Below are 56944 nucleotides of genomic sequence, written 5' to 3'. Positions count from 1 at the left end.
CTGGTGGGCCGGAACGGGTACTTCGTGATCTCGTCCTCGCGGGTGGACCCGGACAGCACCAGCACGGACCGCATCCCTGCCTCGAGACCGGACTTCACGTCGGTGTCCATCCGGTCCCCGATCATCACCGAGGTCTCCGAGTGGGCTCCGAGCCGGTTCAGGGCCGTCCGCATCATCAGCGGGTTCGGCTTGCCGATGTAGTACGGGGAGATGCCGGTGGCGGCGGTGACCATCGCGGCGACGGCGCCGGTGGCCGGCAGCGGACCCTCGGCACTGGGCCCGGTCACGTCCGGGTTGGTGGCGATGAACTTCGCCCCGCGCTTGATCAGTCGGATCGCCCGTGCGATCGACTCGAAGGAGTAGGTCCGGGTCTCCCCCAGCACCACGAACTCCACGTCGGCGTCGGCGAGGATGAAGCCCTCCTCGTGCATCGCGCTGGTCAGGCCGGCCTCACCGATCACGTAGGCGGAGGAGCCGGGAGCCTGCTCGGCGAGGAAGCGCGCGGTCGCCAGGGCGCTGGTCCAGATCGATTCCTCCGGGATGTCGATCCCGCTGCGCGAGAGGCGGGCGCGCAGGTCGCGCGGCGTGAAGATCGAGTTGTTCGTGAGCACCAGGAACGGGCGGGCGAGCCGCTGCAGTTCGGCGATGAAGTCGGCGGCGCCGGGCAGGGCGGCCTGCTCATGGACGAGGACGCCGTCCATGTCGGTCAGCCAGGAGTGGATCGGGTGATCTTCGAGCGCGGTGTTCATGAGCGCAGTCTCCCACCCCGGCGCGAGGATCTGCATCTCAGCTCGAACGCGCTGATTCCGACGATGCTGCCGGACGCACTGCGGCCCGGCCCCCGAGACGGGGACCGGGCCGCGGTGAGGACTTCCCGGAGGATCAGCCGCCGGTCAGCTTGGCGCGCAGAGCGGCCAGCGCCTCGTCCGAGGCGAGCGTGCCCTCATCGGTGGTCGCCGACTGGTAGGACGACGGCTGCTGCTGAGCGGCCGGAGCCGGCGACGGGCTGGAGGTGGAGGCCTGCTCCGCCGGAGCGTTCTCGGACTCCTCGTCGGCCTTGATCGCCTCGGCGACCTGTGCCTTGTGAGCGGTCCAGCGCTCGTAAGCGGCCGCGTACTGGGCCTCCCACTCCTCGCGCTGCGCCTCGTAGCCCTCGAGCCACTCGTTGGTCTCCGGGTCGAAGCCCTCGGGGTACTTGTACTCGCCGTTCTCGTCGTACTCCGCGGCCATGCCGTACAGAGCCGGGTCGAAGGTGGTGTCGTCGCCCTCGGGGTCGACCCCCTCGTTGGCCTGCTTCAGCGACAGCGAGATGCGGCGGCGCTCCAGGTCGATGTCGATGACCTTGACGAAGACGTCCTGGTCGACGGTGACGACCTGCTCGGGCAGATCCACGTGGCGCTGGGCCAGCTCGGAGATGTGCACCAGGCCCTCGATGCCGTCCTCGACGCGCACGAACGCACCGAAGGGAACCAGCTTGGTGACCTTGCCCGGGACGACCTCGCCGATGGCGTGGGTGCGGGCGAACAGCTGCCACGGGTCCTCCTGGGTCGCCTTCAGCGACAGGGAGACGCGCTCGCGGTCCATGTCCACGTCGAGAACCTCGACGCTGACCTTCTGACCGACCTCGACGACCTCGGACGGGTGGTCGATGTGCTTCCAGGACAGCTCGGAGACGTGCACCAGGCCGTCGACACCGCCGAGATCGACGAAGGCGCCGAAGTTGACGATGGAGGAGACAGCGCCCTCGCGGACCTGGCCCTTGGCCAGGGTCTGCAGGAAGTCGGAGCGGACCGCGGACTGGGTCTCCTCCAGGTAGGCGCGACGGGAGAGGACCACGTTGTTGCGGTTCTTGTCGAGCTCGATGATCTTCGCCTCGATCTCCTGGCCCACGTAGGGCTGCAGGTCGCGCACGCGGCGCATCTCCACGAGAGAGGCAGGGAGGAAGCCGCGCAGGCCGATGTCCACGATGAGGCCGCCCTTGACGACCTCGATGACGCGGCCGGTGACCACGCCCTCGTCTTCCTTGATCTGTTCGATCGTGCCCCAGGCGCGCTCGTACTGGGCGCGCTTCTTCGACAGGATCAGACGGCCTTCCTTGTCCTCCTTCTGGAGGACGAGGGCTTCGATGCCGTCTCCGACCTCGACCACCTCACCGGGGTCGACGTCGTGCTTGATGGACAGCTCGCGCGAGGGGATGACGCCCTCGGTCTTGTAGCCGATGTCCAGGAGGACCTCGTCGTGATCGACCTTCACCACGGTGCCCTCGACGATGTCGCCATCGTTGAAGTACTTGATGGTGGCATCGATGGCAGCCATGAGATCGTCGGCGCCGCCGATGTCGTTGATGGCGATCTGGGGGGTCGTGGTTTCGGTCATGTAGGTAGGAACTCCGTCGGAACAGGTATGAGTAGGGATGATGGACGTGCCGCGCCCCTGCGATCGGGGCGCATCCGCGCGCGCACCGCCCTCACGCGAGGGCGACGGACCCTGCCTCGAAGGGCACAGTCCACGCACAGACCCTCGACAGGCTACCAGCCGCGCCACCCTTGTGCGAGGGCGCGAAGCGTCCCCGCCGCCGGTGACGGTGTGAGTTGTCCCGCGTCCCGAGCGGCGGTCCCGAGCGTCAGTGCGCGGCCTCGAGCCAGTTCGCGCCGATGCCGATGCCCACCTCGAGCGGGACGGACAGCTCGAAGGCGGAGCCCATCCCCTCGGCGACCAGCTCGCGCAGCGCCACCTCCTCGCCGTGGGCGACGTCCAGGACCAGCTCGTCGTGCACCTGGAGCAGGACCCGTGAGCTCAGCTCCCGCTCGCGCAGCAGCTGGTCCACACGGAGCATGGCGAGCTTGATGATGTCCGCGGCGCTGCCCTGGATGGGCGAGTTCAGCGCGACCCGCTCGGCGTTCTCGCGGCGCTGACGGTTGTCGGAGGTGAGGTCCGGCAGGTACCGGCGCCGGCCCAGGATGGTCTCGGTGTACCCGGTCGAGCGCGCCGTCTCGACGCTCTGGCGCAGGAAGTCCCGGACCCCGCCGAACCGCTCGAAGTAGCCGTCGCGCAGCGCGGTCGCCTCGGACTGGGAGATGCGCAGCTGCCGGGCCAGCCCGAAAGCGCTGAGCCCGTAGGCGAGGCCGTAGCTGATCGCCTTGGTCTTCGAGCGCATCGCCGGGTCGACGTCCTCGGGAGCCACGTCGAACACACGGGAGGCGACGAAGCTGTGCAGGTCCTCGCCCGAGCGGAAGGCCTCGATCAGGCCGGCGTCCTCGGAGAGGTGGGCCATGATGCGCATCTCGATCTGCGAGTAGTCCGCGGTCATCAGCGCGGCGTACCCCTCGGAGGCGCGGAAGGCGGAACGGATCCGGCGGCCCTCCTCGGTACGGGTGGGGATGTTCTGCAGGTTGGGGTTGTTCGAGGAGAGCCGGCCGGTGGCGGCGATGTTCTGGTGGAAGGTGGTGTGGATGCGCCCGGCCGGGGAGATGAACCGTCGCAGCGTGTCGATGATCTGGCGCATCTTGGTCACGTCCCGATGCGCGAGCAGATCGGCGAGGAAGGGGTGCTGGGTCTTCTCGAACAGTTCCAGCAGCGTCTCCGCGTTGGTGCTGTACCCGGTCTTGGTGCGCCGCCCCTTGGGCAGGCCCAGCCGCTCGTAGAGGACCTCCTGCAGCTGCTTGGGCGAACCCAGGTTGATGTGGTCGCCGCCGATGTGCGAGTACGCCGACTCGGCGACGGCGACCTGCTTGGCCTCATGCTCCTCGTCGAGGCCTGCCAGGACGTCATCGGAGACGGCGATGCCGGTGGCCTCGACCTCTCCGATGACCCCGGCCAGCGGGAGCTCGAGGTCATCGTGCAGGGAGGCGGCTCCGCGTTCGTCGAGCTCGGCGCGCAGCAGGTGCTCCAGGCGCAGCACGGCGTCGGCCGCACGCCCCAGCTGGTCCCCGCCGGACTCCTCGGCGCCCAGGTCCAGCTCCTGCTGGGCGACGGCGGACTCGACCTGCAGGTCCTCCTGCAGGTGCCGCATCGTCAGTCCCGCGAGATCGGTCGGCCGCTGATCGGGCCGGCAGAGGAACTCGGCGATCGCGAGATCCGTGCGCCATCCGGCGACGGCGAGGCCGTGGCCGCGCAGCTGGTGGGAGACCAGCTTGGTGTCGTGGGCGGTCTTGGCGACCGCAGGATCGGCCAGCCACCGGCCGAGCGCCCCCTCGGCGGTGTCGTCGAGCTCTGCGAGATCGACGACCGCCAGCGTGTCGGCGGTGGCGAGGGCGAGCTGGCGCACCTCACCCTGGCCCAGCACCCAGCTCCCGTCGGTCGCGATCGCCGCAGCATCCGCGAAGGCCCCGTCCAGCAGGGAGATCAGTTCGCTCGAGCTCGGCCGCTGCAGCTCGGGCAGCTCGCGCTCGGGCTCCTGCGGGACCTCCTCGGCCGAGGACAGGAAGTCGGCGGGGACGTCACGGCGGATCCCCGGGCCGAAGGCGAGCTCGTCGAACACGGCGTTCAGCGCCGTGGCGTCACCGCGTCCGAGCCCGTAGTGCTCCGGATCCGCAGGCACGTCGAGGTCGGTGACAGCGGCGTTCATCAGCCGGTTGCGCTCGACGTCCTCGAGGTGGTCGCGCAGCGCCTGCCCGGCCTTGCCCTTGATCTCGTCGGCATGGGCGATGATGCCGGGCAGGTCGCCGTACTGGAGGATCCACTTCGCCGCCGTCTTGGGGCCCACGCCGGGCACACCCGGCAGATTGTCGGCGACCTCCCCCACCAGCGCCGCGAGGTCCGGGTACCGCGCCGGAGGGATCCCGTACTTCTCCTCGACCGCCTCGGGCGTCATCCGGCGCAGCTCCGTGACGCCCTTGACCGGCTGCAGCAGGGTCACGTTCTCCCCGACCAGCTGCAGGGCGTCACGGTCGCTGGAGACGATCAGCGCCTCGCCGCCCTCGGCGGCGGTGCGGGTGGCGAGCGTGGCGATGATGTCGTCGGCCTCGTAGTCCTCGACCGTCAGCCAGCGCACCCCGAGGGCATCGAGGAGCTGCATGATCAGCGGGATCTGCCCGGCGAAGTCGGGCGGGGTCTCGTCGCGGCCCGCCTTGTACTGCTCGTACATGCGATCGCGGAACGTCGCGCCGGGCAGGTCGAAGGCGACGACCACGTGGCTGGGACGCTCGGAGGCGACGACGTTGATGAGCATGCGGGCGAACCCGTACACGGCGTTGGTCGCCTGCCCGCGGCCGTCGGTGAATCCGTCGGCGGGCAACGCGAAGAACGCCCGGAACGCCATGGCATGTCCATCGATCAGCAGCAGCCGCTGACCGCTCAGATCGCTCGGGCGCTGGTCGCTCAGGTCGCTCGTACGCTGGCCTTCGAGGTCGTTCGCACTCATGGGGAGCAGTCTCCCACGTCGGCCCGACGCGCGCGCGGGTCCCGCTGTGGCAGGCTCGGTCCATGACCGACACGCCAGAGAACCACCCTGCCGGCTGCGACGGTCCGGCCGACGGTCAGGACCGGGCCGGCGTCTCCGCCCCGCTGTCCGGCGAGGACCTGCGCAGGATCGTCGAGCCCATGATCCGCGGCACGCTCATCGAACGCTGCGGCATGGAGCTGCTCAGCCTCGATGCTCGCGGCGGAACCATGACCATGCCCGTGGCCGGGAACACGCAGCCGGCGGGGCTGCTGCACGGCGGTGCCACCATCGCCCTCGCGGAGTCGGTTGCCTCGTTCGCAGGGATCCTCCGTGCCCGCGAGGTCCACGGCGACGGTGCCCAGGCCGTCGGCACCTCCGTCTCGGCGCTGCATCATCGCTCGGCGCGCGAGGGGATCGTCACGGCGACCTGCACGATCCGCCACGCCGGTCGGCAGGTGGCGAGCTACCTGGTCGACGTGCACGACGAGCGCGGCACACTGCTGAGCACCGTCACCGTCTCCACCATGCTGCTGCCGTCACGCTGACCGGGTGCCGGGGCGGGACGGGTCCGTGGTCAGGCGTCGACCTCGAAGCTGGTCGCTTCTCCGGTCTCGATCTCGTTCGCCTCGGTCCACGAGTAGGTCCGCAGGTCGCCGGTGCGCGGATCGGGACCGTCCCCCAGCTCCAGCGCCCCCATCCTGCCGACGAACGAGATCGTGGCACGGTCCCCGGCCTCCAGTGCGACGCGAAGGGTGCTGCGACAGTCGCCGTAGTCCGTGCATTCCTCGGTGCCGGTGAGCACCTGCCGGATCGAGCTGGCGATGTCGGTCCCCTGGACGGACAGGGCGTTCTGCGCGGCGAGTCCGGCGAGGATCACGGCGTCGTAGGCCTGCTGTGAGTACGCGTACCCGGTGTCCAGGAGGCCAGGGTCCACGTTGAGCATCATGTTGACGTGCTCGACGGTGAGCTCGCCGCCGGGTTCGAAACCCGTCGCCCTGGTCAGGCATTCCGGGGCGAGCTGCTCGTCGGCGTAGTCCACCGTCGCGGCCGGGGACAGTCGCGTGGGGAACTCGACGGTGGGGCGCTGACCCTCGTCCAGCGTCGCCTTGTACAGCTCGGAGAGCAGGCGACCCGCCTCCGGTCCGCCGTTGACCACCAGCAGCGCCGGCGGCGACTCCAGCACCTTCTCGACGATCTTTCCGATCGTGCCGATCTTGCCGAAGGGGTAGAAGTGCTTCGAGACGATCTTGCCGCCCTCGGGGTTGAGGACCTGCTCCAGCTCGTGCAGCAGGCTCTGGCCCTGGGCGGTGTCCTCGGAGACGTAGGCGACGGTGCCCGGGTCCCCGCCCTTGTCGGAGGAGCCCGCCCACGCTTCCTCCGCGTAGAGGGCCGCGATCGCGCGGTCGTTGGGGGCCAGCCGCACCAGCATGCCGGAGCTCTGCACCTCGGCCGCGCGCACGCTCATCCCCGAGGTGAAGACGTCGATCACCGCGATGCCGGCCTCCACGAAGGCAGGGATCGCCGCGATCAGTGCGTCCTCGTCGATGGAGGTGATCACGGCGGTCACCCCGGAGTCGGCCATCGAGGTGATCACGTCGGTGAGGTCCTCACCGGCCTCCTCCATCACGTGGCGCTCGGTCATCTCGACCTCATGGCCGAACAGGCCCTTCCATCGCGCGTTGACGTCGATCATGGCCTCGTGGACGGCGATGGCGATGGTCTTCTCGAAGGCGCCGGCGCGCCCGTAGGAGGCGCCGATCGAGCCCAGCACCAGCGGAACGTCGGGCTCCTCCTGCGCGGCGCCGGTGGGGGCGGTGGTGGTGGCACGGCCGCGGCCCCGGCCTCTGCGACCGTTGGTGCAGGCTGCCAGTGCGCCGGTGCCGAGGACTCCCGCCCCGAGTCGTCGCACCAGCCTGCGTCGTGAGATCACCATGCCCCCGTGCGTCCCCTCCCGCTCCGGGCCCGACGGCCCCGGATCGATGTCACTCCTTGCCGGGACCGCCCAGCTGATCGATGACGGCGTCGGCGACCTCGCGCATGGTCAGGCGACGGTCCATCGAGGTCTTCTGGATCCAGCGGAAGGCCTCCGGCTCCGACAGACCCATGTTGGTCTGCAGCAGGCCCTTGGCGCGGTCCACGCGCTTGCGGGTCTCGAACCGTTCGCCGAGATCCTGGATCTCGGCCTCCAGCTGCGTGATCTGAGTGAAGCGGGAGATCGCGATCTCGATCGCCGGCAGCAGGTCGGCCGGGGTGAAGGGCTTGACGACGTAGGCCATGGCGCCGGCATCGCGGGCGCGCTCGACGAGCTCGGCCTGCGAGAACGCCGTGAGCATCACGACGGGAGCGAGGTTGTCCTCACCGATGCGCTCAGCGGCGCTGACGCCGTCGGTCTGCGGCATCTTCACATCCATGATGACGACGTCGGGCCGCAGCTCACGAGCCTTGGTCACGGCGCTCTCGCCATCGCCGACCGCAGCGACCACCTCGAAACCGGCCTCGGTGAGGGTCTCGACGATGTCCATGCGGATGAGGCTCTCGTCCTCGGCCACGATGGCTGTGCGCTGGGAGCGGCCCTCCTCCTGCTCGGGGAGGTCCTGGGTGTCGTCGGGAAGGGAAGCGGTGTCGTCGTTCATGTCGCCCTATGTGTCGGGAGGGCCCGGCCGCGGGTCGGCACCCGGGCGGCCAAGGCCGGTGGTCATCAGCGGTATCCTAGTCCAGCCCTACTCCACGGGGGGCGAGCCGGGTTGGCGGAATGGTAGACGCGGCGCACTCAAAATGCGCTGTCCGCGAGGGCGTGCGGGTTCGAGTCCCGCACCCGGCACGCAGTACCGGCGTCGCACATCTCACGTGCGTGCCGCACCGGGAGACGGCGCCCGCCGGCCATGCAGGCCGGCGGGCGCCGTCTCGTCGGAGCGGGTCCGGATCAGGTCTGCGGCCCGGCGGCGATGCGGTCGGCCTCGATACGAGCGGACTCGGTGCCGTCGAGGTCGCCGATGCGGTGGACCCGGAGGGTGTTGGTGGAGCCGTGGACCCCGGGAGGCGACCCGGCCGCGATGATGACCAGATCGTTCTTCTGCAGGCCCTTGTGCTCGCGCAGCAGCTCGTCGACGACGCTGACCATCGCGTCGGAATCCTTCTGCATCGGCACCAGGTGCGCCTCGATGCCCCAGGTCAGGGACAGCTGGCGGGCGACCTCGGGGTACGGGGTCATCGCCAGCAGAGGGATCGTGGGACGCAGGCGGGACAGGCGCCGCGCGGTGTCGCCGGACTCGGTGAAGGTCACCAGGTACTGCGCCGAGAGCTGGTCACCGATCTCGGCGGCCGCGCGGGTGATCGCTCCGCCGCGGGTATGCGGGATGGTGCCCAGCGGGAGGATGCGGTCTGCGCCGTTCTCCTCGGTGTTGGTGACGATGCGGGCCATCGTGCGGACCGCCTCGAAGGGATAGGCGCCGACGCTGGTCTCGCCCGAGAGCATCACCGCGTCTGCGCCGTCGAGGATGGCGTTGGCGCAGTCGGAGGCCTCGGCGCGGGTGGGGCGCGGGCTCGTGATCATCGACTCCAGCACCTGGGTGGCGACGATCACCGGCTTGGCGTTGCGGCGGGCGAGCTCGATGGCGCGCTTCTGGACCAGCGGGACCTGCTCCAGCGGCAGCTCGACGCCGAGATCGCCGCGGGCGACCATGATGCCGTCGAAGGCACCGACGATGGAGCGCAGCGCGCGCACGGCCTGCGGCTTCTCGATCTTCGCGACGACGGGGACGCGGCGACCCTCTTCCTGCATGATCCGCAGCACCTCGTCCATGTCGTGCGCGTCGCGCACGAAGGACAGGGCGATCACGTCGGCGCCCAGGGCCAGGCCCCAGCGCAGATCCGCGACGTCCTTCTCGCTCATCGCCGGGACGGAGACGGCCACGCCGGGCAGGTTGATGCCCTTGCTGTCGGAGACCGGGCCGGGGACCTCGACGACCGTGCTGACCTCGGTCTCGGAGACGTCGGTGACACGGACGGAGACCTTGCCGTCGTCGATCAGGAGGACATCCCCCGGGCGGCAGTCGCCCGGCAGGCCCTTGAAGGTGGTCGAGACCCGCTGCTTGGTCCCCACGATGTCCTCGGTGGTGATGACGAACTCGTCACCGACCTCGAGCTGGTGCGGGCCGTCCTCGAACTTGCCGAGACGGATCTTGGGGCCCTGCAGATCGACCAGGATGGCGACGTTGCGGCCCAGATCCTCGGCCGCCTTGCGGATGTTCGCGTAGACCTGCTCGTGATCTTCGTGGGTGCCGTGGCTGAGGTTCATCCTCGCCACGTTCATCCCCGCCTCGATCAGGGTCCGGATCTGCTCGTAGGTATTGGTCGCCGGACCGAGTGTGCAGACGATCTTCGCTTTGCGCATGTCAACCCATCTGTAGTTCTGATAAGGGCCGCGGCCCGCCGGCGAACGTCACGGACGCTCGCCGAAGGGGCCGCAGCATCGCGTGTGGGCCCAGTCTTTCACACTGTGACGGGCTTCTCTCCCGGCGCGACGGGCGCATGGAGAGAGGTGTCCCCCATCAGGTGGCTGTCGACGGCGGCGGCGCAGGAGCGCCCCTCCGCGATCGCCCACACGATGAGGCTCTGACCGCGGGCGCAGTCGCCGGCGGTGAACACGCCGGGGACGTCCGTCGCCCACTGCCCGTCGTGCGCGACGTTGCCGCGCGAGGTGAGCTCCACGCCGAGCGAGGACAGCAGCCCGTCCGTGCGCGGCCCGGTGAAGCCCATGGCCACCAGCACCAGCGTCGCGGGCAGCACGGTCTCGGTCCCGGGGGTGGGCAGACGCTTCCCGTCGCGGAATTGGGTGCGCGCCACCCGGAGCCCGGTGACAGCCCCGTTCTCGTCGGTCTCGAAGCCGGTGGTCGAGGCGAGGTACGAACGCTCACCGCCCTCCTCGTGGGCGGTGGAGACCTCGTACAGCACCGGGTGCGTCGGCCAGGGCTGGTTCTCGTCGCGCTCGCTGGGGGGCTGAGTGCCGATGGCGAGGGTGGTCACCGACTTCGCGCCCTGGCGCAGGGCGGTGCCGAGGCAGTCCGCGCCGGTGTCGCCGCCGCCGATGATCACCACGTCCTTGCCCTCGGCGGTGATCTGGCCCTCCAGCTCGTCGCCGGCCACCCGGCGGTTGGCCTGGGTCAGGTACTCCATGGCCGGATGGATGCCCGCGGCGTCACGTCCGGGAACGTCCAGCTGCCGCGGCGTGCTCGCACCGGTGGCCAGCACCACGGCGTCGAACCGGGAGCGCAGCTTCTCGACGGAGAGGGCGCCGGGGCCCTCGCCGCCGACGTCGACACCGGTGCGGAACCGCGTGCCCTCAGCGCGCATCTGCTCGAGCCGGCGGTCGATGTGGCGCTTCTCCAGCTTGAACTCGGGGATGCCGTAGCGCAGCAGGCCGCCGATGCGGTCATCGCGCTCGAAGACGACCACCGAGTGGCCGGCACGGGTCAGCTGCTGCGCGGCGGCGAGGCCGGCCGGACCGGATCCGACGACGGCCACGGCGCGGCCGGTCTGACGGGACGGCTCGACGGGCTCGACCCAGCCCTCCTCGAAGGCGCGGTCGATGATCGAGACCTCGACGTTCTTGATGGTCACCGGCGGCTGGTTGATGCCCAGCACACAGCTGGACTCGCACGGCGCCGGGCAGGCGCGGCCGGTGAACTCCGGGAAGTTGTTGGTCGCGTGCAGGCGCTCGATCGCCTCGTGCCAGTCGTCGCGGTAGACCAGGTCGTTCCACTCCGGGATCAGGTTGCCCAGCGGGCAGCCCTGGTGGCAGAAGGGGATGCCGCAGTTCATGCAGCGCCCGGCCTGTCGGGAGACGACGTTCAGCGTGCCCTTCTCGCGGGCCTCGTACACCTCGCGCCAGTCCATGAGCCGCACCGGGACCGGCCGAGGGGCGGGCAGCTCGCGGTCGCGATACCGCAGGAATCCTCGGGGATCAGCCATGAGTGCTCTCCATGATCTCGTTCCAGACGTCGTTCGAATCGGGGTCGACCCCTTGGGCCAGCGCGTCCTCGCGGATCGAGGTGATGCGCAGGAAGGCGCGGGGGGCGACCTCGGTGAGCCGGCTCATCAGCTCGTCCTCGTCGGCCAGCAGGGCGGCCGCACGGTCGGAGCCGGTGCGCCGGGCGTGCTCGGAGACCGCCTCCAGGACGAAGGCCCGGTGCTCCTCGCGCACGGGCGTGATCTCGAAGGTGGCGGCGTCCTTGGGGTTCAGGGAGGCCGTATCGAGATCGAGGACGAACAGCGTGCCCCCGCTCATGCCGGCGCCCAGGTTGCGTCCCGTCGGGCCCAGGATCACCACGGCGCCACCGGTCATGTACTCCGCGCCGTGGTCGCCGATGCCCTCGACGACCAGGGTGGCCCCGGAATTGCGCACGCCGAACCGCTCCCCTGCGGAGCCGGCCAGCAGCAGTCTGCCGCTGGTGGCCCCGTAGGCGCAGGTGTTGCCCGCGATCGGGGCGGAGGTCAGTGAGGGGGCGGAGCCGGCGCCGTGGCCGATGGCGATCACACCGCCGGAGAGCCCCTTGCCGACGTAGTCGTTGGCGTCGCCCCGCAGCTGGAGGGAGATGCCGGCCGGGAGGAAGGCGCCGAAGGACTGCCCGCCGGTGCCCTCGAGATCGAGCACGACGGAGTCCTCGGCCAGACCCTCGCCCCCGGTGCGCCGGGTGACTTCGTGGCCCAGGAGCGTGCCCGTGCTGCGCTGGACGTTGCTGATGGTGTCGGTGATGTGCACCGAGGCCAGCCGTCCCTCGATGACCTCGGCGGCCTGTTCGATCCAGGGGTGGTCCGCCGCCCGTTCCAGCTGGTGGTCCTGGTCGCGCCGGCGCCGGGGGAAGTCGCCCTCGTGGATGACGGGGGCGGCGAGGATCGCCTCGAGATCGAGACCCTCGCGCTTGGCCGCACCCAGCACCGAGCGGCTCATCGTGTCGTCGCGCAGACCCAGCAGGTCGGTGCGACCGATCGCCTCGTCCAGAGAGCGCAGACCCAGTGCGGCGAGGTGCTCGCGGACCTGCTCGGCGACGAACTGGAAGAACGTCACCACGTGCTCGGCCTGGCCGGTGTAGCGCGCACGCAGCTCGGGGTTCTGGGTGGCCACGCCCACCGGGCAGGTGTCCAGGTGGCACACGCGCATCATCACGCAGCCGGAGACGACCAGCGGAGCGGACGCGAAGCCGTACTCCTCGGCGCCCAGCAGGGCGGCGATGATCACGTCGCGTCCGGTCTTCATCTGCCCGTCGACCTGCACCGTGATGCGGTCGCGCAGGCCGTTCAGCAGCAGGGTCTGCTGCGTCTCGGCCAGGCCCAGCTCCCAGGGGGTGCCGGCGTGCTTGAGCGAGTTCAGCGGGCTGGCCCCCGTGCCGCCGTCGTGGCCGGAGATCAGCACCACGTCGGCGTGCGCCTTGGACACGCCGGTCGCGACCGTGCCGACCCCGAAGCGGGAGACCAGCTTGACGTGGACGCGGGCGGCGGGGTTCGCCGACTTGGCGTCGTGGATCAGCTGGGCGAGATCCTCGATCGAGTAGATGTCGTGGTGCGGCGGCGGGGAGATCAGGCCGATGCCGGGGGTGGAGTGGCGGGTCCGTGCGATCCACGGGTAGACCTTCTCCGGGGGCAGCTGGCCGCCCTCGCCGGGCTTCGCACCCTGGGCGATCTTGATCTGGATGTCCCGCGCGAACGTCAGGTACTGGCTGGTCACGCCGAAGCGGCCGGAGGCGATCTGCTTGATCGCGCTGCGCCGCTCAGGATCGTGCAGACGCTCCGTGTCCTCGCCGCCCTCACCGCTGTTGGACATGCCGCCCAGGCGGTTCATCGCGATGGCCAGCGTCTCGTGGGCCTCCTGCGAGATGGACCCGTAGCTCATCGCGCCGGTCATGAAGCGGCGGGTGATCGACTCGACCGGCTCGACCTCCTCGATCGGCACCGGCGACTGGTCCTCCGTGCGCAGCTTCAGCAGCCCGCGGATGGTCATCAGACGTTCGTGCTGGTCGTCGACCTCGTCCGTGTAGCGACGGAACTCGTCGTACTGACGGGTGCGCGCCGAGTGCTGCAGGCGGAAGACGGCCTCGGGCGTGAACAGGTGCGGCTCGCCCTCGCGGCGCCACTGGTACTCGCCGCCGACGGGCAGGCTCCGGTGAGCCTGGTGGACGCCGTCGACCGGGTAGGCCAGGGCGTGGCGGGCCGCGTTCTCCTGGGCGATGACGTCGAGGTCGATGCCGCCGATGCGGGAGATGGTGCCCGGGAAGTAGGTGTCCACCAGGTCCTGGGAGAGGCCGACGGCCTCGAAGATCTGCGCGCCGCGGTACGAGGCCACCGTGGCGATGCCCATCTTCGACATGATCTTCAGGACGCCCTTGCCGAGGGCGACGATGAGGTTGCGCACCGCCTGCTCGGGGGCGACGTCGCTGACCACGCCGCGCTCGACGAGCTCCTCGACGCTCTCCATCGCGAGGTAGGGGTTGATGGCGCTGGCGCCGTAGCCGATCAGCAGGGCGGCGTGGTGGACCTCGCGGACGTCGCCGGCCTCGACCAGCAGGGCCGCGGCGGTACGGCGGCCCGTGCGCACCAGATGGTGCTGGACGGCGCTGGTCAGCAGCAGCGAGGGGATCGGCGCGAGCACCTGGTTCGCATCACGGTCCGAGAGCACCAGGAAGGTGGCGCCGTCGTCGATCGCGGCGACCGCTTCGTCACAGATCTCCTGCAGACGCTTCTCGAGCGCCTCGGTGCCGCCCGCGACCGGGTACAGGCCGCGCAGGCGCACGGTGCGGAAGTCCGCGGTCGCCGGGTTGGCGTCGACCGCCACGATCTTGGCGAGCTCGTCGTTGTCGATGATGGGGAAGTCCAGCGCCAGCTGGCGAGCGTGCTGCGGGGTGGCGTCGAGCAGGTTCCGCGCCTGGCCGATGGCCACGCCCAGCGAGGTCACGATCTCCTCGCGCAGGGAGTCCAGCGGAGGGTTGGTGACCTGGGCGAACATCTGGGTGAAGTAGTCGAACAGCAGCCTCGGGCGATCCGAGAGCACCGCGATCGGGGTGTCGGTGCCCATCGCACCGAGCGGCTCCGCGCCCTTGGCGGCCATCGGGGCGAGCAGGATCCTCAGCTCCTCCTCGGTGTACCCGAACGTCTGCTGACGCCGGACCACGGAGGAGCGGGTGTGGGTGATGTGCTCGCGGGAGGGCAGCTCGGACAGATTCACCTTCTGCTCGCGCACCCAGGTCCCGTACGGGTGCTCGGTGGCGATGCGGTGCTTGAGCTCCTGGCTGGGCACGATCTCGCCCTCGGCGACGTCCACCAGGAAGATCTCGCCCGGCGCGACGCGCCCGGTGCGCACCAGGGAGGAGCGCGGGACGTCCAGCAGCCCGGTCTCCGAGCCCAGGATCACCAGGTCGTCGTCGGTGACCCAGTACCGCAAGGGGCGCAGCCCGTTGCGGTCCAGGCGCGCACCGACCTGCGTGCCATCGGTGAAGACGACCGAGGCCGGGCCGTCCCACGGCTCCTGCAGGGCGGCGTGGAACTCGTAGAAGGCCCGCAGGTCCGGGTCCATCGAGTCGTCGTTCTCCCACGGCTCGGGGATCAGCATCATCAGCGCGTGCGGGAGCGAGCGGCCCGAGAGGTTCAGCAGCTCGAGGGTCTCGTCCAGGCTCGCCGAGTCCGACGCCCCGGGCGTGCTGACCGGCAGCAGCCGCGCGAAGTCCTCGCCGAACACGTCGGTGCGCATGCTGCCCTCGGCGGCGCGCAGCCGGTTGCGGTTGCCGATCACCGTGTTGATCTCGCCGTTGTGGGCCAGGGTCCGGAAGGGATGGGCCAGCGGCCAGGCCGGGAACGTGTTGGTCGAGAACCGGGAGTGGACGATCGCCAGCTCGGCCTCGAACCGCGGGTCGTGCAGGTCCGGGTAGAACTGCTCGAGCTGGGCCGGGGTGAGCATGCCCTTGTAGACCATCACGCGCGTGGACAGCGAGGGGAAGTAGGCGCGGGTGGTGTGCTCGACCCGGCGGCGCACCGCGAAGGCGGCGCGCTCGAGCTCGATACCGGTGCGCTGACCGGCCGCGTCGGCGACGAAGACCTGCACGAAGTCGGGGCGGACGGCCTCGGCGGAGGGCCCGACGAGGCCGTCGGTGGTGGGCACCTCGCGCTGGCCGAGGACTCGCAGGCCCTCCTCGGCGCAGATCGACTCGAGGGCCTCGAACGCCTCGCGGCGGCCCTCCTCGTCGCGGGGGACGAAGGCGATGCCGGCGGCGTAGGAGCCCAGCGGCGGCAGCTCGAGGCCGCTGACCTCGCGCAGAAACGAATCCGGCAGCTGGACCATGATTCCGGCGCCGTCACCGGTGGCCTCCTCGGCACCGACGGCTCCGCGGTGCTCGAGGTTGCGCAGCGCCGTCAGGGCGTGCTCGACGATGTCGTGGCCGGGGCGGCCGCGGAGGGTGGCGATCATCGCCACGCCGCACGAGTCGCCCTCGCTCTCGGGGCGGTAGAGGCCCTGCGAGGCGGGGAAGCGGGAGAAGCGGGTATCGAGGGGGTGCATACGAGCCCTTCCAGGTGGGCGGCCGGTGACGGCTCGCCGGTGGTCGACGGGTGCCCGGTCCGGGCCACGGTCCTCAGGCGCGTCTGTGGCGTCCGGTGTCCGTGGGGCCCTCCGGGTCCCGGGGGGAGGATTCTTCGTCGGCGGCGGGAGGAGTCCCGGATCTGTCGGGCTCGTCCTCGTCGTCGGGGTCCTCGTCCTCGGCGGGGGCGGGTACGACGAACGATCCGTCGGCCGCGACGACCTCGCCGCCGCGCCGGCGTTGTCGCACGGTGAGGATCACGAAGGCGAGTAGGGCGACCAGAACCATGATGATAGCGACCAGGGTGTGGATGCGCAGCGGCCCGATCATCAGGACGGGCTCGCTGCGGATGGCGTCGATCCAGGCGCGGCCGGTCGAGTAGATCCCGGCGTAGGCCCAGAACACGCGGCCGCCGCCCAGCTCGAAGCGGCGCGCCAGGGCCAGCAGCACCACGACACCGACGAGGTTCCACAGCTGCTCGTACAGGAAGGTCGGGTGGTACGTGCCGGGCTCACAGCCGGGGATCGTGGTGCCGTTGGTGACGCACGTGACGTCCCACGCCCACCAGGTGTCCAGGGGCGGGCCGTAGAGCTCCTGGTTGAACCAGTTGCCGAACCGGCCGATGGCCTGCGCGACCATCAGGGTGGGGGCGATGGTGTCGGCCAGGGCCGTGAACGAGACCTGCTTCATCCGGGCCATGAAGTATGCCGCGATCGCGCCGCCGGCCACGCCGCCGTAGATCGCCAGGCCGCCCTGCCAGATGTAGAGCACGGCGATGGGGTTCCCGCCCTCCCCGAAGAACGGGGCCGGGGAGGTCAGCACGTGCCAGATGCGGGCGCCGATGATCCCGGCGATGATCGCGACGAACACGATGTCGAAGAGGTCGTCGCCGTCGCCGCCGCGCGCGACCCAGCGCTTGGTGGCCCACCACAGGGCCACCCCCATCCCGAGCAGGATGCAGATCGCGTAGAAGTGCACCGTGAGCGGGCCGAGGGAGAGCGAGGAGATGGGCGAACTGGGGATCATGTCCGGGCTCTCCTCACTGTGGTGCGGGACGGCTGGGCGGTGCGGGACGACGGGGCGGCGGACTCGCCGGGCGATCGGGCCCGCCCCGCTGGGGCCGGCCCGAGAGCGGACCGGGCGGCCCCTGTGGATGCTGCGCCGACGGGGTGGTGCCGTGCGGGTCCTTCGGGCCGGTACTACGAGGCGGTGCGAGCGCGCTCCACTCCGGCGCGCAGATCGTCGGCCACGGCTGCGAGGGCGGTGCGGGTCGCAGGGGCGTCGCCCGCGTTGTCCAGCAGCGTGCGCACGAAGGCGGAGCCGACGATCACTCCATCAGCGTACGCGCCGACCTGCGCGGCCTGCTCACCGTTCGAGACGCCGAGACCGACGCAGACGTTGCGGGCGCCGGCCGCGCGGGTGCGCGCCACCAGGTCCTCGGTGGCCGCCGACACGCTCGCGCGGGTCCCGGTGACGCCCATCGTGCTCGCCGCGTAGACGAAGCCCGTTGTGTGGGAGACCACATGGGCGAGGCGGTCCGGCGGCGAGCTGGGTGCGACCAGGAACACGCGGTCCACGCCGTGCTCCTCGCTCGCGGCGATCCAGTCGGCGCCCTCATCGGGGATCAGGTCGGGGGTGATGACTCCGGCCCCGCCGGCCGCGGCGAGGTCGCGCGCGAAGGCGGCGGGCCCGTAGGCGAGGACCGGGTTCCAGTAGGACATGACGAGGATGGCGGCTCCGCGGCCCGAGAGCGCCTCGACGGCCTCGAGCACGTGACGGGTGCGCACTCCACCGGCCAGGGCGGCCGAGGCCGCCTGCTGGATCACCGGTCCGTCCATGACCGGGTCCGAGTACGGAAGGCCCAGCTCGATCATGTCGGCTCCGTGATCGATGAGCACCCGGGCGGCGTCGATGGACTGCTCGACGTCGGGATACCCGACGGGCAGGTAGCCGATGAGTGCAGAGCGGTTCTCGCTGCGGGCGATGTCCAGGGCGTCGCCCGCGCGCACGCGGGCGGTCTCGGTGGCGCTCATCGGGACACCCCTCCCTCGGCACCGGCAGGGCCGGTGGCGTCTCCGGCGGTGGTGCGGGCGCGGGCGCGGAGGCTCTCGAGGTCGGCGCGGGCGGGGTCCTCGCCCACCAGGCCGAACCAGCGGGAGGCGGTGTCGACGTCCTTGTCCCCCCGACCGGAGAGGCTGACCAGGATGACGGCCTCCTCCCCCAGCTCCCGGCCCAGTTCGAGGGCTCCGGCCAGTGCGTGGGCGGATTCGATCGCGGGCATGATGCCCTCGGTCATGGACAGCAGGGCGAAGGCGTCCATGGCGGGGCCGTCGTCGATGGCCCGGTACTCGGCACGGCCGATGTCCGCGAGCCAGGCGTGCTCGGGGCCCACGCTGGGGTAGTCCAGCCCGGCGGAGACCGAGTGCGAGGGGATGGTCTGGCCGTCCTGGTCCTGCATCACGAAGCTGCGGGCCCCGTGGAGCACCCCGGCGGACCCTCCGGAGATGGTCGAGGAGTGCCGACCCGAGTCGATGCCGTCTCCTCCGGCCTCGCAGCCGATCAGCCGGACGACGGGGTCCACGTCGTCGAGGAACGCGTGGAAGATGCCCATCGCGTTCGAGCCGCCGCCGACGCAGGCGACCACCGCGTCGGGCAGGCGGCCCACCCGCTCGAGGGTCTGGGAGCGCGCCTCCTCGCCGATGATGCGATGGAAGTCGCGGACCATCACCGGGAAGGGGTGCGGTCCGGCGACGGTGCCCAGGAGGTAGTGGGTGCTCTCGACGTTGGCGACCCAGTCGCGGAACGCTTCGTTGATGGCGTCCTTGAGGGTGCGGGAGCCTTGGCTGACCGGGACCACGTCGGCCCCGAGCAGGCGCATCCTGGCGACGTTCAGCGCCTGCCGCTCGGTGTCCTCCTCGCCCATGTAGATCGTGCAGTCCAGGCCGAACAGGGCCGCTGCGGTGGCGGTGGCGACGCCGTGCTGGCCGGCGCCGGTCTCCGCGATGACCCGGGACTTGCCCATGCGCTTGGTCAGCAGTGCCTGGCCGAGGACGTTGTTGATCTTGTGGCTGCCGGTGTGGTTGAGGTCCTCGCGCTTGAGCAGGATCCGGGCGCCGCCGGCGAGCTGGGAGAAGCGCGGCACCTCGGACAGCAGCGAGGGCCGGCCGGTGTACTCCGCTGCCAGGCGCTGCAGCTCGACCGCGAACTCCGGGTCCACGACGGCCTTCTCGTAGGTCTCGGTGAGCTCGTCGAGGGCCGGGACCAGGGCTTCGGGCAGGAATCGACCGCCGAAGTCCCCGAAGTAGGGGCCGGACTCGGAGCGCAGCTGCCCGGCGGGACGCTGCATATCGGTGCGGACCTGGCCATCGGGCGGGACGGGCTGGGGATGCGGGGCGCTCATGCGCGGGCTCCTTCCGGGGCGGTGCGACCGCGACGTGCGACCTGGCGGAACGCGGTGACGGCGGCGGCAGGATCACCGGCGGTGACCAGTGCCTCGCCGACCAGCACGGCGTCTGCTCCGGCCGCGGCATAGGCCTCGACGTCCTGGACGGAGGCCACGGCCGATTCCCCGATGGCCAGCGGTCCGGCCGGGATCCTGCGCAGCAGGTCACCGGCACGGTCGGGGTGCACGTCGAGGGTCTTGAGGTCGCGGGCGTTGACGCCGAGGAGGTCGGCATCCAGGGCGAGGGCACGGTCGAGCTCGTCGGCGGTGTGGGCCTCGATCAGGGCATGCATCCCCAGCTCGGCCGTGAGCTCGGCGAGGTCGCGCAGTAGTGAATCCTCCAGCGCCGCCACGATCAGCAGGATCAGGTCGGCGCCATGGGCGCGCGCTTCCAGCACCTGGTACGGATCGACGATGAAGTCCTTGCGCAGTACGGGAACGTCGACGCGCGCACGCACGGCGTCGAGGTCCTCCAGGGAGCCGCGGAAGCGGCGGGGCTCGGTCAGGACGCTGATCGCGCTCGCACCGCTGTCGGCGTAGATCGCCGCGAGGTCGGCAGGAGCGGGGATCTCTGCGAGTGCGCCCTTGGAGGGGCTGGCACGCTTGACCTCGGCGATGAGGCCCATCGTGGTGCCGTCCCCGCGCAGGGCGGCGCGGGCGTCGCGGGCCGGGGCGGCGTCACGGGCGAGCTGCTCGAGCTCGGTGGCGGGCGTCGCCGCGCGTCGGGGCTCGAGGTCCTCTCGCACCCCGGCGATGATGTCGTCGAGCACGGTGCCGGTGGGGGTCACGGGTGCCTCCTGCAGCGGTCTGGGGCGGGATCGCCGGTGGTGCGATCGGGACGGGGGTCGGTGCTCAGGCGCCGACGAAGGAGATCGGGGCGAGGAACCAGAAGGCGGGGATGTTCCGCAGCACGGTGAACAGGGCCACCAGGGCGCCCAGCAGGATCATCACGCGGTTCGAGGGCAGCATGCCGATCGGCCTGCCCCGTGCCCGTCGTACGGTCCACAGGGCGAGCCCCGCGGCCACGGCCGGCAGGGCGAGGATGATCAGCGCATTGCTGCGCAGAGCGAGCAGCAGGTTCCCCTCCAGCAGCGCGTGGACGGCACGGATCGCCCCGCACCCGGGGCAGTCCAGCCCGGTCAGGGTGTGGACGATGCACAGGGGCACGTTCGTGCGGAAGGGGTCGAAGGTGGCCTGGACCGTGAGAGCGACGAGGAGCCCGCTGGCCACGATCCCCAGGGGCAGCAGGGTCCTGCGGAGTCCGCCGGCGGGGGCGTCCGGCACGGCGTGGCCGTGCTGGTCCCGCGCCGCCCAGGTCATCTCGAGTCGTTCTGGACGAGTTCCGGCTTGGGCTGGCCGAGACCGGCGAGCGACATGACGATGCCCGCGATGATCGCGAGCGCCATCACGCCGATGCCGATCCACACCAGAAGCATCATGGCCAGGATCATTCCCGCGGCCACGATGGCCGAGCCGAAGACCACGCCCATGGTCAGCGTCCAGGCGGCCGCGGTCTTGCCCTCGTTGTGGGGCGGGTGCGGCGGCACGGCGTAGGTCTTGGTCATGGTCCTTCTCCGGTAGGGGGCCCTGTCGAGGCTATTGTGCCACGTCATGGCGCCACGGACGGGGCGGCGTCCGGCGCTGTCGCTCAGGTGTCGGAGGCCGGGTGATCACGGTCACCGAGCTGCTGCCCGGAGGCGCGGCGCTGCGCGCCGTCGCCCGGTTCGCTCTCGGGGCCCGGCTCGGCACGGGCGTCGACGTCCGCACTGGGATCCTCGCCCCGGGTCAGGGCGTCCCAGGCCGCGGCAGGGTCCTCCGCCGGGTCCGCCGTGACGGTGACGGCGGCGCTGCGGTACCGCGTGCCGACGGGCCAGGTCCGGCCCGCCACGAGGACGATCAGACCGGTCGCGGCCACGGCCAGGGCGGGCAGGAGCGTGAGCAGGGGCCAGGCGGTGGCCTGGGCCTGCACCTGGGAGCCGAGGACGCCCGTGGCGCCGGCGACCGCGGAGCCGGAGGCCGAGATCGGGTCTGCGCTCACCATGACCGCCGAATATCCGCCGGCCAGTCCCGCGGCGAGCAGCACGGGGCCGGTCACGAAGCGCACCCAGGTCGAGGACAGCGTGGTCGCCAGCGCCGCGGCGACCGCGACGATCGCCACGGCGAGCACGGCGGGAGCGGCGTCGGTGCCCTTGACGGCCACGTCCTGCGTGGTGCCGGCGAGGTCCGGCGCCGAGGCCTGCACCCAGGTCATCCGGGTGGCACCGGCCAGCAGGGCCGAGGCGAACAGGCCGGCCAGCACGGTCATCCGCCGGCTCGGGGTGCGCCGCGATCGCGCGGGCCCGGCCGGGGCCAGGTCGGACGTCGGCTCTTCCGGAGGGTCCGCGGGGCGGGAGGTGCTCATGCGGACCGCAGCGTATCGGCCGAGGCGACGGCGCGCAGGGCCGCGGCCGCCTTCGACTGGGTCTCGCGGTGCTCCATGGTGGGGTCGGAGTCGGCGACCACTCCCCCGCCGGCCTGGACGTGCGCGGTGCCGTCCTTGAGCACGGCGGTGCGGATGGCGATGGCCATGTCCATGTCCCCGGCGAAGTCGATGTACCCGACGGTGCCGCCGTACACGCCGCGCCGGACCGGCTCGAGCCGGTCGATGATCCGCATGGCCGCCGGCTTCGGGGCCCCGGAGAGGGTCCCGGCCGGGAACGTGGCCCGCAGCGCGTCGTAGGCCAGGGCGTCGTCACGGATGCGCCCGGTGACGGTGGAGACGATGTGCTGGATGTGGGAGAAGCGCTGGATGTGCATGAAGTCGCGCACCACCACGGTGCCGGGATCGCAGAACTTCTGGAGATCGTTGCGGGCGAGGTCGACGAGCATGAGGTGCTCGGAGCGCTCCTTGGCATCGGCCAGCAGCTCCTGGGCGAGGCGCTCGTCCTCCTCCGGGCCCGCGCCGCGCGGGCGGGAGCCGGCGATGGGGTGCGTGGTGGCGGTCCTGCCGCGCACGGTGACCAGCGACTCGGGACTCGCGCCCACCACGTCGATGGGCTCGCCGCTCGCATCGACGGTGCGCAGGAGATACATGTAGGGGCTGGGGTTCATCCGCCGCAGCACCCGGTACACGTCCAGCGGGTCCGCCGCCACCGGCAGGGAGAAGCGCTGCGAGGGCACCACCTGGAAGATCTCGCCGTCGATGATGTCGCGGACGGCGTCCTGCACGGCCCGCTCGTACTCGAGCTGCGCGGTGCGCGCCTTCGGCTCGAGGTCGCGAACGGTCTCGTAGACCATCGCACCGGTGCTCACCGGGGTGCGCAGGCGCTCCCGCATCGCCTCCAGGCGCGCGAGCGCGTCATCGTAGGCGGCATCGACTCCGTCGGCCGTGGCGTCGAGGTTCAGCGCGTTGGCGACCAGCACCACCGTGGAGTCGTGGTCGTCGTGGACGACCACGTCCTGGGCGAGGAGCATCGAGAGATCCGGCAGGCCCACCTCGTCGGGCGGGGAGACCTCGAGCTTCTCCCAGTGACGCACCGCGTCGTAGGCGAGATAGCCGACCATGCCGCCGGAGAAGGGAGGCAGGTGCGGCTGGCGGGCGGCGCGGAAGGCGCTGGTGACGGCGCGCAGCGCCTCCACGGGGCTGCCGGTGGTGGGCACACCGGCCGGGACGTCGCCGATCCAGCGGGCGCTGCCCTCGCGCTCGGTCAGCACGGCGCGGGCGCGGGTGCCGATGATCGACCAGCGTGAGGCCTCGCCCTCCCCCGCGGACTCCAGGAGGAAGGTGCCGCGGCCGTCGCCGTCCGCCGTCAGACGGCGGTACAGCGAGACCGGGGTGTCCTCGTCGGCCAGCAGCCGCATGCTCACGGGGACCACCCGCTGGCGGGCGGCCAGGGCGCGGAAGGTCTCGCGGTCGGGGTGGATCACGCCGAGGGCGTCGCCCTCGCGCCCCGCGACCAGCTCCGGGTACGCCTCGGAGGGGTCGGCGGCAGCGGCATCCGGCGCGGTCGGGTGCTCCGGGTTCATGCGTGCCGCTCCGCGGGCGAGAGGGAGAGGGCGCCCAGGTCCCCGCCGTCGAAGCAGGTCTCGGTGCCGCGGTGGCAGGCCGCGCCGACCTGGTCGACCTGGACCAGCAGCGTGTCGCCGTCGCAGTCCAGTGCCACGGCGCGGACCCATTGCACGTGCCCGCTGGTGTCACCCTTGCGCCAGTACTCCCCGCGGGAGCGCGACCAGTAGGTGGCCCGCCCGCTGGTCAGGGTGCGGTGCAGGGCCTCGTCGTCCATCCAGCCGACCATCAGTACGCGCTGGTCGGCGGCGTCCTGGACCACGGCGGTGAGCAGTCCGCGCTCGTCGTGCTTGAGGCGGGCGGCGAGCTCCGGGTCGAGGCCCGCGGCAGAGGTCGGGTCAGGCGTGGTCACAGGGCGTTCTCCAGCTCCTCGGCTCGATCGGTGCGTTCCCAGGTGAACTCCGGCAGCTCGCGGCCGAAATGGCCGTGGACCGAGGTCAGTGCGTAGATCGGGCGCAGCAGGTCGAGGGCGTCGATGAGGGCGGCCGGCCGCAGGTCGAAGACCTTGCGGACCGCCGCCGCGATCTGGTGGGCAGGGGCGTGGCCGGTGCCGAAGGTCTCGACGTACAGGCCGACGGGTTCGGCGACGCCGATGGCGTAGGCCACCTGGACCTCGCAGCGATCGGCGAGCCCGGCGGCGACGATGTTCTTGGCCACCCAGCGCATCGCGTAGGCACCGGAGCGGTCCACCTTCGAGGGGTCCTTCCCGGAGAAGGCGCCACCACCGTGGCGGGCCATGCCGCCGTAGGTGTCCACGATGATCTTGCGACCGGTCAGCCCGGCATCGCCCTTGGGCCCGCCCAGGACGAAGCGCCCGGAGGGATTGATGTGGACGGCGACGTCGGAGACGTCCAGCCCCAGTCCCGCGAGATCCTCCAGCACGGGCGCGATCACCACGCGCGAGATCGCCGGGGCCAGCTGGCCCTCCAGGTCGACCTCCTCGCTGTGCTGGGTCGAGACCACGATCGCCTCGACGCTGCGGGCCACGCCCTGCTCGTCGTACCCGATGGAGACCTGGGTCTTGCCGTCGGGACGGAGGTAGGGCAGGACCTCATCGCGGCGGGCGACGGAGAGATGGCGCACCAGGCGGTGGGCGGCGTGGATCGGCAGCGGCATCAGCTCGGGGGTGTCGTTGCAGGCGTAGCCGAACATGAGGCCCTGGTCACCGGCGCCGAGCCGTGCGAAGGCGCCGCCGGTCCCTGCGCCGTCCCGGCTCTCGACGGAGTTGTCGACGCCGGCGGCGATATCCGGGGACTGCGCGCCGATGGAGACCTCGATGCCGCACGAGTCCGCGTCGAACCCCTTGATGGAGGAGTCGTAGCCGATGTCCCGGATCACGTTGCGCACGATGGTGGCGACGTCGCTGTAGCCGGTGGTGCGGACCTCTCCGGCGACGTGGACGAGGCCGGTGGTCACCATCGTCTCGACGGCGACGCGGGCGCTCGCGTCCTGGGACAGCAGATCATCGAGGATGGCGTCGGAGATCTGGTCGCAGATCTTGTCGGGATGACCTTCGGTGACCGATTCGGAGGTGAAGGTGCGCAGCTCGCTGGAGGTCATGGGGTCCAGGATACGTCGGCGAACCGACCGGCCAGCTCGTCGAGGACCGCGTGGGCGACGGCGATCTTGCTGCCCGCGCTCTCCGCGATCTCCTCGCCCCGGCCGTCGAGGATCCGTACCGCGTTGTCCGCGCCGCCGAAGACGTCACCGCTGACGTCGTTGAACACGAGCAGGTCGGCTCCCTTGCGGCGCGCTTTCTCGCGGGCGAGCTCGAGGGAGCTGCGCCCCTCTCCCCCGGTCTCCGCGGCGAAGCCGATGATGACGGGGCGGGCTTCCTGCCCGCGTCGCTGCACGCTGGTGCGCAGGATGTCCTCGGTGCGGCGGAGGGCGAGGGCGGGCACGGAGTCCTCGTCGCCGTCGTCCTTCTTGATCTTCGACTCGGAGCGGTCGGCGGCGGTGAAGTCGGCGACGGCGGCCGCCATGATCAGCGCATCGACCTCGCTGCTGTGCTCGGCGATCACTGCGGCGAGCTCCGCGGCGCTGCCGGCGTCGAGGCGCCGTGCCCCGGGGGGCGTCTCGAGCTCGACGTTGGCGGCGGCCAGGCGCACGGTCGCGCCGCGGACCAGGGCGGCGTGGGCCAGTGCCCACCCCTGCCGGCCCGAGGAGTGGTTGGCGAGGAAACGCACCGGGTCCAGCGGCTCACGGGTGCCGCCGGCACTGATCAGGAGCTGGCGACCGGCGAGGTCGCGGCGCACAGCCCCGTGCGCATCCCGCGGAGCGGCGATCGCCGCGTGGGCGGCCTCCAGCAGTGCGTCGGGTTCGGGAAGGCGGCCGGGACCGGAATCCGGTCCCGTGAGACGGCCCACCGCGGGCTCGAGCACACTGACTCCCCGCTCACGGAGCACCCGCACGTTCTCGCGGGTCGAGGGGTGCTCCCACATCTCGGTGTGCATTGCGGGAGCGACCAGCACCGGGGCACGAGTGACCAGCAGTGATGCGGTCAGGAGGTCATCGGCGCGACCGATCCGCAGCCGTGCCAGGAGGTCGGCGGTGGCGGGAGCGATCACCACCAGATCAGCGTCCTGGCCGACGCGGACGTGGGCGACCTCGTCGACGTCCTCGAAGACGGAGGTGCGCACCGGGTGGTGGCTCAGGGCCTCCCAGGTGGCGGCTCCGACGAACTCGAGCGAGGAGGCGGTGGGCAGCACGCGGACGTCGGCCCCGGCAGCAACAAGACCGCGCACCAGGTGCGCGGTCTTGTACGCGGCGATCCCGCCGCCGACGCCCACGAGCACGCGAGCACCCTCGAGGGTGCGCACCACGCTGCTCATCGGATCTCCCGGCGGTGGGGCGGTCTCAGAAGGTGAGGTCGGTCGGCGGGATCTCGGGGGCGTCGTCGCCGAGCTTGAGCGGAGCCGGGGCATTCGGATCGGGCTCGTTGGCGGCGGCGTACTCCTCCTCGTCGACCTCGCGGACCGTCAGCAGACCCTCGTCGATCTCGCGCAGCGCGATCGACAGCGGCTTCTCCTGGTTGTCGACGTCGACCAGCGGGCCGACGAACTCGAGCAGACCCTCGGAGAGCTGCGAGTAGTAGGCGTTGATCTGGCGGGCGCGCTGCGAGGAGTACAGGACCAGGGCGTACTTGGAGTCGACGGTCTCGAGGAGACGATCGATCGGCGGGTTCGTGATGCCTTCGGGCTGAGCGACTGTTCCGGCCACGGATGTCCCTTCGTGAGTTTCGGCGTGCGACGGTCCAGGATACGCCCTGGACCCCGGTGCGGGCGAGGGGTCCGGCGCGCGGGCCGGGTGACCTCGCGCACCCCGGCGGTCAGTCGGGCTCGTGCACGCCCAGCAGGGCGGCGAGCTCCGCGGTGGCGCGGGAGACGTCGTCGTTGATGATCGTGACGTCGAACTCGCTCTCGGCGGCGAGTTCGTCCCTGGCGGTCTCCAGGCGACGCTCGCGCTCCTCGGCGCTCTCGGTGCCGCGGCCCACGAGCCGCTGGACGAGGCTGTCCCAGTCCGGTGGCGCCAGGAACACGAAGCGTGCCTCGGGCACGGTGCGGCGGATCTGCCGGGCACCGGCGAGGTCGATCTCCAGCAGCACGGGGTGCCCGGCCGCCACGGCGGCGTCGACCGGGCCTCGCGGGGTGCCGTAGCGGTGACGACCGTGGACGCGGGCCCACTCGAGCATCTGGCCGGCCTCGACCAGCCGCGTGAACTCGTCCTCGTCCACGAAGTGGTAGTGGACGCCGTCGATCTCACCGGGGCGCGGCGGGCGCGTGGTGGCCGAGACGGAAAGCCAGATCTGCGGGTACCGCTCGCGGATCGCCGCGGAGACCGTGCCCTTGCCCACGGCGGTGGGGCCGGCCAGGACAGTCACGGGGGCCGGCACCGAGCCGGTGCCGGCCCCGTCGGACTGCGTCACTCGGAGAAGTGCGCGACGAGCTTCTCCGCCTGATGGGAGCCGAGGCCGCGGATCTTGCGGGACGGGGAGATGCCGATCTCCTCCATGATCTGCTGCGCCTTGACCTTGCCCACGCCGGGAAGGGCCTCGAGCAGAGCGGCGACACGCAGGCGCCCGACGACCTCGTTGCTCTCGGACTCGGAGAGGACCTTCTTGATCTCCTCGCCGCGGCGGCCGGCGCTGTCCTTGAGCCGCGCCTTGATGGCCGCGCGCTCACGACGAGCCTCGGCGGCCTTCTTCAGGGCATCGGCCCGCTGCTCAGGGGTGAGGGGAGGGAGAGCCACTGTTCTTACCTCTTGTTCTCTTGCTGGTGACGGGCGGGATCCGGGAGGACCTCGCGTGTGGGAAGAGCGTAACCCCAAAATCGTGGCGGAGCGCACTTCTGACACGCACAATCCCAGGTCCGGTGCAGATCGGGCCCTCCGCGACACGATTCGGAACGGTCCCGGCGGCGGTCCCGAGGCCTCGCCGCACGGTCCTGGGCGACCCGGTACGACTCAGGCGAACTGGGCGCTCAGATCGTCCGCGCGCCGGCGGAGATCATCCCTCGCGGGCCCCGCCGCGAGCAGGCCGCGGGAGAGCGAGACCAGCACGTGACCTGCGTTTTCTCCGAACACCTCGGACATCTGTGCAGGTCCGGCGCCCTGAGCGCCGAACCCCGGAGCGAGCAGAGGCGCCGACGGGGCGAGGCGGTCCAGTCCCAGTCGCCGGTACGCGTCGGCGACGGTCGCGCCGACGACCAGGCCGGCACTGCCCCACTCCCCCGTCGTGCCGCCGCCGATCGCCTCGGCGTGTCGCGCGATGACCGCCGCGACCGGCGTGTCCGCCTCGGTGATCGCGTGCTGGACCTGCGGCCCGTCCGGATTCGAGGTCAGGGCGAGCAGGAACAGTCCCTTGCCGTGCTCGGCGGCCAGGTCCGCGGCGGGGTCCAGGGATCCCGTCCCGAGGTAGGGGCTCACCGTGATCGCATCGGCCTCCAGGGGAGCCCCGGGCAGCAGGTGCGCCTGGGCGTAGGCCGTCATGGTCGACCCGATGTCGCCCCGCTTGACGTCGAGGATGCTCAGCAGGCCCCTGCTGCGGGCGTCGGCCAGCAGATCCTCGAGCACCGCGACGCCGGCGGATCCGTGCCGCTCGAAGAAGGCGGACTGCGGCTTGACCGCCGCGACCCGGCCGTCGACGGCCTCCAGCACCGTCCTGGAGAACTCCGCCAGGCCGACAGGGGAATCCGGCAGGCCCCAGGCCTCGAGCAGGCCCGCATGGGGGTCGATGCCCGCGACGATCCGTCCGCGCTCGGCGACGGCCTGCTGGAGGCGCGCACCGAACGTCGGCGGAGAGGCCCTCATGCCAGCGCCCGCGCGGCGCGGCCGTCGAGCAGGTGCTGGGTGTGCGCCTGCAGGCTGCCGACCTCGAAGGGCTCGACCGGGCGGGCCTCGATGGCCTGCACCGCGGCCTGGAACTCCTGCAAGGTGGTGATCATCGGCACGTCCATGCTGGTCGCGGCCGCACGGATCGCGTAACCGTCCACCCGCGCGTTGGATCCCGAGGGGGTGTTCAGCACCAGGGCGACGTCGCCGGCCTCGATGAGCTCGATGACGCTGGCCTCGTTCCCGGCCTCCGAGGCCTTGCGCAGCACCGTGCAGGGGATCCCGGACCGGCGCAGGACGCGGCCGGTGCCGGCCGTGGTGAGGATGTCGAAGCCGAGCGCGGCCAGGCGCGCCACCGGCAGGGCCAGGGAGCGCTTGTCGCGGTCGGCGACCGAGACGAACACAGAGCCGGCCGTCGGCAGGCCCTGGCCCGAGATCGCCAGCTGCGCCTTGGCGAACGCGAGCGGGAAGGTCGCGTCCAGGCCCATCACCTCGCCCGTGGAGCGCATCTCGGGGCCGAGCACCGAGTCCACGGCGTGGCCCTCGCGGGTGCGGAAGCGCTTGAACGGCAGCACCGCCTCCTTGACCGCGATCGGGGCGTCGTCGGGCAGCTCGGTGCCGTCGCCCTGGGCGGGCAGCACTCCGCCGCGGCGCAGGTCCGCGATGGAGGTCCCGGCCATGACCAGGGCCGCGGCCTGGGCCAGTGGCACCCCGGTGGCCTTGGCGACGAAGGGCACGGTCCGGGAGGCGCGCGGGTTGGCCTCCAGGACGTACAGGATGCCCTGGGAGAGGGCGTACTGGACGTTGAGCAGCCCGCGCACGCCCACGCCCGCCGCGATCCCGCGGGTGGACTCGCGGATGCGCTCGAGCATCTCGTCGCCGAGGGTGATCGGCGGCAGGGTGCACGCGGAGTCGCCGGAGTGGATGCCGGCCTCCTCGATGTGCTCCATGATGCCGCCGACGTAGAGCTCCTCCCCGTCGTACAGGGCGTCGACGTCGATCTCGATGGCGGTGTCCAGGAAGCTGTCGATGAGGATCGGGGCCTCGGCGCGGCCGCCGTCGGGCAGGTTCCGGCTGACGTAGTCGACCAGGCCCTGCTGGTCGTAGACGATCTCCATGCCGCGCCCGCCGAGCACGTAGCTCGGGCGGACGAGGACGGGATACCCGATGGCCGCGGCGACCTCGCTGGCATCGCTGAGAGCCCAGGCCGTGCCGTACGGCGGGGCGGGCAGGCCGGCGTCGGAGAGGACGGCGCCGAAGTGGCCGCGGTCCTCGGCGAGGTCGATCGCCGAGGGGCTGGTGCCGATGATGGGCAGCCCGGCCTCCTCGAGACGGCGGGCCAGGGACAGCGGGGTCTGCCCGCCGAGCTGGACGATGACGCCGGCGACGGGGCCGGCGGCCTTCTCCGCCTCGTACACCTCGACGACGTCCTCGAAGGTGAGCGGCTCGAAGTAGAGACGGTCGGCGATGTCGTAGTCCGTCGAGACGGTCTCGGGATTGCAGTTGATCATCACCGTCTCGTACCCGCCGCCGGGCAGGTCCCGGTCCCCGAGGGCGATCGCGGCGTGCACGCAGGAGTAGTCGAACTCGATGCCCTGGCCGATGCGGTTGGGCCCGGAGCCGAGGATGAGCACGGCGGGCCGTTCGCGGGGTTCGACCTCCGTCTCCTGGTCGTAGCTCGAGTAGTGGTACGGGGTGCGCGAGGCGAACTCCGCGGCGCAGGTGTCGACCGTCTTGAACACGGGGTTGATCCCGAGGGCTTCGCGCACGCCCTTGACCACGTCTCCGTGCTGACCGCGCAGCCGGCCGATCTGGTCGTCGGAGAGCCCGTGGCGCTTGGCCAGGCGCAGCAGCTCGGCGTCCAGCACCGGGGAGCCGCGCAGCTCGGCCGCGATCTCGGCGACCAGCAGCATCTGGTCCAGGAACCACCGGTCGATGGAGGTGGCCTCGACCAGGGCATCCACGGTCTCGACCGGGTCCACCACCCCCTCGGCGGCGGCCCACAGGATCCGCGAGATCGCCACCAGGCGGGTGTCGGTCGGGGTGCGCGTGGTCTCGATCAGCTCGGCCACCTCAGAGATCGACGGCGGCTCTCCCGCGTAGCTCGGTGAGGCGCCCTTGACGTCGAGGGATCGCTGCGCCTTGCCCAGGGCCTCGGTGAAGTTGCGCCCCAGCGCCATGGCTTCACCGACGCTCTTCATGGTGGTGGTCAGCGTCGGGTCGGCGGCGGGGAACTTCTCGAACGCGAACCGCGGGACCTTGACGACCACGTAGTCCAGGGCGGGCTCGAAGCTCGCCGGGGTGGTGCCGGTGATGTCGTTGCGGATCTCGTCCAGGGTGTAGCCGATGGCCAGGCGCGCGGCGATCTTCGCGATCGGGAACCCGGTGGCCTTGGAGGCGAGGGCCGAGGAGCGCGAGACGCGCGGGTTCATCTCGATCACGACGATGCGGCCGGTCTCGGGATGGGTCGCGAACTGCACGTTGCAGCCGCCGGTGTCGACGCCGACCTCGCGGATGATGCCGATGCCGAGGTCGCGCAGCTTCTGCAGCTCCACGTCGGTGAGGGTCAGCGCGGGGGCCACGGTCACGGAGTCGCCCGTGTGCACGCCGACCGGGTCGACGTTCTCGATGGAGCAGACGACCACGCAGTTGTCGTGGTGGTCGCGCATGAGTTCGAGCTCGAACTCCTTCCAGCCCAGGATCGACTCCTCCAGGAGCACCTCGGTGGTCGGCGAGTAGTGCAGGCCGTCACCGGCCATGCGCCGCAGGTCCTGCTCGTCGTAGGCCATGCCGGAGCCGAGGCCGCCCATGGTGAAGCTGGGACGCACCACCATCGGGTACCCGAGCTCCTCGGCGGCGGCCACGCACTCGTCCATCGTGTGGCAGATCCGCGACCGCGCGGATTCGCCGCCGACCCGCTCGACGACCTCCTTGAACTGGCTGCGGTCCTCGGCCTTGTTGATCGCGTCCAGGCTCGCGCCGATCATCTCGACGCCGAACTCCTCGAGGACACCGTTCTGGGCGAGGGACATGGCGGCGTTCAGCGCGGTCTGCCCGCCGAGGGTGGGCAGGATCGCGTCGGGTCGCTCAGCGGCGATGATGGAGCGGATGATGTCCGGATCGATGGGCTCGACGTAGGTGGCGTCGGCGATGCCGGGGTCGGTCATGATCGTCGCCGGGTTGGAGTTGACGAGGATGACTCGCAGGCCCTCCTCGCGCAGCACCCGGCACGCCTGGGTGCCGGAGTAGTCGAACTCGGCGGCCTGCCCGATCACGATCGGCCCGGAGCCGATCACGAGGACGGAGGAGATGTCGGAGCGACGGGGCATCAGGACTCCTTGTGTGCGTTGTCGGCGGCCTCAGCGGACCGGACCGGCTGGACGGGGCGGCCGTCCCGGTGCTGGGCGACCACCTCGGCGAGGCGATCGAAGAGGTAGGAGGCGTCGTGCGGGCCGCCCGCCGCCTCGGGGTGGTACTGGACGGAGGAGACTGGACGGTCGAGGCAGCGCAGCCCCTCGACGACGTCGTCGTTGAGGCCGACGTGGGAGACCACGACGCGGCCGTAGCGGCCGCCTCCGTACGGGGCGACGTGCTCGCCCTCCAGGGGGACGTCCACGGCGAAGCCGTGGTTGTGGGCGGTGATCTCGACCTTGCCGGTCTCGCGATCCAGCACGGGCTGGTTGATGCCGCGGTGGCCGAACTTCAGCTTGTAGGTGTCGAAGCCCAGCGCCCGGCCCAGCAGCTGGTTGCCGAAGCAGATCCCGAAGAACGGGAGATCGGCGTCCAGGACGCCGCGCAGCAGCTCGACCTGGTCCTCGGCGGCGGCGGGGTCGCCCGGGCCGTTGGAGAAGAACACCGCGTCGGGCTCGAGCGCCAGCAGGTCCTCCAGGGTCGTGGTCGCCGGCAGCAGCGCCACCCTCATCCCGCGGGCGAGCATGCTGCGCGGAGAGGCACCCTTGATGCCGAGATCGACGGCGGCGACCGTGCCGATCGCCTCGCCCTCGGGCTCGAGGACGACGGGCTGGGCGATGGTCACCTCGTCGACGAAGCTGGAGCCGCTCATGGAGGGCTGTCGGCGGACCTGCTCGAGGAGCTCCTCCTCGCCGGCCTCCAGCGCGTCACCGGAGAAGATGCCTCCGCGCAGCGACCCGGTATCGCGCAGCAGGCGGGTGAGCATGCGGGTGTCGATGTCGCAGATGCCGACGATGTCGCTGCCGACGAGGAGCTCGTCCAGGGACTGCTCGGCGCGCCAGCTGGAGGACAGCCGGCTCGCGTCGCGCACGGCGTAGCCGCGCACCCACACCCGCCGCGACTCCATGTCCTCGGCGTTGGCGCCGGTGTTGCCGATGTGCGGAGCGGTCTGGACCACGATCTGGCCGGCGTAGGAGGGGTCGGAGAGGGTCTCCTGGTAGCCGGTCATGCCGGTGGCGAAGACGACCTCGCCCAGACGGGCGCCGCGCGCGCCGTAGGCGCTGCCGCGCAGGACGGTGCCGTCGTCGAGGATCAGCAGCGCGGGGTCGCGCCGTGCGGCGCGGGAGGGTGTGCCGGAGGGGGCGGTCGCGGGGGCGGGCGGGCCGGCCCTGTGGGGGGTGGGGGCAGTCATGAGTGCTCCTTCCGGGAGAGCAGGAGGTCGTGGTCGGCGCGGCGGGCGAGACGCAGACCGGTGTCGAGGAGCTGGTCGCCGAGGCGCCAGCGGAGGATGAGGATGCCGTCGCCGCCGATGAACTTGCCGGCCATGCCGGGGCCGGCGGTGACCTCGTCGACGGAGGCCGCGGGGATCGTCACGGCGGGCACGCCGCGGCGGGCGATGTGCCAGGTGCCGGTCTCGGAGACGCTCACCTGGGCGGCGGAGCGCTGGCCGAGGCCGTGGGCGACGACGCGCTCGAGGGGCTGCCGGGCGAGGACGGTGTCGACGTACACGGCCTCGAACGGGCCCAGCTCCACCTCTTCCCCGAGCTCGGCGAGCGGGGCTCCGGAGGGGACCGGCAGGTGCTGCTGGGAGCGGCCGCGGCGTCGCCACCCGCGCGCCATCCCCAGCAGGATCAGGGCGAACAGGGCGGCCAGGAGCAGGACCGGGACGAGCTGGTCCATCAGTGCTCCACCACGATGCCCTCACGCACCGTGGCGCGGCCGCCCAGCACGGTCAGCCGGTTCCGACCGGGCAGCTCGAGTCCGGCGAACGGGGAGTTGCGGCTGCGCGAGGCGTGCTCGGCCGGATCCGTGACGCGGACCGGACGGGGGTCCCACACCAGGACGTGAGCCGGAGCGCCGGCCTCGAGCGGGCGGCCCTGGTCGTCGTCGCGGCCGATCTCGGCGGGCTTCTCGGACAGCACGCGGGCCACGTCGCGCCAGCTGAGCCGGCCGGTCTCGACCATGGTGGACTGCACCAGCGACAGGGCCGTCTCCAGCCCGGTCATGCCCATCGCGGCCTGGTCCCACTCACGGTCCTTCGCATCGCGGGGATGCGGGGCGTGGTCGGTGGCGACGATGTCGATCGTGCCGTCGGCCAGGCCCTCGCGGACGGCCTCGACGTCCTCGGCGGTGCGCAGGGGCGGGTTGACCTTGAACACGGCGTCGAACTGGCGCACGTTCTCGTCGGTCAGCAGCAGGTGGTGCGGGGTCACCTCAGCGGTCACGGCGATGCCGCGCTGTTTGGCCCAGCGGACGATGTCCACGCTGCCGGCGGTGGAGAGGTGGCACACGTGCAGGCGCGAGCCGACGTGCTGGGCCAGCAGCACGTCGCGGGCGATGATCGACTCCTCGGCGACGGCGGGCCAGCCGGAGAGTCCCAGCTCGGCGGAGACCACGCCCTCATGCATCTGGGCGCCCTCGGTCAGCCGCGGATCCTGCGCATGCTGGGCGATCACCCCGTCGAAGCTCTTGACGTACTCCAGAGCGCGGCGCATCAGCACGGGATCGTGCACGCACTTGCCGTCGTCGCTGAACACGCGCACGGAGGCGGCCGAGTTCGCCATCGCGTCGAGCTCGGCCAGCCGCTGACCGGCCAGCGCCACGGTGACCGCGCCGACGGGGCGCACGGAGCACCAGCCGGCGTCCTCCCCGCGGCGCGCGATCTGCTCGACGACGCCGGCGGTATCGGCGACCGGCGTGGTGTTGGCCATCGCGTGCACGGCGGTGAACCCGCCGCGGGCGGCGGCACGGGTGCCGGTCTCGACGGTCTCGGCCTCCTCCCCGCCGGGTTCGCGCAGGTGGGTGTGGAGATCCACGAGGCCGGGCAGCACGATGCACCCGTCGGCCTCGATCACCTCGGCGCCCTCGGGGGCCGGGAGGTCGGTGCCGACGGCTTCGATGAGCCCGCCGGTGAGGAGGATGTCCTGGACGTCCTCCCCGTAGGGGCGGCCGCCCCGGATCAGCAGCGGGGCGGCCTCCGCGCCGGCGGAGCCGATCCCGGCGGTGGGTGCGGCGGTCTCAGTTCTCACGGGGCGCCTCCCGGGCGTCGGTGGCGAGCAGGTGGTAGAGAACGGCCATGCGCACGAACACGCCGGAGGCGACCTGTTCGACGATGACGCTGCGCGGGGAGTCGGCGACGTCCCCCGCGATCTCGAAGCCGCGGTTCATCGGGCCGGGATGCAGGACGATCGCGTGCTCCGGCAGCGCGGCGGCCCTCGCCGTGGTCAGTCCGTAGCGGCGGGAGTACTCCCCCTCGGTGGGGAAGAAGCCGCCGCCGACCATGCGTTCGCGCTGGACGCGCAGCATCATGACGGCGTCGGGTCCGGTGGCCAGGGCCTCGTCGAGGTCGTAGGCGACCTCGCAGGGCCAGGCCGAGCCGCCGACGGGCACCAGGGCGGGCGGGGCGACCAGCGTCACCCGCGCCCCCAGCAGCGTCAGCAGCAGCACGTTCGAGCGGGCCACGCGGGAGTGGAGGATGTCGCCGACGATGACGATGTGGCAGCCGTCCAGGCCCGCGGTGGGATCTCCGGGACGCAGGTGGCGGCGCAGGGTGAAGGCATCGAGCATCGCCTGGGTGGGGTGCTCGTGCGCACCGTCCCCTGCGTTGACGATGGGCTGATCGATCCAGCCGGCGTGGGCCAGCAGGTGGGCCGCGCCGGAGGATCCGGAGCGCACCACGACCGCGTCGGCCCCCATGGCCTGCAGAGTCAGCGCCGTGTCCTTGAGCGACTCGCCCTTGGAGAGGCTCGAGCCCTTGGCGGAGAAGTTGATGACGTCGGCCGAGAGCCGCTTCGCGGCCGCCTCGAAGCTGATCCGGGTGCGGGTGGAGTCCTCGAAGAAGAGGTTGACCACGGTGGTGCCCACCAGGGTGGGCAGCTTGCGGATCGAGCGGGACTGGGTCTCGGCCATGTGCGCGGCGGTGGCCAGCACGGCGGTCGCCTCGGCGCGGTCGAGGTCGGCGATGGAGATGAAGTGCCTCATGCCCGTCCCTCCCCCGCTGCCGGACGGACGATGTCGACCGCGTCCTCCCCGTCGGTCTCGGCGAGCTGGACGTGCACGCGCTCGCTGCGGGAGGTGGGGAGGTTCTTGCCGACGTGGTCGGCGCGGATGGGCAGCTGCCGGTGCCCGCGATCGACCAGGACCGCGAGGCGGACGGCGGACGGGCGGCCGATCGCGCCCAGCGCGTCCAAGGCGGCGCGCACGGTGCGGCCGGAATACAGCACGTCGTCGACCAGCACGACGGTGCGGCCGTCGATCCCGGCACGCGGGATCCTCGTGGGGCTGGGAGCGCGGGTCGGGTTGTGGCGCAGATCGTCGCGGTACATCGTGATGTCGAGGCTGCCGGCGAGGTCGTCGACCGGGCGCTGGTCACCCTCGGCCCGGGTGATCTGCTGCGCGAGTCGCTCGGCCAGCGGGACCCCGCGATGCGGGATGCCCAGGAGCACGAGGTCGTCGGCCCCGTGGCCGCTCTCGAGGATCTCGTGGGCGATGCGCGTCAGGGCCCGGCGGATCTCCTCCGCCCCGAGGACCCGGGAGCGCTCTGCCTCGCGGAGGTCCGCGGGGCTCGTGTCGTCGTCATGCATGGGTGTTCTCCCTTCCACGCCTCACGGGACGTGTCGTTAAAGGGTGTGGTGCTCGTGCGAGCTGTGCCGAGTCTAAGCGGGATCGGCCGGGCGCCGCGCGCGGGACCGCCCCTCGGACGCCGCGCCCGAGTCGCCGGGCCAATCCGTCCGGGAGCCTCGAGCGGTGCGCTGTCCGTCCCTGTCGGAGGCCTGTGCCTGTCGGGGGTCGGCGGCCCCGTCAGCTGACCAGTCCGCGGATGTCGACCAGGCGCTGCAGCAGCCCGTTGACGAACCGCGGGGAGTCGTCGGTCGAGAGCACCTCGGCGATCTTGGTGTACTCGCCGATGATCGCGCCGCGACCCGCCTCCTCCTCGCCGTAGAGCACCTCGGCGGCTCCGAGGCGGAGCACGGCCCGGTCCACGGCCGGCATGCGGTGCAGGGGCCAGTCACGCGAATGCGTCGCGAGGTCCTCGTCGATGTCGACGGCGTAGGGCGCGTACAGCTCCACCAGATCCCGCGCGCGCTGCGGGAGCGGGGTCTGCGCGGCGGTCACCCGCAGCCGTTCCTCGAGCACATCGAGCACGTCCAGCTGCCGGGCGTCGGCCTCGAACAGCACGTCCAGGGCACGGACCCGGTCGCGGGAGCGGCCGTGGAGGCGGTCGGTGCGGGCGGGGATGGTGCGCTCGAAGCTGAACTCCTCCCCCTCCCGCGCGGGGAGAGGGAGGCCGGGGTCCCGAGAAGCTCCGGGCTCCTCAGAGGTGGAACCTGGGGTCACTTGACGCGCTCGAGGTATTCGCCGCTGCGGGTGTCGACCTTGACCTTGTCGCCCTGGTTCAGGAACAGCGGCACCTGGATCTCGCGGCCGGTCTCCAGCGTCGCGGGCTTGGTGCCGCCGCTGGAGCGGTCGCCCTGCAGGCCGGGCTCGGTGAACTGGATCTCCATGACCACCGACGGGGGCAGCTCCACGAACAGCGCGTTGCCCTCGTGGAAGGCCACCACGACGTCCTGGCCCTCCATCATGAAGTCCTTGGCGTCACCGACGATCTCCGGCGTGAGGCTGGTCTGCTCCCAGTTCGAGGTGTCCATGAAGACGTACATCTCGCCGTCGATGTAGGAGAACTGCATGTCGCGTCGGTCCACGGTCGCCGTCTCGACCTTCACGCCGGCGTTGAAGGTCTTGTCGACTCCCTTGCCGGACATGACGTTCTTCAGCTTGGTGCGCACGAAGGCCGGGCCCTTGCCGGGCTTGACGTGCTGGAACTCGACAACGCTCCACAGCTGCTTGTCCAGAACGAGGACCATCCCGTTCTTGAGGTCGTTCGTCGTCGCCATGAGTCTCCTCGGTAGTCGTCGGGGCCCGTCAAGGATAGCGCGCAGGCAGGCACCCGCCGGGCGAGACGGGCACGCTCAGCGGGCCGACGTGAGGTCGATCATGCTCAGCAGGCGTATCGCCAGCGGGTGCGCGGCGTGCTCCTCCCGCCAGCCGCTGGTCTTCACCGCCCGCGAGACGGTCTGCTGGGTGACCCCGAGGCGCTGGGCCAGCTGGGCCTGCGTCGCACCGGGATGCTCCCTCAGGGCGCGCACAGCTTCCCACTGGCCGCGGTTGCGGGTACGGATCATCCACCCGATCAGGCGCAGCACGGCCTCGGCGTCCTCGGCGGTCTCGCGGTGGCGCGCATCGGCGGCCCGTACGACGACGGGGACGCTCGAGGTGGTGCGGGCGGATCGCACCGCGCCGGCAGCGGCATCGACCGCTGGGCCCGCGACCGCGCGGACCGATTCGGGCAGGGGCTTCTCGATCGCTCCGACCCCGAGACCGATCGCCCAGTCCCCGTCCTCGCGGGCACGCAGCAGTGCCTCCAGAGCGGCGTCGGCCCGAGCAGCGAGGGCGAGCACGTCGGGGCCAGCGGTGCGTTCGGCGGGCAGCGCGAGGGGGATGGGCGAGAGCGATTCGAGCAGTGCGGGGACCGGGTCGGTGCTCGAACGGGCGCGCAGCGCCTCACCGGAGAACGACAGGACGAACATGGGCTTCCACCACCTGATCCGGGGTCTCCGTCGCGTCCGCGATACCGGACGGTGACTACGCCGATTACGACTGTTCCAGAGAGTACAGCGCTTCGACGCAGACTCCCCGAGATCAGCCGGAACACGCCGAGAGGACGGGACTGTGCCGGGTCGGTCCCGGGCATCGGGACAGGAAATCTCCACGTGGCCGATCTGCCACCGGCACTGGCACGAACAGCACCGGCATTGGCACTGGCACTGGCACTGGCACGAACATGTAGCTCAGCGGCCCGCGCCCCTCTCCTGGAGGGGTCCAGTGCCGCTCAGCTACACGTTTTTGCCACCTGGCGCACGGGCCACTTTGCCACGGGGCGCACGGGCGCACGGGGGCGCTGGCTACGGGTGCCGGCCCGGTCCTGAGCTGTCCGGCCGAGAGGATCAGGCCAGCTCGACGAGCTCCTGGTACGAGGCGTTCCAGAGGTCCTCGACGGCGTCGGGCATCATCAGCACCCGCTCGGGCGACAGCGCGGAGACAGCGCCGGGATCATGGGAGATCAGCACGACGGACCCTTCGAACGCCGCGAGTGCGCCCAGGATCTCCGCACGGCTGGCGGGATCGAGGTTGTTCGTCGGCTCATCCAGCAGCAGCACGTTCGCGCTGGAGACCACCAGAGTGGCCAGCGCCAGACGGGTCTTCTCGCCGCCGGAGAGCACGTGCGTGGGCTTGTGCACGTCGTCCCCCGTGAACAGGAACGACCCCAGGATCTTGCGCGCCTCGACCTCGGGGAGCTCGTAGGCCGCGGTCATCATGTTCTCGAGCACCGTGCGGTCCAGGTCGAGCGTCTCGTGCTCCTGCGCGTAGTAGCCCACGCGCAGCCCGTGGCCGGGGAGGATCTCGCCGGTGTCCGGCTCGTCGACGCCCGCCAGGATCCGCATCAGCGTGGTCTTGCCGGCACCGTTCAGGCCCAGGATCACCACGCGGGAGCCGCGGTCGATGGCGAGGTCCACGCCGGCGAAGATCTCGAGGCTGCCGTAGGACTTCGAGAGGTCGCGCGCCATCAGCGGGGTCTTGCCGCACGGGGCGGGCTTGGGGAAGCGCAGGGAGGCGACGCGATCGGTCTGCCGCTCCTCCTCGACGCCGTCGAGCATGCGCTCGGCGCGCTTGAGCATGTTCTGGGCCGCCACGGCCTTGGTGGCCTTCGCGCGCATCTTGTCGGCCTGTGCCGTGAGCTGCGTGGCCTTCTTCTGGGCGTTCTGCCGTTCGCGCTTGCGGCGCTTCTCGTCGTCCTCGCGCTGACGCTGGTACAGCTTCCAGCCCATGTTGTAGATGTCGATGACGGCGCGGTTGGCGTCGAGGTAGAAGACCTTGTTGACGACCTCTTCGACCAGATCCACGTCGTGGCTGATCACGATCAGCGCGCCGGAGTAGCCCATGAGGTACTCGCGCAGCCACGCGATCGAGTCCGCGTCGAGGTGGTTGGTGGGCTCGTCGAGGATCATCGTCTGCGCCTGGGAGAACAGGATGCGGGCGAGCTCGACGCGGCGGCGCTGGCCGCCGGAGAGGGTGCCCAGCTCCTGCTCGAGCAGGCGGTTGGGCAGACCCAGGTTCGCCGACATGCGCTTGGCCTCGGCCTCGGCCGCGTATCCGCCGCGGGACTCGAGCTCGCTCATCAGTCGCGGATACCGGTCCATGGCCTTCTCGCGCTTGGCCTCGCTGAGGCTCATGTCCCCCATCTCCTCCTCGGCGCGGCGCAGCTTCGAGAAGACGTCGTCGAGGCCACGGGCGGAGAGGATCCGGGAGATGACCGACTCGTGCTCGTCGCCGGTGTGCGTGTCCTGCGGGAGGTAGCCGAGCTCGCCGGAGACGTCGACGGAGCCCTCACTGGGGGCGAGCGTCCCGGAGAGCACCTTGGTCAGCGTGGTCTTGCCGGCCCCGTTGCGGCCGACGAGGCCCACCCGGTCCCCGGGCGTGATCTGGAACGAGACCCCGCTCATGAGCACACGGGCACCGACGCGGATGGCGAGGTCGTGCACGGTGATCACGGGATGATGCTCCTGTTTCGCGGGGTCGGGCGCGCGCCCGGGGCTGCTCGTCTGGCCCGCCGGATCGGTCGCGACCGGTGCGGGGCCGGATCGAGTCTAGGTGCGGGGTGCGCTGGTAGTCGCTGAATATCGCCCCACGGTGCCGCGAACCACAGTCCCGGGCCCGCGGCGGCCCCGTCCGTCACGAGACCGTCTCGCTCCGCCATCCCGGCCCCATCGCCCGAGCATGGGTGCCATCCTGGGCGCGAACGGCCGCGGGAAGCGGCCTCGGAACCACGCAGGAAGGCTCGTCATGCGCATCGGGGTGCCGCGGGAGATCAAGAACAACGAGAACCGGGTGGGCCTGACCGCCGCCGGGGTCCATGAGCTCGCCGTGCGCGGCCACGAGGTGGTCGTCGAGGCCGCGGCGGGCCTGGGAGCGCGCATCACCGATGAGGACTACCGGGCCGCGGGCGCCCGCGTGCTCGGTACGGCCGACGAGGTCTGGGAGCAGGCCGAGATGATCGTGAAGGTCAAGGAGCCGCTGCCGGAGGAGTACGGGCGACTGCGACGAGGCCAGGTGCTGATGACCTACCTCCACCTCGCCGCGGACCAGGGTCTCACCGAAGCCCTGCTGACCTCCGGGACCACGGCGATCGGGTACGAGACCGTGCAGCTGCCGGACCGGTCCCTGCCGCTGCTGGCACCGATGAGCATGATCGCCGGCCGCCTCGCCTCTCAGGTCGCGGCGTATCACCTGATGACGCCGCTGGGCGGCTCCGGCATGCTGATGGGCGGCGTGCCGGGCACCGATGAGGCCGACGTGGTGATCATCGGCGGCGGCGTGGTCGGTGAGCAGGCGGCGATGATGGCGCACGGGCTGCACGCGGACGTCACCGTGATGGATCTGAACGTCTCCCGGCTGGGCCAGATCGCCACCGTCCATCACGGCGGCATCCTCACCCGGTACTCCACCACGCTGGACCTGGCCGCGAAGCTCCGCGAGGCCGACGTGGTGATCGGGTCGGTGCTGATCCCGGGCAAGCGAGCCCCGAAGCTCGTGACCGACGAGATGGTCGCGACCATGAAACCGGGCTCGGTGCTCGTCGACGTCGCGATCGATCAGGGCGGGTGCTTCGAGAACTCCCGTCCCACCACGCACGATGATCCGACCTTCACCGTCCACGACACGGTCTTCTACTGCGTGGCGAACATGCCCGGCTCGGTCCCGGTCACGGCGACGGCGGCGCTGACCAATGCGACTCTCCCCTACGTCCTGAAGGTCGCCGGCAGCGGCTGGCGCGAGGCGATGCGGGCCGACGGCGCTCTGGCCCTGGGCCTGCATACCCACGAGGGAGCTCTCACGCATGCCGGCACCGGTGAGGCGCACGGCCTCGAGGTCACGCCGGCCGGCGATCTCATCGGCTGACGCTCGTCCGGCGACAGCCGGTGATCGATCCGGGTCTCTCCGGGCTCACTGTGGTCCGTCGTGCACAGGAAGAACCCCCTGATCTGCCGTTGGGCAGATCAGGGGGTCCCGTGCGTCAGGTCAGAGGTTGAAGCCGATCGCGCGCAGCTGCTCGCGGCCGTCCTCGGTGATCTTCTCCATGCCCCACGGCGGCATCCACACCCAGTTGATGCGGTGCGTCTCCGTGATGGGGTCGAGCACGGCGAACGTCTGCTCCTCGAGCATGTCCGTCAGGGGGCACGCGGCGGAGGTCAGGGTCATATCGATGACGGCGTGGCCGTCCTCGACGGTGACGCCGTAGACGAGGCCGAGATCGACGACGTTGATCCCGAGCTCGGGGTCGATCACGTCCTTCATCGCCTCGGTGACGTCATCGGCGGTGACGGTGGCCGACGGGGTCTTCTGGTCGGTCATGGCATCCTCCCGGTCAGGCGCGGGCCGCGGTCACGGCCCGCTGGTGGGGTGGTGCCGGGCCGGCCGCGGGATGGATCCCGGGCCGGACCGGATGGTGGCGTCAGTTGGCGCCGACGAGGAAGCGGTCGTAGCCCTCGTTCTCGAGGCGCTCGGCGAGCTCCGGGCCGCCCTGCTCCGCGATCTTGCCGCCGACGAAGACGTGGACGAAGTCCGGCTTCACGTACTGCAGGATACGGGTGTAGTGCGTGATCAGCATGATGCCGACGTCGGTGTTCTCCTTGGCCCGGTTGACGCCCTCGGAGACGATGCGCAGCGCGTCGACGTCGAGGCCGGAATCGGTCTCGTCGAGGATCGCGATGCCGGGCTTGAGCAGCTGCATCTGCAGGATCTCGTGGCGCTTCTTCTCGCCACCGGAGAAGCCCTCGTTGACGTTGCGCTCGGCGAAGACGGGGTCCATGCGCAGATCATCCATGGAGCCCTTGACGTCCTTGACCCAGGTGCGCAGCGAGGGGGCCTCGCCGTCGATCGCGGTCTTGGCGGTGCGCAGGAAGTTCGACACGGTCACGCCGGGGACCTCGACCGGGTACTGCATGGCCAGGAAGAGGCCGGCGCGGGCGCGCTCGTCGACGCTCATCTCCAGCACGTCCTCACCGTCGAGCGTCAGCTCGCCCTCGGTGATCTCGTACTTGGGGTGGCCGGCGACCGCGTAGGCGAGGGTCGACTTGCCGGAGCCGTTGGGCCCCATGATGGCGTGGGTCTCGCCCGACTTGATGGTCAGGTCGACGCCCTTGAGGATCTCCTTGGTGCCCTCGGGGGTCTCGACGGTGGCGTGGAGGTTCTTGATCTCCAGAATCGACATAGGTGGTTCTCCTTGGCCAGGGGTGCTGGTGGATTCGTGAGGTGGGGCGGGCTCCGGCCGGCGGCGCCCGATGATGATCAGAGGGTGGAGGCTCCGGTCGGGTCGACGAGGATCTCGCCGCTGGACTCGTCCACCCGGACGGGGAAGACCCGCACGGGCAGGACGGCGGGCAGCTGCAGGGGCCGGCCCGTGACCAGGTCGAACTGGCTGCCGTGCTTCCAGCATTCGATGGTGCAGCCCTCGACGTCGCCGTCCGACAAGGCGATCTCGTCGTGCGAGCAGACGTCCTCGAGGGCGTGGACGCCGCCGTCCTCGTCGCGCACCAGGGCGATCTCGATGTCGTCGGCGACGACGTCGATCGCCTCGCCGGGGGCGAGACGGTCCAGGGTGGCGACGGGGACGAAGGCGTCGCTCATCAGTTCATGCTCCGTGCGAGCTCGGACTCGATGGACTCGAAGAGGTGCTCACGGATCTCGGGCACGTCGATGCGCTGGATGAGCTCGGCGAAGAAGCCGCGCACGACCAGACGCCGCGCCTCCTTCTCCGGGATCCCCCGCGCGCGCAGGTAGAACAGCTGCTCGTCGTCGAAGCGACCGGTGGCAGCCGCGTGACCGGCACCCTCGATCTCCCCGGTCTCGATCTCCAGGTTCGGCACCGAATCGGCGCGGGCACCCTCGGTCAGAACCAGGTTGCGGTTCAGCTCGTAGGTGTTGGTGCCCTCGGCCTCCTTGCGGATCAGTACGTCGCCGACCCAGACGGACCGTGCCTTGCTGCCCTGCAGCGCACCCTTGTAGGCCACGTTCGAGGTGCAGTTCGGCGCCGCGTGATCGACGAAGAGCCGGTGCTCGAGGAACTGGCCGGAGTCGGAGAAGTACAGGCCCAGGTTCTCGATCTCGCCGCCCGGGGCGGCGAACTCGCCGATGGCGTTGACCCGCACGGCGCTGCCGCCGAGGGAGACCACGATGTGCTTGATCTTCGCGTCACGCCCCACACGAGCGTGGTGGGTCGCCACGTGCAGCGCGTCGTCGTCCCAGTCCTGCAGCGCGATGACCGTCATCTGCGAGTTGTCGCCGACGACCATCTCCACGTTCTGCGCGTACTGGGCCGAGCCGGTGTGGTTCAGCACGAAGGTCGCCGAGGAGGACTCCTGGGTCTCCAGCACGATGTGTGCGTTGCCGCGACGGTCCGCGCCCTGACCGTTGATCCCGACCCGGAACGGCTCGGAGAGCTCGGTGTTCTTCGGTGCCACCAGGTGCAGGGCCTGCTCGGTGCGGGCCGAGGCGATGGCAGCGGTGAGGTCCTCGGGCACCAGTGCGGTGCCGCGGGGCGCCTGGCCGGGGGCGAGCACCGAGGTCTCCGGGGCGCCCTCGGGCACGTCGATGCTGTAGTCCAGGGCGGGATCGCCCTCACGGTCGTCGGTGGGGACGTCCTCGAACAGCGGGGCGAAGCGGCGCAGCGGGGTGAAGCGCCACTCCTCGACCTTGCTGGTGGGCACGGCGTGGTCGCCGAGCTCGAAGGAGCGCTTGCGCGCGCCGCGGTTCAGCGCGGCACGCTCGGGATTCTTCTCGCCGGGAAGGGCCAGGCCCTCCTCCTCCAGCTCGGGGGCGGCCGCCGGCCGCGCACCGTCCAGGGCCGACTGAGCAGCGACGGGAGCCGCACCGGCGGCGTTCCCGACGTTCTCGTTGGCCGCGGGATCCCCAGCGCTCTCGGCACCGGTGAGGTCGTACGTATCTGAGGCAGTCATCAACCGACTGCTCCTTCCATCTGCAGCTCGATCAGGCGGTTCAGTTCGAGGGCGTACTCCATGGGGAGCTCGCGCGCGATGGGTTCGATGAACCCGCGCACGATCATCGCCATCGCCTCGGTCTCCTCCAGGCCTCGGCTCATGAGGTAGAACAGCTGCTCCTCGGAGACCTTGGAGACGGTCGCCTCGTGGCCCATCTGGACGTCGTCGACGCGGACGTCCACGTAGGGGTAGGTGTCGGTGCGGGAGATCTGGTCCACCAGCAGCGCGTCGCACAGCACGGTGGAGGCCGCGTGCTCGGCGCCGGGCATCACCTGGACCAGGCCGCGGTAGGACGTGCGGCCACCTCCGCGCGAGACCGACTTGGAGACGATCGAGCTGGAGGTGTGCGGGGCCATGTGGACCATCTTGGAGCCGGTGTCCTGCTGCTGGTTCTCGCCGGCGAAGGCGATCGACAGCGTCTCGCCGCGGGCGTGCTCGCCCATCAGCCAGACCGCCGGGTACTTCATGGTGACCTTGGAGCCGATGTTGCCGTCGACCCACTCCATGGTGCCGCCCTGCTCGACCGTGGTGCGCTTGGTGACCAGGTTGTACACGTTGTTCGACCAGTTCTGGATCGTCGTGTAGCGGACACGGGCGTCCTTCTTGACGACGATCTCCACGACGGCCGAGTGCAGGGAGTCCGACTTGTAGATCGGCGCGGTGCAGCCCTCGACGTAGTGCACGTAGGAGCCCTCGTCGGCGATGATCAGCGTGCGCTCGAACTGGCCCATGTTCTCGGTGTTGATCCGGAAGTAGGCCTGCAGCGGGATCTCCACGTGCACGCCCTTGGGGACGTAGACGAAGGAGCCGCCCGACCACACCGCGGTGTTCAGCGCGGAGAACTTGTTGTCACCGGCGGGGATGACGGAGCCGAAGTACTCCTGGAACAGCTCCGGGTGCTCGCGCAGCCCGGTGTCGGTGTCCATGAAGATGACGCCCTGCTCCTCCAGGTCCTCGCGGATCTGGTGGTAGACGACCTCGGACTCGTACTGCGCGGCGACACCGGCGACCAGGCGCTGCTTCTCGGCCTCGGGGATGCCGAGCCGGTCGTAGGTCTCCTTAATGTCCGCGGGCAGGTCGTCCCAGTCGGTGACCTGGGCCTCCGTGGACCGCACGAAGTACTTGATGTCCTCGAAGGCGATGCCCGACAGATCCGGGCCCCACGTGGGCATGGGCTTCTTGTCGAACAGCTTGAGCGCCTTCAGGCGGCGCTCGAGCATCCATTCGGGCTCGTCCTTCTTGGCGGAGATGTCACGGACGACCTCTTCGCTCAGGCCGCGGCGCGCGCTGGCACCGGCCGTGTCCTCGTCGTGCCAGCCAAAGGCGTACTGGCCGACGGACTCGATGATCTCGTCCTGTGTCAGCTTCTCTGGTGCGCTCGTCATGGTGTCCTTCCCTCGGTGAGCGGAATGTGTGTCGTGCAAGCGTGCGCGCCCTGCGCCAGGGTGGCCAGGCGCTGGACGGGTGCTCCGATAATGCGGGAGATGACTTCAGTCTCGGCCTCGCACAGCTCGGGGTGATCTGCGGCGACGTCGAGGACGGGGCAGTGCCCATGGCACAGCTGCGCTGTCACGAGCGTACGCGGGCTGCCGCCCGGTCGTGTGTTCGTGGCAGGCATCGGGACGTGCAGCGGACGCACCGTGGTGGCGTACCCGCGGGCGGTGAGCATCTCGGCCAGCAGTTCCACCCGCCGAGCCAGGGTGACGGTCTCCCCGGCGGCCTCGCACTCGGCGACCCGCTGCGACAGCGCCGCCTCCCAATCCGCGATACGGCGCCCGGCGAGCCGTGACACCGCCTCGTCCCCGCCGAGGCGCGCGAGCTCCTCGAAGGCCATCACCGCGAGGTCGTCGTACCCGCCGGGCAGGGACTCGTGGGCGGACTTCGAGAGCACGAAGGCCTTGCTGGGGCGTCCACGGCCGCGATGGCCGATGGGTACGTCATGCTCGGCGATGGTCCCGTCGGCCTCCAGCGCCGCGAGATGGCGACGCACCGCAGCACTGGTGAGACCGAACCGCTCCGCCAGCTGGCGGGCAGTGATCGGGCCGTGCGCCGAGATGGCGTCGACCAGGCGATCTCGCGTGGTGAGAGTGCTGCCGGGATCCGGCTGTTCCGCTGTCATCGGCGCCTCACCTTCTCCCTGCTCTGGCCTGCTCACCTGACGGCACCCCAATATTTTACAACACGTAGCTTTCCTAAAACCGCTCGACCGGTGTGCGGCATGGCACCGCTTCCGTCTCCGCTCATTTTCAACTACCCTGGGAGGCGGCGCGGCATCCCCCGCGATCGCCTCCCCACGAGAGACCGAGGAAGAGAAGCCATGAGCATCGAGGACGCCACCAGCACCGCGGACTCCGGCCAGGAGCATTCGACCGAGGGCTCCTACGTCCACCAGGGCAAGCCCTTCGACCGCGACATGAACTACATCGCCGACCGCATCACGGAGGACGCCCGGGACGGATGGCCCGTCGAGCCCGGCCGCTACCACCTCGTCGCCGCCCGCGCCTGCCCGTGGGCCAATCGCACCCTGATCTCGCGCCGCCTGCACGGCCTCGAGGACGTCCTCTCCGTGGGCATGCCCGGTCCCACCCACGACAAGCGCTCGTGGACTTTCGATCTCGATGAGGGCGGGAAGGACCCGGTCCTGGGCTACGAGCGTCTCCAGCAGGCCTATTTCGCGCGCTTCCCCGACTACCCGCGCGGCATCACGGTGCCCGCCATGGTCGACATCCCCTCCAAGGCCGTCGTGACCAACGACTTCCAGCAGATCACGCTGGACTTCGCCACCCAGTGGAGCGCCCACCACCGCGACGGCGCCCCGGATCTCTACCCCGAGGCCCAGCGCGAGGAGATCGACGCCCTCAACACGTGGATGCTGCACCGGGTCAACAACGGTGTGTACAAGACCGGTTTCGCCGGCTCCCAGGACGTCTACGAGAGCGAGTACCGCAAGCTGTGGGTGGCGCTCGACGAACTGGAGGACCGTCTCTCGCACAGCCGGTACCTGATGGGGCCCGCGATCACGGAGGCCGACGTGCGCCTGTTTCCCACCCTGATCCGCTTCGACCCGGTCTACTACAGCCACTTCAAGGCGAACCGTCAGCCGCTGGCGACCATGCCGAACCTGTGGAACTACACCAAGGACCTGTTCCAGACGCCCGGCTTCGGCGACACGATCGACCTCGAACAGATCAAGACGCACTACTACTACGTCCAGACCGACATCAACCCGACCCAGGTGGTGCCCGTCGGTCCGGATATGAGCCACCTCATGGATGCTCACGACCGTGACCGCTTCCCCACCAACACGTGGGGCGATGGTGGCACCGCCCCCGAGCCGCCGTTGGCGGCCGAGGTCGTCGACCCCGAGCACACCCCGCTGCACGTGACCGGGCGCTGAGCGCCCACGGACAGCAGGGCAGGTTCGCTCGGGGCCTGCGGCCGGGCGCGGCGGGCCGGTCGGCCGCGGCGGGGCGGCCACGGCGGGGCGGCCGCGGCGGGGCGGTCGCACCTCCGCCGCGCCTACCATGGGTGCCGACATGACAGACCACTCCCCCGCGCCGTCCCCGGCGCCGCCGGCCCTGCACGCCGAGAGCCTCACGCACTTCTACGGCCCCGTCCGCGCCCTGGACGGGCTCTCGCTGACCGCGCGCCGCGGTGAGGTGACAGCGCTCCTGGGTCCCAACGGCGCGGGCAAGACCACCGTGGTCTCCTGCGCCACCGGGCTGCTGCGCCCCGTCGGCGGAACCGTGTCGGTGCTGGGCCGCGACCCCTGGCGCGCCGGCCCCGGCCACCGTGCCCGCGTCGGCGTCATGATCCAGGACGGCGGGCTGACCTCGGGGGCCCGAGCCATGTCTCTGCTGCGCTACGGGGCGAGCCTGCATGCCGCCCCGCTGCCGGTGGACGAGGTCGCCGAGCACCTCGGGATCGACGAGTTCGCCACCACCCTCGTGCGGAGGCTGTCCGGTGGACAGCGGCAGCGCCTCGCGCTGGCCCTCGCGATCATCGGCCGTCCCGAGCTGATCTTCCTGGACGAGCCCACGGCCGGCATGGACCCCTCGATCCGGCAGCGGGTGCGCCACCTGATCCGTTCCCTCGCCGACACCGGCACGGCCGTCGTGCTGACCACCCACATGATGGACGACGTGGTCGGCCTGGCCGACGCCGTCTGCGTCATCGCCGGCGGGAGGACCCTGGCCACGGGCTCCGTCCAGGACATCATCACCGCGCACGACGCCCAGCACGGCGCCGTCGCCGTACGCGCGACCGCGCACGGCGTCGACCCGGCCTCCGTGCCCGCTCTCGAGGCGGACCTGCAGGCCGCCGCCGCTCGTCACGGCGCACGGCTGGAGATCACCGGTGCCGGCGCCGCGGATCTCGAGGCCGTGCTGCTGGACCTCATGCAGCAGGACCGTGCGGATCGGCAGGAGCCCGCGTCGCGAGCTGGGGCGCCGCTCGCCCCGGGCAGCAGTGTCGCCGCGCCCGCTGAGGAGCTGAGATGAGCCCCGCCGCCGATGACGCACCCCTGTCGTCACCATCGCCCGCATCACGGCCTGCCCAGACCCGCCGAGCCGGCGGGAGCCCGGGGCCGACCTCGGCGCCTGCCCCGCGGCCCGCGCCGCGGCCTGCGTCGATGCTGCGCAGGGTGATCGCCCATGCCGCGCTCGAGGCACGGACGCTCCTCTCGAACGGCGAGCAGCTGATGGTGGCGATCGCCCTGCCCGCCATGGTGCTCATCGGCCTGCGCCTGCTGCCCATCGGCAGCCTCGACGGCGCGGACCCGATCGACACGGCGCTCTCCGCGACCCTGGCCACCGCGCTGATCTCGACGTCCTTCACCTCCCAGGCGATCCAGACCGGGTTCGACCGCCGCAACGGCGTGCTGCGCTGGGTGGCGACCACACCGCTGGGACGCGACGGGTACCTCGCCGGCAAGATCCTCGCCACGCTGCTCGTCCAGGTGATCCAGGTCCTCGTGCTCGGCGGGCTCGCTCTGATCCTCGGCTGGAGACCCGCAGCGCTGGAGATGCTGGCGGTGGTCCCGGTATGGGTGCTCGGCACCGTCGCCTTCGGCTCGCTCGGCCTGCTGATCGCCGGCCTCCTGCGCACCGAAGCGGTGCTCGCGGTCTCCAACCTGGTGTTCGTCGTCCTGGTGGCCGCCGGCGGTGTCGCCCTGCCGCCGGCGACCTATCCGCATCTGCTGCGCGGCCTGGTGGATCTGCTGCCCTCGGGTGCTCTCGGGGAGCTGATGCGGGCGTGCCTGGCCGGAGGCCCGTTCTCCCCGGGCTCGCTGCTGGTGCTGATGGCATGGGCGGTGCTCGGTGCGCTCGCCGTGATCCGCTGGTTCCGCTGGACCGACAGCTGAAGGATCCCCTGCCGCGGTGATCGACCCGCTGAGTGCCCGGGGCTCGGAGCGGTCGCCATCCCGATGCAGTGCGGGATCGGTCGCATCAGCGACGCTCGATCAGGGAACTTCCCGTCGCCATCCCTAGAATCGACCGCATGTCCTCCGGTCCCGTCGCCTCGCCCGCGACCGCACGCGTCCCCGAGCGCCACGGCCGCATCACCACGCTGCCCGATCCTCGCCTGCGGTCCTGGGGACCGCGGCGCCGGGCACGCCTCGCCGCGATCGCGCTGTGGGGAAACCTCATCTGCCAGATGGGCATCATCCTCTCCGGCGGCGCGGTGCGGTTGACCGGCAGCGGGCTGGGCTGCTCGACGTGGCCGAACTGCGAGCCCGGCCAGTTCACACCGGAGTTCACGATGGCCTCCGGTATCCACCCGTTCGTGGAGTTCGGAAATCGCACCCTGACCGGCGTGCTGAGCATCTTCGCGATCGCGGTGCTGCTGGTGACGTGGCGGTGGCTGAGCCACAAGGGTCCCGGGTTCCGCCGCTTGGCCTGGGTGCCGCTGATCGGCACCCTGCTGCAAGGGCTGATCGGGGCTTTCGTGGTGTGGCTCCACCTCCACCCGGGACTGGTCAGCCCGCACTTCCTGATCTCCCCGCTGCTCGGGGCGGTCTCCATGGTGCTGCTGGTGCGCCTGTACGACGGGGACGGCCCCGTCCGGCCGGCCGTGCCGACCCGCGCGCTGGGGATCTTCATCGCGCTGGCAGCCGTCGGGTTCACTGTGCTCGTGCTGGGCACGATCGTCACCGGCACCGGCCCCCATTCCGGCGACGCCGGCGAGATCACCCGCATCGCGATGGATCCGCGCCTGGCCGCCCGGCTCCACGCCGGTGCCGTCTACGTGTTCTGCGCCCTGCTGATCGCTCTGCTGATCGTGCTGCACCGCCACGGGGCCCGCCCCGAGGCCACCACCGCCGCCTGGGGCCTCGTCGTGCTGACTCTGCTCCAAGGCGTCATCGGGTACGTCCAGTACTACACCGGGCTCCCGGAGCTGATCGTCTTCTTCCACCTGATCGGCGCCTCGCTGTTCGCCGCCGCCATCGCCTGGGTGGGAGCCCGCCTGGTCACCTGGCAGTGGGCCGAGGAGCGCACGTCCTCCGCTGACCCAGCCGATCCCCCTGCCGCCCGCCCCGACACCTCGGAGACCTCATGATCCTCGGACGACGCCGCCGCGACGCGACGCAGGAGCTGCCCACCCTGGACCAGGCCCGGCCGGCCGGCGAGTTCGTCGCCTCGGTGCTCTCCCACCTGCGCTCCGTGGTCGATGTCGGATGGAATCTGCTGGAGATCGACGCCGAAGCGCATCGGCTGATCCGCGAGGTCGGCGCGACCAGCTGCTATCTCGATTACCACCCGGCCTTCGGGGCCTCCCCCTTCGGCCACGTCATCTGCACCTCGGTCAACGACGGCGTCCTACACGGCCGCCCCTACGACCGGGTCCTGGCCGACGGCGACCTGCTCTCGCTGGATTTCGCCGTGGAGGTCGAGGGCTGGGTCGCCGACTCCTGCCTCTCGATCACGGTGGGCACGCCCCGCCCCGAGGATCTGCAGCTGATCCGCGACACCGAACAGGTGATGTGGGCGGGCATCGATCAGGTGCGCGCCGGCAACACGGTCGGCGACATCGGCCATGCCGTCATGAACGAGGCCCACAGCCTCGGATACACGATCAACAACCGCTTCGGCGGGCACGGCGTCGGCCGGACCATGCACGAAGCGCCGTTCGTGCCCAACCACGGCACCCCGGGCGGAGGGCTCGAGCTCGTCGCCGGCCAACTGCTGACCGTCGAGCCGTTCCTCTCCCCCACCACCTCCGAGCTCGTGGTCGATGAGGCCGACGGCTGGACCCAGCTCTCGGCCGACGGCTCCCGCGGAGCGCACGCGGAGCACACGCTGCAGGTCACCGAGGGCGACCCGGTCATCCTCACGGCCCGGGCGGACGACCCCGCTCCGCGCAGCTCCCTGGGCTGAGCAGCTCCCTGGGCCGAGGAGCCCTGGACCGAGGAGTCACAGCTCCCCGGGCCATGGAGCCATGGCTCCCCAGGACGGGTGCAGCCGCGCGCGTCAGCGCAGCACGTCACGCACCGCCGATGCGATGCCGGGAGCGTCCAGGCCCTGCTCGGCGAGGAGGCGTCCGCGGTCCCCGTGCGGGATGAACGACTGGTCGATCCCGAGGGTGCGCACGGGCGGCGTCGGCCTCGAGACGCTCGCGCGGTCGCCGAGGTGTCCGCGAAGCGCCGCTCCGACACCACGGGAGGCGACGCCGTCCTCGAGGGTGACCACGGCGCGGGCACCGGCGGCCAGGTCGACCAGCTCCGCGGGGACAGGCAGCGCCTGGAGAGGATCAAGGACCACGACGTTCCCCAGCCCGGAGCATTCCTGAGCAGCCGCGACGGCGCGATCGGCCAGCGCGCCGATGCTCACGATCAGCACGTCGATCGGCTGCTCGACGTCCCCGGCCAGCACATGCCCCGCCGCCGTCACGGTGACGGCGTCCATCTCCGCCGGGCACGAGCCCTTCGGGAAGCGCACCAGCGACGGCCCCGCCACGGTGAGGGCGGCGGTCACAGCATCATCGAGTCGCGTGCCGTCACGCGGCGCCCAGACGGCCATTCCCGGGACCTGGGCAGCGAGGGCGAGGTCCCAGATGCCGTGATGGCTCGGCCCGTCGGGGCCGGTGATCCCGGCGCGGTCGAGCGTGAGGGTGACGTCCTCGCCGTGCAGCGCGACGTCCAGCAGCAGTTGGTCGAAGGCCCGGTTCAGGAACGTCGAGTACAGGGCGACCAGAGGCTTCGCCCCGCCGCGGGAGAGTCCGGCAGCGGTGTCCAGGGCGAGCTGTTCGGCGATGCCGACGTCGATCACGCGCTCGGGCAGCTCGCGCTGCATCGATGCGAGGCCGACGGGGTCGATCATCGCGGCGCTGAGGGCCACGACGCGATCGTCCGCGCGTGCGGCCTCGAGAACCGCCGCGGAGAAGCGAGCGGTCCAGGTTGCGGGAGGGGCCGGCGAATCGCTCGCCTCCGGGACCGGAGCGCTCTCGGGTTCGTTCGGCGGCTCGATGTCGAAGGGCCCGGTGGTGTGCCAGTGGTCGAGGGCGTCCATCTCGGCGCGGGCGAAGCCTGCTCCCTTACGGGTGATCACGTGCAGCACCACACCGGGGCGCTCCGGATCCTCGGCCGCCGCCCGGGCCTGCCGCAGTGCGCGCGCCAGGGCTGCGTGGTCGTGGCCGTCGATCGGCCCCAGGTAGGTCAGTCCCAGGGAGCTGAACAGGTCGTCGCCCGCCGCGACCGTGCCCTCGCGCAGGTCTCGCAGGTGCTGTGACAGTCCCCCGACGGTCGGCGCGTAGGAACGGGTGTTGTCGTTGAGCACCACGATGGTGCGTGAGCCGACGTCGGTGGCGAGCTCGTTGAGCGCTTCGAGGCCGACGCCGCCGGTCAGTGCCCCGTCGCCGGTGACCGCGACGGACACCCCGGGCTCGCCGGCGAGGCGGTGGGCGCGGTCGATGCCGTGCGCCCAGGCGATCGAGCCGGAGGCGTGGGAGTTCTCGACGACGTCGTGGGCGGACTCGGCGCGGTCCGGGTACCCGGCCGTGCCTCCGGCGCCGCGGAGGCCGGCGAGATCGGCGCGGCCGGTGAGCATCTTGTGCACGTAGGCCTGATGGCCGGTGTCGAACACGATCGCCTCGCGCGGCGAGTCGAGCTCGCGGTGCAGGGCGAGGGTCAGTTCGACGACGCCGAGGTTGGGACCGAGGTGCCCGCCGTGCTGCGAGGTGATCTCCACCAGCCGTCGGCGCAGGGTGCGTGCGAGCGCCGGCAGCTCGGTGGGGGCCAGCTCGCGCAGCCGGGCGGGATCGGCGGGGATGTCCACGTCCGTCGGTCCGGCCCCGGGTGATGCGTCACCGGCGGCCGGGCGAGGGGCCGCGGAGGGGGCCGGCGCGGACGGTGCGGCGTACCGGACGGCATGCTGCTGAGAGGTCGACATGCGCAGGTCCTCCATCGGCCTCGGGGACGGGATGCCGCCAGCGTACGTCGTGCTGACCTGTATCGACGGACCGCATGGTCACATTCGTGCACATCTTCACCGGTGATTCACCGGTCCCCACCGGGGTGTGCATCGCGGTGCAGTATCCGTGCGCAGCGGTGCACTAGTGGACGTCGCCGCACTGCTGCGCGGTGCCGTCGGGCTCGCTCATCTCCCGTGCTCGCGGCGGGAGGCGAGCGCGAGCTGACGGATCAGATCCCCGGGTATCGGCTTCCGCGCCGTGAAGGTGACACCGGTCTTGGTCGCCTTCAGCCCGGCCGCGGCGATGTCCTCGGCGTGCGACGCGATGGCACCTGCGGCGACATACAGGCCGCACTGCCGGCTGAAGGCGGCATACCCCGCGACGACCGATCCCCCGATCTCGAAGCCCGGCATGTCGTACTTGAGGACCTCACGTGCCTCCGGCAGGGCGGCCGCAAGCTCGCCGCGGAGCTGTTCGAGCACCGGCCGGAACTGCTCGGGCGCCGCGGAGATGTAGGCCTCGTGATCGGACATCATCATCCCCTTCCGGACGTCTCGGACCAGCGCTGGCCAGGAGCCTAGTCCCATATCCGGATGAGAACCATGCCCGCTCCGCGCAGTGCGCCCCGCCAGGCCGAAGCCTGACGGGGCGCACGCACTCACGGGGACTCTCGCCCACGGTCGATGAACCGGGGTCGACGACCCGGGCTGCGGGAGCCCGGGCCGTCCCGGCTCACGCGACCAGCTGGCGCAGCACGTACTGCAGGATGCCGCCGTTGCGGAAGTACTCGGCCTCGCCGGGGGTGTCGATGCGGACGTCCGCGTCGAACTCCACCGTGGTGCCGTCCTCCTTCTGTGCGGTGACGGCGACCTGCTTGGGGCTGGCGCCCTCGTTGATGGCGGAGACGCCGGCGATGGAGAAGGTCTCGCTGCCGTCCAGGCCCAGCGACTCGGCGGACTCGCCGGCCGGGAACTGCAGCGGCAGCACGCCCATCCCGATGAGGTTGGAGCGGTGGATGCGCTCGAAGCTCTCGGCGATCACGGCCTGCACCCCGAGGAGCTTGGTGCCCTTGGCGGCCCAGTCCCGGGAGGAGCCGGTGCCGTACTCCTTGCCGGCCAGCACGACCAGCGGGATGTCCTGCTCGGCGTAGGCCTGGGCGGCGTCGTAGATGAACTCCTGCTCACCGGTCAGGAAGTTCTTCGTGTAGCCGCCCTCGACCCCGTCCAGGAGCTGGTTGCGGATACGGATGTTGGCGAAGGTGCCGCGGATCATCACCTCGTGGTTGCCGCGGCGCGAGCCGTAGGAGTTGAAGTCCTTGCGCGCGACCCCGTGCTCCTGGAGGTAGCGACCGGCCGGGGAGTCGAGCTTGATCGCGCCCGCGGGCGAGATGTGGTCGGTGGTGGTGGAGTCGCCGACCTTGACCAGGACACGGGCGCCCTCGATGTCGGTGACCGGCTCCGGGCGCAGCTCCATGCCCTCGAAGTACGGGGGCTTGCGCACGTAGGTGGACTCCTCGTCCCACGCGAACGTCGCACCCTCGGGAGTGTCGAGGTTGCGCCAGCGCTCGTCTCCGGTGAAGACGTCCTTGTAGTCGTCGGTGAACATCTCCTGGGAGATGGATTCGGCGATGACCTGCTCGACCTCGGTGGGGCTGGGCCAGATGTCGCGCAGGTAGACGTCCTTGCCGTCCTTGTCGGTGCCCAGCGGGTCGTTCTCGAAGTCGAAGTCCATCGTGCCCGCGAGCGCGTAGGCGATGACCAGCGGCGGGGAGGCCAGGTAGTTCATCTTCACGTCGGGGTTGATGCGGCCCTCGAAGTTGCGGTTGCCCGAGAGCACTGCCGTGACGGCGAGGTCCTTCTCGGCGATGGCCTCGGAGATCTCCGGGGACAGCGGGCCGGAGTTGCCGATGCACGTGGTGCAGCCGTAGCCGACGAGATGGAAGCCGAGCTCCTCGAGCGCGGGCCACAGGCCGGCCTTGGTGTAGTAGTTCGTGACCACCTGGGACCCGGGCGCCATGGAGGTCTTCACCCACGGCTTCGAGGTCAGGCCCCGGTCGGCGGCGTTGCGGGCCAGCAGGCCGGCCGCCATCATCACCGAGGGGTTGGAGGTGTTGGTGCAGGACGTGATCGAGGCGATCGAGACGATGCCGTGGTCGATCGAGAAGTCCTGACCCTTGACCTGCACCGGGTTCGAGGCACGGCCCTGAGCCGCGGGCACCTCCACGGGGGCCTCGCCGCCGGAGTCGTTGTC

Annotated in this window: 49 protein-coding genes and 1 tRNA gene (2 of these 50 running past the window's edge); 8 read left to right on the top strand and 42 right to left on the bottom strand. The window is 71.1% G+C overall.

The genetic code is table 11. The features are described 5' to 3' along the window. From ACFQRD_RS03800 to polA, 3 genes are all read right to left on the bottom strand, one after another. On the bottom strand, nucleotides 1-749 hold the 5' portion of the coding sequence (locus ACFQRD_RS03800; protein WP_377793886.1) for an HAD-IIA family hydrolase. It extends 82 nt beyond the left edge of the window; 749 of the gene's 831 nt are visible here — the first part of the coding sequence; it begins with the start codon at nucleotides 747-749; the stop codon falls past the left edge of the window. Nucleotides 750-882: 133 nt separating this feature from the next. Beyond that, nucleotides 883-2376 (bottom strand): 30S ribosomal protein S1, encoded by a 1494-nt coding sequence (gene rpsA, locus ACFQRD_RS03795; RefSeq protein ID WP_377017208.1) that lies wholly within the window; start codon nucleotides 2374-2376, stop codon nucleotides 883-885. A gap of 247 nt (nucleotides 2377-2623) precedes the next feature. Then, nucleotides 2624-5362: a DNA polymerase I gene (gene polA, locus ACFQRD_RS03790; protein ID WP_377793885.1), complete on the bottom strand. Its 2739-nt coding sequence runs from the start codon at nucleotides 5360-5362 to the stop codon at nucleotides 2624-2626. Between the two features lie 62 nt (nucleotides 5363-5424). Here polA and ACFQRD_RS03785 point away from each other — a divergent pair, with 62 nt between their 5' ends. Further along, nucleotides 5425-5928: a PaaI family thioesterase gene (locus ACFQRD_RS03785; protein WP_377017212.1), complete on the top strand. Its 504-nt coding sequence runs from the start codon at nucleotides 5425-5427 to the stop codon at nucleotides 5926-5928. A 29-nt stretch (nucleotides 5929-5957) separates the two neighbouring features. Here the strand turns inward: ACFQRD_RS03785 and ACFQRD_RS03780 are convergent, their stop codons facing one another. Beyond that, nucleotides 5958-7316 carry an ABC transporter substrate-binding protein gene (locus ACFQRD_RS03780; RefSeq protein ID WP_377017214.1) on the bottom strand — a complete coding sequence of 453 codons (1359 nt, stop codon included), beginning with the start codon at nucleotides 7314-7316 and terminating at the stop codon, nucleotides 5958-5960. A gap of 49 nt (nucleotides 7317-7365) precedes the next feature. Next, nucleotides 7366-8016 (bottom strand): ANTAR domain-containing response regulator, encoded by a 651-nt coding sequence (locus ACFQRD_RS03775; RefSeq protein ID WP_377017216.1) that lies wholly within the window; start codon nucleotides 8014-8016, stop codon nucleotides 7366-7368. A 105-nt stretch (nucleotides 8017-8121) separates the two neighbouring features. Here ACFQRD_RS03775 and ACFQRD_RS03770 point away from each other — a divergent pair. Further along, nucleotides 8122-8204, top strand: a tRNA-Leu gene (locus ACFQRD_RS03770). 102 nt (nucleotides 8205-8306) lie between these two features. Here ACFQRD_RS03770 and pyk read toward each other — a convergent pair. The 28 genes from pyk to ACFQRD_RS03630 form a co-directional block, all read right to left on the bottom strand. Next, nucleotides 8307-9776 carry a pyruvate kinase gene (gene pyk, locus ACFQRD_RS03765; protein WP_377017218.1) on the bottom strand — a complete coding sequence of 490 codons (1470 nt, stop codon included), beginning with the start codon at nucleotides 9774-9776 and terminating at the stop codon, nucleotides 8307-8309. Between the two features lie 98 nt (nucleotides 9777-9874). Next, nucleotides 9875-11353 carry a glutamate synthase subunit beta gene (locus ACFQRD_RS03760; protein WP_377017220.1) on the bottom strand — a complete coding sequence of 493 codons (1479 nt, stop codon included), beginning with the start codon at nucleotides 11351-11353 and terminating at the stop codon, nucleotides 9875-9877. Continuing rightward, entirely contained in the window at nucleotides 11346-15926 is a 4581-nt protein-coding gene (gene gltB, locus ACFQRD_RS03755) for a glutamate synthase large subunit (RefSeq protein ID WP_377017222.1), read from the bottom strand. Before gltB ends, ACFQRD_RS03760 begins: the two co-directional genes overlap by 8 nt. 73 nt (nucleotides 15927-15999) lie before the next feature. Beyond that, nucleotides 16000-16971, bottom strand: a complete 972-nt coding sequence (gene lgt / locus ACFQRD_RS03750) for a prolipoprotein diacylglyceryl transferase (RefSeq protein WP_377017224.1) — start codon at nucleotides 16969-16971, stop codon at nucleotides 16000-16002. A gap of 173 nt (nucleotides 16972-17144) precedes the next feature. After that, nucleotides 17145-17978, bottom strand: coding sequence for a tryptophan synthase subunit alpha (gene trpA / locus ACFQRD_RS03745; RefSeq protein ID WP_377017226.1), 834 nt, complete (start codon nucleotides 17976-17978; stop codon nucleotides 17145-17147). Next, nucleotides 17975-19291, bottom strand: a complete 1317-nt coding sequence (trpB, locus tag ACFQRD_RS03740; protein WP_377017286.1) for a tryptophan synthase subunit beta — start codon at nucleotides 19289-19291, stop codon at nucleotides 17975-17977. Before trpB ends, trpA begins: the two co-directional genes overlap by 4 nt. Before the next feature lie 50 nt (nucleotides 19292-19341). Continuing rightward, nucleotides 19342-20175 carry an indole-3-glycerol phosphate synthase TrpC gene (gene trpC, locus ACFQRD_RS03735; RefSeq protein ID WP_377017228.1) on the bottom strand — a complete coding sequence of 278 codons (834 nt, stop codon included), beginning with the start codon at nucleotides 20173-20175 and terminating at the stop codon, nucleotides 19342-19344. Between the two features lie 64 nt (nucleotides 20176-20239). After that, nucleotides 20240-20707, bottom strand: a complete 468-nt coding sequence (locus ACFQRD_RS03730) for a DUF2752 domain-containing protein (protein ID WP_377017230.1) — start codon at nucleotides 20705-20707, stop codon at nucleotides 20240-20242. Beyond that, the gene (locus ACFQRD_RS03725) at nucleotides 20704-20952 is read right to left on the bottom strand and encodes an HGxxPAAW family protein (RefSeq protein ID WP_377017232.1); all 249 of its coding nucleotides are present in this window, start codon (nucleotides 20950-20952) and stop codon (nucleotides 20704-20706) included. Before ACFQRD_RS03725 ends, ACFQRD_RS03730 begins: the two co-directional genes overlap by 4 nt. Nucleotides 20953-21035: 83 nt before the next feature. Beyond that, nucleotides 21036-21788 carry a Trp biosynthesis-associated membrane protein gene (locus tag ACFQRD_RS03720; protein WP_377017234.1) on the bottom strand — a complete coding sequence of 251 codons (753 nt, stop codon included), beginning with the start codon at nucleotides 21786-21788 and terminating at the stop codon, nucleotides 21036-21038. Beyond that, nucleotides 21785-23392 carry an anthranilate synthase component I gene (locus ACFQRD_RS03715; protein ID WP_377017236.1) on the bottom strand — a complete coding sequence of 536 codons (1608 nt, stop codon included), beginning with the start codon at nucleotides 23390-23392 and terminating at the stop codon, nucleotides 21785-21787. The genes ACFQRD_RS03720 and ACFQRD_RS03715 overlap by 4 nt, the downstream gene beginning before the upstream one ends. Continuing rightward, on the bottom strand, nucleotides 23389-23784 hold the full coding sequence (gene hisI / locus ACFQRD_RS03710; protein ID WP_377017238.1) for a phosphoribosyl-AMP cyclohydrolase: 396 nt from the start codon (nucleotides 23782-23784) through the stop codon (nucleotides 23389-23391). Before hisI ends, ACFQRD_RS03715 begins: the two co-directional genes overlap by 4 nt. Further along, entirely contained in the window at nucleotides 23781-24992 is a 1212-nt protein-coding gene (gene metK / locus ACFQRD_RS03705) for a methionine adenosyltransferase (protein WP_377017240.1), read from the bottom strand. Before metK ends, hisI begins: the two co-directional genes overlap by 4 nt. Continuing rightward, complete coding sequence (gene coaBC, locus ACFQRD_RS03700; RefSeq protein WP_377017242.1) at nucleotides 24989-26263, bottom strand: bifunctional phosphopantothenoylcysteine decarboxylase/phosphopantothenate--cysteine ligase CoaBC; 1275 nt, start codon at nucleotides 26261-26263, stop codon at nucleotides 24989-24991. The genes metK and coaBC overlap by 4 nt, the downstream gene beginning before the upstream one ends. A gap of 25 nt (nucleotides 26264-26288) precedes the next feature. After that, nucleotides 26289-26651, bottom strand: coding sequence for a DNA-directed RNA polymerase subunit omega (rpoZ, locus tag ACFQRD_RS03695; protein WP_377017244.1), 363 nt, complete (start codon nucleotides 26649-26651; stop codon nucleotides 26289-26291). A gap of 109 nt (nucleotides 26652-26760) precedes the next feature. Beyond that, nucleotides 26761-27357, bottom strand: a complete 597-nt coding sequence (gene gmk / locus ACFQRD_RS03690) for a guanylate kinase (RefSeq protein WP_377017246.1) — start codon at nucleotides 27355-27357, stop codon at nucleotides 26761-26763. Further along, nucleotides 27354-27680, bottom strand: a complete 327-nt coding sequence (gene mihF / locus ACFQRD_RS03685; protein ID WP_377017248.1) for an integration host factor, actinobacterial type — start codon at nucleotides 27678-27680, stop codon at nucleotides 27354-27356. Before mihF ends, gmk begins: the two co-directional genes overlap by 4 nt. A 213-nt stretch (nucleotides 27681-27893) precedes the next feature. Beyond that, on the bottom strand, nucleotides 27894-28739 hold the full coding sequence (gene pyrF, locus ACFQRD_RS03680; protein WP_377017250.1) for an orotidine-5'-phosphate decarboxylase: 846 nt from the start codon (nucleotides 28737-28739) through the stop codon (nucleotides 27894-27896). Then, the gene (gene carB / locus ACFQRD_RS03675) at nucleotides 28736-32089 is read right to left on the bottom strand and encodes a carbamoyl-phosphate synthase large subunit (protein ID WP_377017252.1); all 3354 of its coding nucleotides are present in this window, start codon (nucleotides 32087-32089) and stop codon (nucleotides 28736-28738) included. Before carB ends, pyrF begins: the two co-directional genes overlap by 4 nt. Further along, nucleotides 32089-33363 carry a glutamine-hydrolyzing carbamoyl-phosphate synthase small subunit gene (gene carA, locus ACFQRD_RS03670; RefSeq protein ID WP_377803500.1) on the bottom strand — a complete coding sequence of 425 codons (1275 nt, stop codon included), beginning with the start codon at nucleotides 33361-33363 and terminating at the stop codon, nucleotides 32089-32091. The genes carB and carA overlap by 1 nt, the downstream gene beginning before the upstream one ends. Continuing rightward, a complete protein-coding gene (locus tag ACFQRD_RS03665; RefSeq protein WP_377019502.1) occupies nucleotides 33360-33851 on the bottom strand; it encodes a hypothetical protein in 492 nt (163 codons plus the stop codon). Before ACFQRD_RS03665 ends, carA begins: the two co-directional genes overlap by 4 nt. Beyond that, entirely contained in the window at nucleotides 33851-35167 is a 1317-nt protein-coding gene (locus ACFQRD_RS03660) for a dihydroorotase (protein ID WP_377019503.1), read from the bottom strand. Before ACFQRD_RS03660 ends, ACFQRD_RS03665 begins: the two co-directional genes overlap by 1 nt. 22 nt (nucleotides 35168-35189) lie before the next feature. Continuing rightward, a complete protein-coding gene (locus ACFQRD_RS03655; RefSeq protein ID WP_377019500.1) occupies nucleotides 35190-36152 on the bottom strand; it encodes an aspartate carbamoyltransferase catalytic subunit in 963 nt (320 codons plus the stop codon). Beyond that, nucleotides 36149-36754 (bottom strand): bifunctional pyr operon transcriptional regulator/uracil phosphoribosyltransferase PyrR, encoded by a 606-nt coding sequence (pyrR, locus tag ACFQRD_RS03650; protein ID WP_377019499.1) that lies wholly within the window; start codon nucleotides 36752-36754, stop codon nucleotides 36149-36151. Before pyrR ends, ACFQRD_RS03655 begins: the two co-directional genes overlap by 4 nt. 217 nt (nucleotides 36755-36971) lie before the next feature. Then, complete coding sequence (locus tag ACFQRD_RS03645) at nucleotides 36972-37508, bottom strand: transcription antitermination protein NusB (RefSeq protein WP_377019497.1); 537 nt, start codon at nucleotides 37506-37508, stop codon at nucleotides 36972-36974. Beyond that, on the bottom strand, nucleotides 37505-38065 hold the full coding sequence (efp, locus tag ACFQRD_RS03640; protein WP_377019496.1) for an elongation factor P: 561 nt from the start codon (nucleotides 38063-38065) through the stop codon (nucleotides 37505-37507). The genes ACFQRD_RS03645 and efp overlap by 4 nt, the downstream gene beginning before the upstream one ends. Nucleotides 38066-38140: 75 nt before the next feature. Continuing rightward, complete coding sequence (locus ACFQRD_RS03635; RefSeq protein ID WP_377019495.1) at nucleotides 38141-38758, bottom strand: MarR family transcriptional regulator; 618 nt, start codon at nucleotides 38756-38758, stop codon at nucleotides 38141-38143. Nucleotides 38759-39175: 417 nt separating this feature from the next. Beyond that, nucleotides 39176-40780: an ABC-F family ATP-binding cassette domain-containing protein gene (locus ACFQRD_RS03630; protein ID WP_377020018.1), complete on the bottom strand. Its 1605-nt coding sequence runs from the start codon at nucleotides 40778-40780 to the stop codon at nucleotides 39176-39178. Between the two features lie 292 nt (nucleotides 40781-41072). Between ACFQRD_RS03630 and ald the strand changes: the two genes are divergently transcribed. Continuing rightward, nucleotides 41073-42188: an alanine dehydrogenase gene (gene ald, locus ACFQRD_RS03625; protein ID WP_377020019.1), complete on the top strand. Its 1116-nt coding sequence runs from the start codon at nucleotides 41073-41075 to the stop codon at nucleotides 42186-42188. Between the two features lie 120 nt (nucleotides 42189-42308). Here ald and ACFQRD_RS03620 read toward each other — a convergent pair whose 3' ends face one another. From ACFQRD_RS03620 to ACFQRD_RS03595, 6 genes are all read right to left on the bottom strand, one after another. After that, the gene (locus ACFQRD_RS03620) at nucleotides 42309-42641 is read right to left on the bottom strand and encodes a metal-sulfur cluster assembly factor (protein WP_377020020.1); all 333 of its coding nucleotides are present in this window, start codon (nucleotides 42639-42641) and stop codon (nucleotides 42309-42311) included. Between the two features lie 100 nt (nucleotides 42642-42741). Continuing rightward, complete coding sequence (gene sufC / locus ACFQRD_RS03615; RefSeq protein ID WP_377020021.1) at nucleotides 42742-43500, bottom strand: Fe-S cluster assembly ATPase SufC; 759 nt, start codon at nucleotides 43498-43500, stop codon at nucleotides 42742-42744. Between the two features lie 77 nt (nucleotides 43501-43577). Beyond that, nucleotides 43578-43916 carry a non-heme iron oxygenase ferredoxin subunit gene (locus tag ACFQRD_RS03610; protein ID WP_377020022.1) on the bottom strand — a complete coding sequence of 113 codons (339 nt, stop codon included), beginning with the start codon at nucleotides 43914-43916 and terminating at the stop codon, nucleotides 43578-43580. Continuing rightward, entirely contained in the window at nucleotides 43916-45244 is a 1329-nt protein-coding gene (gene sufD, locus ACFQRD_RS03605) for a Fe-S cluster assembly protein SufD (RefSeq protein WP_377020023.1), read from the bottom strand. Before sufD ends, ACFQRD_RS03610 begins: the two co-directional genes overlap by 1 nt. Next, complete coding sequence (gene sufB / locus ACFQRD_RS03600; RefSeq protein ID WP_377020024.1) at nucleotides 45244-46671, bottom strand: Fe-S cluster assembly protein SufB; 1428 nt, start codon at nucleotides 46669-46671, stop codon at nucleotides 45244-45246. Before sufB ends, sufD begins: the two co-directional genes overlap by 1 nt. Continuing rightward, a complete protein-coding gene (locus tag ACFQRD_RS03595) occupies nucleotides 46668-47405 on the bottom strand; it encodes a helix-turn-helix transcriptional regulator (protein WP_377020025.1) in 738 nt (245 codons plus the stop codon). The genes sufB and ACFQRD_RS03595 overlap by 4 nt, the downstream gene beginning before the upstream one ends. Nucleotides 47406-47603: 198 nt before the next feature. Between ACFQRD_RS03595 and ACFQRD_RS03590 the strand changes: the two genes are divergently transcribed. From ACFQRD_RS03590 to map, 5 genes are all read left to right on the top strand, one after another. After that, nucleotides 47604-48683, top strand: a complete 1080-nt coding sequence (locus ACFQRD_RS03590; RefSeq protein WP_377020026.1) for a glutathione S-transferase family protein — start codon at nucleotides 47604-47606, stop codon at nucleotides 48681-48683. A 139-nt stretch (nucleotides 48684-48822) separates the two neighbouring features. Then, nucleotides 48823-49785, top strand: coding sequence for an ABC transporter ATP-binding protein (locus tag ACFQRD_RS03585; RefSeq protein ID WP_377020027.1), 963 nt, complete (start codon nucleotides 48823-48825; stop codon nucleotides 49783-49785). 143 nt (nucleotides 49786-49928) lie between these two features. Beyond that, entirely contained in the window at nucleotides 49929-50648 is a 720-nt protein-coding gene (locus ACFQRD_RS03580; RefSeq protein WP_377803499.1) for an ABC transporter permease, read from the top strand. Nucleotides 50649-50785: 137 nt separating this feature from the next. Continuing rightward, nucleotides 50786-51844 carry a heme A synthase gene (locus ACFQRD_RS03575; RefSeq protein WP_377020029.1) on the top strand — a complete coding sequence of 353 codons (1059 nt, stop codon included), beginning with the start codon at nucleotides 50786-50788 and terminating at the stop codon, nucleotides 51842-51844. Beyond that, on the top strand, nucleotides 51841-52662 hold the full coding sequence (gene map / locus ACFQRD_RS03570) for a type I methionyl aminopeptidase (RefSeq protein ID WP_377020030.1): 822 nt from the start codon (nucleotides 51841-51843) through the stop codon (nucleotides 52660-52662). The genes ACFQRD_RS03575 and map overlap by 4 nt, the downstream gene beginning before the upstream one ends. A 93-nt stretch (nucleotides 52663-52755) precedes the next feature. Here the strand turns inward: map and ACFQRD_RS03565 are convergent, their stop codons facing one another. The 3 genes from ACFQRD_RS03565 to acnA all read right to left on the bottom strand — a co-directional run. Then, nucleotides 52756-54672 carry a 1-deoxy-D-xylulose-5-phosphate synthase gene (locus tag ACFQRD_RS03565; RefSeq protein WP_377020031.1) on the bottom strand — a complete coding sequence of 639 codons (1917 nt, stop codon included), beginning with the start codon at nucleotides 54670-54672 and terminating at the stop codon, nucleotides 52756-52758. Nucleotides 54673-54879: 207 nt separating this feature from the next. Next, nucleotides 54880-55227 carry an iron chaperone gene (locus tag ACFQRD_RS03560; RefSeq protein ID WP_377020032.1) on the bottom strand — a complete coding sequence of 116 codons (348 nt, stop codon included), beginning with the start codon at nucleotides 55225-55227 and terminating at the stop codon, nucleotides 54880-54882. A gap of 199 nt (nucleotides 55228-55426) precedes the next feature. After that, on the bottom strand, nucleotides 55427-56944 hold the 3' portion of the coding sequence (gene acnA, locus ACFQRD_RS03555) for an aconitate hydratase AcnA (RefSeq protein WP_377020033.1). 1272 nt of this gene lie beyond the right edge of the window; the window shows 1518 of its 2790 coding nt (coding positions 1273-2790); the start codon falls outside the window, past its right edge; the stop codon is at nucleotides 55427-55429.

Source organism: Brachybacterium sp. GCM10030268 (assembly GCF_042666305.1).
In the GTDB taxonomy this organism is placed as follows: Bacteria; Actinomycetota; Actinomycetes; order Actinomycetales; family Dermabacteraceae; genus Brachybacterium.
Note: the sequence above shows the minus strand (reverse complement) of the source record. Positions and strands in the feature narration are given on the sequence as shown.

Excerpts from the sequence above, each read along its gene's own strand:
- rpsA (WP_377017208.1), bottom strand. The coding sequence starts at position 2,376 with ATGACCGAAACCACGACCCCCCAGATCGCCATCAACGACATCGGCGGC.
- polA (WP_377793885.1), bottom strand. The coding sequence starts at position 5,362 with ATGAGTGCGAACGACCTCGAAGGCCAGCGTACGAGCGACCTGAGCGAC.
- ACFQRD_RS03785 (WP_377017212.1), top strand. The coding sequence starts at position 5,425 with ATGACCGACACGCCAGAGAACCACCCTGCCGGCTGCGACGGTCCGGCC.
- ACFQRD_RS03780 (WP_377017214.1), bottom strand. The coding sequence starts at position 7,316 with ATGGTGATCTCACGACGCAGGCTGGTGCGACGACTCGGGGCGGGAGTC.
- ACFQRD_RS03775 (WP_377017216.1), bottom strand. The coding sequence starts at position 8,016 with ATGAACGACGACACCGCTTCCCTTCCCGACGACACCCAGGACCTCCCC.
- pyk (WP_377017218.1), bottom strand. The coding sequence starts at position 9,776 with ATGCGCAAAGCGAAGATCGTCTGCACACTCGGTCCGGCGACCAATACC.
- ACFQRD_RS03760 (WP_377017220.1), bottom strand. The coding sequence starts at position 11,353 with ATGGCTGATCCCCGAGGATTCCTGCGGTATCGCGACCGCGAGCTGCCC.
- gltB (WP_377017222.1), bottom strand. The coding sequence starts at position 15,926 with ATGCACCCCCTCGATACCCGCTTCTCCCGCTTCCCCGCCTCGCAGGGC.
- lgt (WP_377017224.1), bottom strand. The coding sequence starts at position 16,971 with ATGATCCCCAGTTCGCCCATCTCCTCGCTCTCCCTCGGCCCGCTCACG.
- trpA (WP_377017226.1), bottom strand. The coding sequence starts at position 17,978 with ATGAGCGCCACCGAGACCGCCCGCGTGCGCGCGGGCGACGCCCTGGAC.
- trpB (WP_377017286.1), bottom strand. The coding sequence starts at position 19,291 with ATGCAGCGTCCCGCCGGGCAGCTGCGCTCCGAGTCCGGCCCCTACTTC.
- ACFQRD_RS03730 (WP_377017230.1), bottom strand. The coding sequence starts at position 20,707 with ATGACCTGGGCGGCGCGGGACCAGCACGGCCACGCCGTGCCGGACGCC.
- ACFQRD_RS03725 (WP_377017232.1), bottom strand. The coding sequence starts at position 20,952 with ATGACCAAGACCTACGCCGTGCCGCCGCACCCGCCCCACAACGAGGGC.
- ACFQRD_RS03720 (WP_377017234.1), bottom strand. The coding sequence starts at position 21,788 with ATGAGCACCTCCCGCCCCGCGGACCCTCCGGAAGAGCCGACGTCCGAC.
- ACFQRD_RS03715 (WP_377017236.1), bottom strand. The coding sequence starts at position 23,392 with ATGAACCCGGAGCACCCGACCGCGCCGGATGCCGCTGCCGCCGACCCC.
- metK (WP_377017240.1), bottom strand. The coding sequence starts at position 24,992 with ATGACCTCCAGCGAGCTGCGCACCTTCACCTCCGAATCGGTCACCGAA.
- coaBC (WP_377017242.1), bottom strand. The coding sequence starts at position 26,263 with ATGAGCAGCGTGGTGCGCACCCTCGAGGGTGCTCGCGTGCTCGTGGGC.
- pyrF (WP_377017250.1), bottom strand. The coding sequence starts at position 28,739 with ATGAGGGCCTCTCCGCCGACGTTCGGTGCGCGCCTCCAGCAGGCCGTC.
- carB (WP_377017252.1), bottom strand. The coding sequence starts at position 32,089 with ATGCCCCGTCGCTCCGACATCTCCTCCGTCCTCGTGATCGGCTCCGGG.
- carA (WP_377803500.1), bottom strand. The coding sequence starts at position 33,363 with ATGACTGCCCCCACCCCCCACAGGGCCGGCCCGCCCGCCCCCGCGACC.
- ACFQRD_RS03665 (WP_377019502.1), bottom strand. The coding sequence starts at position 33,851 with ATGGACCAGCTCGTCCCGGTCCTGCTCCTGGCCGCCCTGTTCGCCCTG.
- ACFQRD_RS03655 (WP_377019500.1), bottom strand. The coding sequence starts at position 36,152 with ATGAGGCACTTCATCTCCATCGCCGACCTCGACCGCGCCGAGGCGACC.
- pyrR (WP_377019499.1), bottom strand. The coding sequence starts at position 36,754 with ATGCATGACGACGACACGAGCCCCGCGGACCTCCGCGAGGCAGAGCGC.
- efp (WP_377019496.1), bottom strand. The coding sequence starts at position 38,065 with ATGGCGACGACGAACGACCTCAAGAACGGGATGGTCCTCGTTCTGGAC.
- ACFQRD_RS03635 (WP_377019495.1), bottom strand. The coding sequence starts at position 38,758 with ATGTTCGTCCTGTCGTTCTCCGGTGAGGCGCTGCGCGCCCGTTCGAGC.
- ald (WP_377020019.1), top strand. The coding sequence starts at position 41,073 with ATGCGCATCGGGGTGCCGCGGGAGATCAAGAACAACGAGAACCGGGTG.
- ACFQRD_RS03620 (WP_377020020.1), bottom strand. The coding sequence starts at position 42,641 with ATGACCGACCAGAAGACCCCGTCGGCCACCGTCACCGCCGATGACGTC.
- sufC (WP_377020021.1), bottom strand. The coding sequence starts at position 43,500 with ATGTCGATTCTGGAGATCAAGAACCTCCACGCCACCGTCGAGACCCCC.
- ACFQRD_RS03610 (WP_377020022.1), bottom strand. The coding sequence starts at position 43,916 with ATGAGCGACGCCTTCGTCCCCGTCGCCACCCTGGACCGTCTCGCCCCC.
- sufD (WP_377020023.1), bottom strand. The coding sequence starts at position 45,244 with ATGACTGCCTCAGATACGTACGACCTCACCGGTGCCGAGAGCGCTGGG.
- sufB (WP_377020024.1), bottom strand. The coding sequence starts at position 46,671 with ATGACGAGCGCACCAGAGAAGCTGACACAGGACGAGATCATCGAGTCC.
- ACFQRD_RS03595 (WP_377020025.1), bottom strand. The coding sequence starts at position 47,405 with ATGACAGCGGAACAGCCGGATCCCGGCAGCACTCTCACCACGCGAGAT.
- ACFQRD_RS03590 (WP_377020026.1), top strand. The coding sequence starts at position 47,604 with ATGAGCATCGAGGACGCCACCAGCACCGCGGACTCCGGCCAGGAGCAT.
- ACFQRD_RS03585 (WP_377020027.1), top strand. The coding sequence starts at position 48,823 with ATGACAGACCACTCCCCCGCGCCGTCCCCGGCGCCGCCGGCCCTGCAC.
- ACFQRD_RS03575 (WP_377020029.1), top strand. The coding sequence starts at position 50,786 with ATGTCCTCCGGTCCCGTCGCCTCGCCCGCGACCGCACGCGTCCCCGAG.
- map (WP_377020030.1), top strand. The coding sequence starts at position 51,841 with ATGATCCTCGGACGACGCCGCCGCGACGCGACGCAGGAGCTGCCCACC.
- ACFQRD_RS03565 (WP_377020031.1), bottom strand. The coding sequence starts at position 54,672 with ATGTCGACCTCTCAGCAGCATGCCGTCCGGTACGCCGCACCGTCCGCG.
- ACFQRD_RS03560 (WP_377020032.1), bottom strand. The coding sequence starts at position 55,227 with ATGTCCGATCACGAGGCCTACATCTCCGCGGCGCCCGAGCAGTTCCGG.